This is a genomic window from Mesorhizobium sp. P2_E9 (assembly GCF_056403815.1).
Genome location: NZ_JBFUET010000017.1, coordinates 1 through 52,068, shown reverse-complemented (window position 1 = coordinate 52,068; position 52,068 = coordinate 1). Strand labels below are relative to the sequence as shown.

Genomic DNA, 52,068 nt, shown 5'->3' with positions numbered 1-52,068 from the left:
GACGCAGTACAACACGCAGCAGTGGCTTGCTTACTGGAATTATCTGGAACATCCGAAGAAGACGCCCATATTCGGTTATCAGCTGCCGACATGGTGGCGCAAACCGAACTGACAATCCGGAGATCGAGATGAGTGAAGCGAACGCCATAACCGTCGATGTGGTGTCGGATGTCGTCTGCCCCTGGTGTTTCATTGGCCAGAAGCGGCTGGACAAGGCGGTCGCCGCGGTCGGCGATGTCGATGTGCATATACGCTGGCGTCCGTTCCAGCTCGATCCGACCATTCCGCCGCAAGGCAAGGACCGCCGCGAGTACATGCTGGCCAAGTTCGGCAGCGACGAGCGCATTCGCGAGATCCATGCCCGCATCGAACCGCTTGGCGAAGCCGAGGGCATTTCCTTTGCCTTCGATGCCATCAAGGTTGCGCCGAACACGCTGGATGCGCATCGGCTGATCCGCTGGGCGGGTGCCGCCGGCGAAGCCGTGCAGAACAGGCTGGTCCGTCGCCTGTTCCAGTTGAATTTCGAGGAGGGCGTCAACATCGGCGACCATGCCGTGCTGGTCGAAGCCGCCCGTGAGGCCGGCATGGATGCGTCCGTGGTCGCCACTCTCTTGCCGACCGACGCCGATGTCGAAGCGGTGCGCACCGAGATCGCCACGGCGGCGCGCATGGGCATATCCGGCGTGCCGTGCTTCCTGCTGGAAGGTAAATATGCGGTCATGGGCGCACAGGATGTCGATACGCTGGCCGATGCGATCCGGCAGGTGGCGGCGGCCAAGGCGCGGGGCGAACTGGACAAGGTCGGCTGAGGCAGGCCGCTTCCGCCGCGGGCGTTGCAGCCTATTGCACTGTCACCTTGGCTTTGCTGACGAAGAACCCGTGACCATTGCTGCCTGTGCAGGTCAGCCCCCTGGTCGACGACTGGCAAGTGAATGGCCCCTGGCTCCAGCTGTTCCCATAGTCAAGCTTGTCTACGTCGCTGCAACAGCTCTGTTCACCAGGGTTCTTGATTAGGGTGGCAGGCCCTTTTGGGCCGAGGATTACAGTCACGTAGCTTGGTTCAACCCGTGAGCAGCTCAGTTCCGGACCGCCGTCCTGTGGTGAATAGGTGCTGGTGCCGCCTTTCGGCGTGTAGATACAGCCGATGTTACCAGAGGGAGCATTGAACTCGACCTGCCCTTCCGAACTTGCCGGAATGGATTGATCGCCGGCATGCGCCAGAGGCAGCCAGGCGAAAAGCAACAGGATTGCGGGGGCGGCTGCGCGTGCAAGCATTGGTAAGCTTCCTTGTTGGAGAACCTGATATGCATTGGTGCCGACAGCCCCGGGCTAGGTTCAACCTCATGTGCGTATTTTGTCAAACGGCTCTCTTCGCATGACGATCTGGTGAATCGCCGGCAGCCAAGCTCTGCGCTAGTGTCTCCAGCATGGTTGATCGATGGGGGACGTCATGCTTCGTCGCGTTTCATTCTTGCTGCTTTGCCTCACAGCAGTGACAGGCCCGCAGCTCATATCGGCCGCGAATGCCGGGGACGCGGCCATGACCGCCACTTTCGACGGCAAGCCGTGGACGGCATCCTCCGCCCAGGGCACGACGCTGGAGATGGCAGGCAAACCTGTGCTGAACCTGTCGGGGACCCAGCAGGGCTCGCCGACGATGACATTCAATTCGATGTTGGTGCTGAAAACGCCAGGCGACTATGTCGGCACCTATCCGTTCGGCGGTGGCTTTCCCGCCAATGGCGCCAACTTCAATATCCTCGATTCCGGCGCCACGGTCGGGCATGTCAGGTTCAAGAGCGGTGAAGTGGTGATCGAGACCTACGACCCTGCCGCAAAGACCGTTTCAGGTCATTTCTCCGCCTCAGGCAAGGACGATGACGGCAAGGGAGCAGACATCAAGGACGGTCTGTTTTCGGGAATTTTGGTTAGCCCGCAATGAAAGTTCAGTCCGCCCGGCACGCCAAAATGAGTCACAAAATCGTGTGAGCACCTTCCCTTGGGGAAGGTGCAGGCGTCTTGAAAATTGCTCAGTAAGCATCTGATATCGTTGCGTTAAATCGCGATTTCGCCGGCTTCCGCGCGACGCTCGGAAAGGCTGTTCTGTTGCCTTACCGACACGGCCGGCACTTCAATCCCGCCGACCCCCTACAAAAATTAATGGAAAATGATCAATTGGTGTTACCATCCGTAACAAAACAAAAAAGGTTTGGGCGGGATCGTGATTCGGATCGGCAAACGATCGCAGGAGTCAGTACCGGATAGACTACACCGCGGCGCCGCAGGGCCGTCGCATTTGACGCCGGTATCCTCGATGCGCAGTTTCTGGGGGCTGATGAAGGCCTACTGGTTGTCTGACCACTGGAAAGAAGCCTGGACGCTCACCGTCGTCATCGCGCTGCTGACGGCGCTTTCCAGCAAGGCCGGCGTCTGGTTTGCCATGGCATTGGGCGAGTTGGGCAATTCGATCGCCTTCTTCCACGATGCCGCCAACACCAACCCGCTGCAGGCAATTCTGACCAATGCCGGCATATTGGTAGTGCTGGTCGTGCTCAAGGATGCTGGCTTCACCGGCGTGCGCGGTCTTGTCTCTGCAACTTTGCACCGAAAATGGCGTGGCTGGCTGAACAGCCAGTTCAACCAGGCTCTGCTCGACGGCAATCATACCCATTTCCATGCCCAGCATGGTTCGGCGGCCGGCGGTATCGTGGCGCCCGACAACATCGACCAGCGCATCCAGGAATCGATCAAGGACATGACCGGCGGGGCGATCGGTCTCGCCATGGGCGTTCTGGGTGTCGCGACCTCGCTCTATTTTATCGGCGAAAATCTGATCGGATCCTCGGTCGAGGTTAAAGGGCTGGAATTCCTCGGCGCTTATGGCAGCGCCGTGCTAGCCTTCCTCGCCGTCGCCATTTACGTGCCGCTGAACACCTGGATTGCAGTCAAGCTTGGGCGCCTGCTCGAGCGGCTCAATATCCGCATGCAGCAGGCCGAGGGCAGCTACCGCAGCGAACTGACGACGTTCCTGCGCCGCAGCTTCCATGTCGCCGCCTCGCATGGCGAGGGCGTACAAAAGTCGATGCACGACAGGCTCTATGTCGATATCGACAAAACCTGGGGCAGGCTCAATGTCGTCAACAACAGCTACACGTCGTTCGAGCTGATCTACAACTTCGTCGGCGCCCGGATCGTCGCCTATGGTCCCGGTCTCGTGTCGTTCATCCACAATCGCCTGGACTACAAGGGCTATATAACCGGCTCTGAAATGGTCGCCCAGCTGATCAGCCAGTGCTCGTGGTTCATCCACGTCATGCCGGCCATTGCAACGCTGCGCGCCAACAGCCAGCGTGTCACCGAACTGGCGAATGCGATCGAGGATGTTCAGCATCCGCAGGAGTTCTACAGCAAGACCGGCCGGTCCGACTTCCACTATGCCAGCCAGAACCCGGTCTTCGGCCTGACCATCCAGAAGCTCGAACTGGCGCATCAGGGCGAGGATGCGACGCCCTTCCTCAGTGCCGCCAATTTGCGCTTCCGGCGCGGCGAGTGGACCTTCCTGAAGGGCGAATCCGGTTGCGGCAAGACTTCACTGATCAAGGCGATAAACGGCCTCTGGCCCTACGGCCACGGCACCATCGTCTTCCCTGACGAGGTGAAGAGTTTTTATGCCGCCCAGGAGGTCAAGCTCCCGCAGGTGTCACTGAAACAGCTGGTCTGCCTGCCGGGCTCCGAACATGACCATGGCGATGCCCAGGTCGCGTCCGCGCTGCACAAGGCTGGTCTCGGCGACTTCATTGAGCAAATGGCCAATGAAAGCCGCGAGGGTAAAAGCTGGGATCAGGTCCTGTCGGGTGGCCAGAAGCAGAAGCTGGTGGTGGCCCGCATCATCCTGCAGCAGCCGGGGCTGCTGTTCCTCGACGAAGCGACCGGTGCGCTCGACCCGGAGGGCAAGATTGTCTTCCATCAGGCGATCAAGGACAACTGCCCCGATGTCACGGTGATCAGCGTCATGCACGAAGCAGTGGCGCCGCGATCGGCTGCCGGTACCGAGTTCTACCACTCGATCGTCATGATCGCCGACGGCGTCGCCACCAAGAAACCGCTGGTTCCGACGCTCCCTGTCGAACTCACCACGATCCTGGCGCAGCCACGGCCGGTCGAGGACAAATGGCTGCGTTTCTCGCGTCGGCTGAAGCAGAAATAACGGTGATTTCACCGCGACTTGCCGGGTAGAACGGCAGTCGGCGATCACAGTGTCGCGATCGGAGCTATCAGGCGCCGATTTCCTTCCTCACAACGATTGACTCGGCAAGGCGCGCCCCTATGTTGCGCCCGCTTGCTGATAGTCAAACGCGAACCCGCAAGCGGAAAGGTCACCGCGCCATGCCTGGCGACAGTATTAGTCGAACGCAACCGCCGTCCGCCTAGACGTGACCTGAATGGTTCATGTCCTGCCGGACGGCAAGGAGTGAGCCATGAACGATTTTCCCACTGTCGCGGACGACGAGGCCGTCGCCATCGCCCGCATCCTTGCAAACGACCATGTTGCCGACGTGGTCGAGGCACTCAATCATGAATCGCGCGAAACCGCGACGGATCTGCTTTGCGCCGTACCCTTCGAGCGGCTGGTCGAGATTTTCGATCAGCCTGAACTGGAAGGGGCGCCCGAACTCGTAGATGCCCTACCCCGCCCCAAGGCAAGCAAGCTGCTCACCGCCATGTCGGTCGACCGTGCGGCAGACATCCTGCGCGACCTCGAGGAGCCGGCACGTTCCGAACTGCTCGGTGCACTGGCGCCGCCGCTGCGCGCGACCCTGCTTTCCATCCTGGGCTATCCCGAGGGCAGCGCCGCATCGATCATGACGACCGAGTTCGTCAGCGTTCCCTCGGACTGGACCGTCGGGCGCACGCTCGACTATATCCGCAAGGTCGAGCGGACGCGCGAAACCGTCTACGCGATCTACATCGTCGATCCGCAAACGCACCTGCTGGTGCGCTCGACCGGTCTGCGTCGGCTCATCACCGGTGAGCCGGACGACCCGATCCTGTCGGTAGCGCCGGACCGCGTGCCGGTCACGGTCACGCCGTTGACCGATCGTGAAACCCTGGCGCAGACGATCTCCAAATACGACCTGCTCGCCGTCCCCGTCGTCGACCACGGCAAGATCCTCGGCATCGTCACCATCGACGACATCATCGATACGATGATCGAGGAGACGACCGAGGACGTGCACCGCTTCGGCGGCATGGAGGCGCTCGACGAGCCCTACATGAAGATGAGCTTCCTCTCCATGATCAAGAAACGAGGCGGCTGGCTGTGCGCGCTGTTCGTCAGCGAAATGCTGACCGCCAACGCCATGCAGAGCTACGAGGGTGAGCTGGAGAAGGCGATCGTGCTGACGCTGTTCATCCCGTTGATCATGAGCTCCGGTGGCAATTCCGGCTCGCAGGCGACCTCGCTTGTTATCCGGGCGCTGGCGTTGCGCGAGATCGGCCTGCGTGACTGGTGGCGAGTGGCGCTGCGCGAACTGCCGACCGGCCTGGTGCTGGGCGCCATGCTCGGCGTGGTCGGCATCTGCCGCATCGCGCTCTGGCAATATATGGGCTTCTACGACTATGGGCCGCACTGGCCGCTGATCGCCACGACAGTCGGTGCCGCCCTGGTCGGCATCGTCACCTTCGGCTCTTTGTCGGGTTCGATGTTGCCGTTTGCCCTGAAGCGCATCGGCTTCGATCCCGCCAGTGCTTCGGCGCCGTTTGTCGCCACACTGGTCGATGTCACCGGGCTGGTGATCTATTTCTCGGTGGCGCTGGTCATTTTGCGCGGCACGCTGCTCTAGCAGCACCTGTCCCCGCCGTCGGCTGTGATCGGCGGCGATCTACCCTGCTCAGGCTTGCCTGCCATAGATGGCATCGCGGAGCGCATCGGGAAAGGCGCCGGTCATGCCGGCGATGGCCGTATTCGTCAGCGCCACCACCGCCAGGTCCAACGCCGGATCGACGAACCAGGAATGGCCGTAGACGCCGCCCCAGCGCCAGGCGCCGGCCGTCTGCGGCGTCGATGCGGCGAGCGGGTCGCGCAGGATGCTGAAACCGAGACCCCAGCTCCAGCCAGGCATGCCGGTTTCCAGGCCCGGTATCGCGTCCGTGACCATCGCCGCGGCCGTTTCGGGGCGGATGACTGGCCCGCCGCCCGAACGCAGCGCCTCGAGCAGCTTGAGGACATCGCCGGCGGTGCCATTCATGCCGGTACCGCCCGAGGCGAAGGACGAAGGGGCGAAGACACGGCCGGGCGAGAATGAAATGAAACCGTCACCAAAGGGTACACGGTGATGTTCACCCATCGCGATAGCCTTGCCGGGTCCATCGGCGTAAGGCGTCACCAGCCGGGAACGGTCGCGCACCGCAAAGGCAGCATCATGCATGCCGAGCGGCTGGACGACCAGGCGATCGACCAGTTCGGGCAGTGAAGCGCCGGTGGCTCTCGCCATGGCCTCGCCCAGCACATCCATCGCAACCGAATAGCCCCAGCCCGTTCCCGGCACGCAGGACAGCGGCACAGAGGCGATGCGGCGGAGATTCTCGGCCATCGAGAGACCGGGCTGATCGAGGCCGTCGGAGACGCTGGCGAGATGATAGGGTCCGTCGTCCGCCTGGCGGAAACCGTAGTTCAGGCCGGCGGTGTGCGTCAGCAGCTGTCGAATGGTGATGATCGGCTCACTGCCATCCGCCAGCTTCGGCAGGAACTCGGGGATGAACTTCGCGACTGGATCATCGAGGCCGATCACGCCGGCTTCGACAAGGGCAAGTGCTGCGGTCGCGACGACGGGTTTGGTGACCGACGCAAGCCGGAAGATCGCGTCCGGCGTCATCGGTTTCTGCGCTTCTCGGTCGGCAAGGCCGGCGGCGCGGCTGTAGACGATTTCACCGCGCCGGGCGACAAGGATCACGGCGCCGACAATGCGCCCCTCCTCGACGGCCGTGTCGATGACCTGATCGACACGCCCACCAAACCCATGATCAAGCAGTGTGGAGTTGGTGGTGGCGGACATTGAATGCTCCCTCTACCGCAGGCGCTGGAAACAGACGAAAGGTTAGATGCGCTGGCCGTCCTTCACGCGGTAGGTCGGCTTGTACATGGTGACGAGTTCTTCCGCCGCGGTCGGGTGCACGGCCATCGTGCGGTCGAAATCATCCTTGGTCAGTCCGGCCTTCAGCGGAATGCCGAGCAGCTGCGCCATTTCGCCGGCATCCGGCCCCAATATGTGGGCGCCGAGCACTTTGCGGGACGCGCCATCGACCACCAGCTTGATCAGCATCTTCTCGTCGCGGCCCGACAGCGTATGCCGCATCGGCCGGAAGCTGGCGCGGTAGATCTCGATATCGGCAAAACGCTTGACGGCTTCGTCTTCCGACAGGCCCACCGTACCGATTTCCGGTTGTGTGAACACCGCGGTCGCGATCGTCTCGTGGTCGGGCGCGGTCGGGTTGTCCTTGAATGCCGTCTCGATGAAGCACACCGCTTCGTGGATCGCCACCGGTGTCAGCTGCACGCGGTTGGTGACGTCGCCGATCGCCCAGACATTGTCGATGTTGGTGCGGGAATACGCGTCGACCTTGATCGCGCCGGCCGAGGTCATCTCGATGCCGATGCCTTCCAGGCCCATATTCTCGGTGTTGGGGATGCGCCCGATGGCCAGCATGACCTGGTCCACCGTCAGCGTCTGGCCGTTGGTGAGAAGGGCGTCGAGCCGGCCGTCCGGCCGCTTGCTCACCCGCTCGCTCACCGAATGGCAGAGTATCTTGATCCCCTTCTCTTCCATGGTCTCGTGCAGCGTGCGGCGCAGGTCCATGTCGAAGCGGCTGAGGATCTCCTTGCCGCGATAGACCAGCGTGGTGTCGACGCCAAGGCCGTGGAAGATGTTGGCGAACTCGACCGCGATATAGCCGCCGCCCTCGATCATGATCGCCTTCGGCAGCTCCTTGAGGTCGAAAGCCTCATTGGAGAAAATGCAGTGTTCATGGCCGGGCAGCGCTGGATGCGCCGCCGGCCGGCCGCCGGTCGCGATCAGGATCTGGTCGGCGGTAACGGTGCGGTCCTCGCCCAGAAGATGGATCACGTGCGGGTCGACGATCATCGCCCGCGAATGGAAGGTCTCGCCACCGGCGCCCTCGACATTCTTCTTGTAGATCGCCTCCAGCCGGCTGATCTCGCGATCCTTGTTGGCGACCAGTGTGCGCCAGTCGAAACTGGCTTCCGGCACTGTCCAGCCATAGCCGGCGGCATCGGCGAAATGTTCCGGAAATTGCGAGGCGTAGACATAGAGTTTCTTCGGTACGCAGCCGCGGATGACGCAGGTGCCGCCAAAGCGGTATTCCTCGGCGATGCCGACGCGCTTGCCGAGTGCCGCGGCAACGCGCGCCGCCCTCACCCCGCCGGAGCCGCCGCCGATGACGAAGAGATCGTAGTCATAACCGGCCATGACGCGGCTCCTTGAACGTCGGAAAATGTGAGTGACAGGTAGGCCGCCGACGGCCAAAAGAAAAGCCCGGACGAGCCGGGCTTCACAGATGGCCGCAAGGCCGCATTTGAAAACGCAGGATCAGTTCTGCGTGCCGTCGGCGGGGGCCGAACCGTCGGCGGGTGCGGCGCCATCGGCCGGAGCCGCGCCGTCTGCCGGAGCTGCATTGTCAGCCGGAGCAGCGCCATCAGCGGGTGCAGGCTTGGCCGGAGCAGCAGCCTTGGCAGCCGCTGCCAGCGTTTCGCCGACCTGCTGGGCGAGATCGCGGGCGACGCCGTTCTGCCAGATGTCGGCTGCCTTGACCAAATCACGTGTCACGGTCGGACCGCTGTCAAGCAGCTTCTTGCCAGCGTCGGAGCTGTAGAAAGTTGCGATGTCATTGAGGTCCTTCTCTGAAAACACCTTCGCATAGGCAAGGGCTGCTTCCTTTTCGAGATCGGCGCGGCGCGAGGCCAGCGCCAGCGCCTTCTCATTGACGGTCTTGCTGATCAGCTCCTGCATGTCCGGATTCTTCTGGATGAGCTGCGATTCGAGCGCGGCCGCCGCCTGCGGCAGGATACCGTCGAACGGGTCGGTCGCATGGATCGCCGCGACCGCCGCCCGCGCCGCCTTCAGGTGCGAATCGGTGACGTCCTGCGAAAACGCCGGCGACGACAAGGCGAAAACGGCCGAAGCCGCCAGAACGACGCAAAGGCCGCGAACCCGGTTATGCAACATCATGATCGGTAGAACTCCCTGGTTTTCGGGCGGCATGGACGGTTTGGATACCGTCGCCGCCGGCGATGATGGCCGCTGACGCCAGCCCGATGAAAAGACCATGCTCGACCACGCCCGGAATGGCATGGAGAGCATTCGAAAGCGCTCTTGTATCCGGAATGCGGCCAAAAGATGCATCGAGGATAAAATGGCCGCCGTCTGTAACAAAAGCCTGGCCTTCCGTCATCCTCAATGTAATCGGACCGGAAAGGCCGAGATTTGCAGCCGCCGCGGCTATCGCGATCTCGGTAGCGCGCAGGCCGAACTGGTTGACCTCGATCGGCAGCGGAAACCGGCCGAGCGTCTCGACCATCTTCGACCGGTCGGCAATGACGATCATGCGTTGCGAGGCCGCGGCCACGATCTTCTCGCGCAGCAGCGCGCCGCCGCCGCCCTTGATCAGGGTCAGTTCCGGATCGACCTCGTCGGCGCCATCGATGGTGAGATCGAGCTCGGGCGTTTGCTCCAAAGTCGACAATGGCACGCCAAGCTCACGGCAAAGTGCCGCGGTGCGCTCCGAAGTCGGCACACCGATGACGGTCATGCCGGTGGCGACCTTGTCGGCCAGCAGCCGTACGAACTCTTCCGCCGTGGTGCCGGTGCCGATGCCGAGCCGCATGCCGTCAGTCACATGGGCAAGGGCGGCCCGCGCGGCCTCGACCTTCAACTGTCTTGCGTCCATGCCGCTTGCTGCCCCGGGAAACCTTACGTTCTGGGCTCCTAGCATTTTTGCCGGCGGGGTCAAAGCTTTTGACCGTGGTCAAAGCCTTTGGGCGCCTGTCCACCGCGCTGCTTGCCTTGACGCGCCGCAGCCGCTATCGCCTGCCGATGCACAAACCTGCGCAGGATGGATCATGACCCGCCCGATCATCGTGTTCGACCTCGACGGAACGCTTGTTGACACGGCGCCGGACCTGCTCGACAGCCTGAACCACAGCCTGGCCGCCAGCGAACTCCAGGCCGTCGACGACGCCGGCTTCAAGCGTTTCGTCGGCCATGGCGGCCGGGTGATGATAGAGCGGGCGCACGCCGCCCAACAGCGCTCGCTCGACGTCGCCGAGCATGACCGGCTGCTAAAACTGTTCCTCGATCATTACACCGACAACATTCCCGGCAAATCCCGCCCCTACCCCGGTGTCATCGAGGCGATCGCGCGCTTCGAGAAGGCCGGCTATCTCCTGGCCATCTGCACCAACAAATACGAGGCCAACTCGCTGGCGCTGATCGAAGCGCTCGGCCTGACCAGGCATTTCGCGGCGATCGCCGGCCAGGACACGTTCGCCTTCCGCAAGCCCGATCCGCGCCACCTGACCGAGACCATCAAGCTGGCCGGCGGCGACCCGCACCGCGCCTTGATGGTCGGCGATTCGCAAACCGACATCGACACCGCCAAGGCCGCCGGCATTCCGGTGGTGGCCGTCGATTTCGGCTATACCGACCGCCATGTGCGCGAATTCGAGCCTTCGGCGGTGATTTCACATTTCGACGCGCTGACGCTGGACTTGGCAGAGAAGCTGATCAACGCCGCCGCAGGACGCTGATCGGATACGGCTGGCGTCGCGGCGGAAACAGACTCGAAAGTGCGGCAATCCGATCCTCGGAAGAACGCCAGACACCGCCTTGACTTAACCGGCCGGCCTCCCTTATATCGCGGCTCGCTTGGCCTTCGGGCAACGAGCGGGCGATTAGCTCAGCGGGAGAGCACACCCTTCACACGGGTGGGGTCGCAGGTTCAATCCCTGCATCGCCCACCATCTACCTCCTGAAAATTGCACTCCAGGCCAACACCTCAGCAACTACAACTCGCCCCTTCCCCACCAAAATTCTTCTGGGCGAAGTTCAACGCGCTGCTGTAGCTCGTGTAGCTCTGGAACTGGCAGACATTGGAGCCGTTCCGCACCTTCATCTGCTCGAGATCCCAGAACGACACTTCGATGTGGTCGTCGGCGCAGTAGACCGTATAGCGTTCCGGTTCCAGCGCCCTGGCTTTCTGCACGGGCATGGAAACGGCCGAGATGGCAAGCACTGACAGTGCAAGCATGACGAGATGACGCGTGCGCATATGGAATCCCCCCAAGTGAACCGCCAGCGATATGACAACAACGAATAGTGAAGCGGCGCATCGTGGTTTTTTGGCGGACGGCTTTTCTTCTCGGCGGCGGCAAATCCGCGGGTTGAATGGTCATGCATTCCAGCTGCGGAACCAACCACCGCGCCAGCGAGTTTCTGTCGACCGAAACTTGAGGGAAAGCCATGTCCAGAGTTCTGCTGGCGACCAGCGTCGCCGTTCTTCTCGCCGCCGGGCCGGCCTTTGCCGCGGATGAAACTCCGTTGCCGCCGCCCAATGCCAAGAAGCTGTCGGAGATCCTTGCCAAGGTCGAGCTGCGCGATGGCTTCCGCTATGTGAAAGAGGTCGACTGGGACAAGGACGCCTATGTCGTCACCTACTACACCTCGGACAAGGCAAAGGTCGAAATCACCTACGATCCGGTGACGGCCGAGCCCAAATAGGGTCGCCGGCAGATACTCTCTATTCGACGGTCTACCCGTTTTGTCCGCGCGCCGAGATGACCAATCGGATTGCCGCAAATTGTCCATCCTTGGTATGTGATATGCACCCGATGGCGTGGGCAACGCCTTTGGCTTGGGGGCAGTCATGCGATTTTCCGTTCGAACCGACGTCTTACTTGTGCTTGGCATCATCCTGGCGGGCGGCACTCTTGCGGCACCTTCGGCGCGGGCCGAGGGGCCGTCTTTCGACTGCGCTAAGGCAAGTTTGCCGGCCGAGAAAGCCATCTGTGCCGATCGGCAGCTGTCGGCCATCGATCTGCTGGTTGCCAAGGCCTACAAGGATTTCGAGCCGGCATTCGGCGGCGACAAGCGCAAGATCGCCCGCGGGCTGATCGCCGACCGCAATGCCTGCAAGAGCGATACCGCCTGCATCGTCAGCGCGCTCAACAACGCTTTGCAGACCTATGGCAATGCGCCGTCATGGGTGCAGGACTACAACATCGCGCTGATCGGCAAGAAGGCGCTGGATGCCGCTGCGCGCAACCCCGGCAACCGCGATCAGCCCCTGCCCTCGGCCGTCGGGCAATGCGCGACCACGCATATCAAGACGCTGACCACGCGGCTTGGCGACGACCCGCTGGAAACGGCCCCGCCTGAGGGCGGCAGCGCCGCAACGTTCACCAATGGCGGCGGGTCTGTCTCCTATGATCGCGAGCCTGGCCTCGCCACCTCGAAGGTCGGCGAACCCGTCGAGATGTGCCTGATCGCGATTCCCAGGGACTGCCCCAAGGGCGATGACCGCGGCCGGGTTTTTTACTCCCTCGATCTCGTCGCCAAGGGAAGCTGGGCGCTGCCGGACTCCGAGCATCTGTGCGGCGGCGCCTGATCGGCCCTGCTCCATGATCCACAAAAGCCTGCCAAAGCGGCCCGCACTGTGCCTGCCCTTGCACTGGGCCGTCTTTGATGGCTGACTGAGATGGTCAACTGCGCCGCATTGGGGGATGGGCATGGCGACGGTAAAGCACGTGATGAAACGCATCCTGATGATGCTGGCCGGCTATCTCGTTGCCGTATTGGTCGGTCTGGTCGCCGTCGTTGCGATCTATGCCGCGCTCAGTTCCCTGCCAAACGCGCCGGCCTATTTCGACATCATGGGCGTCAGCCCGATCGCGGTCCTGGTGGTGCCGCCGCTCGGCATGTTCGTCTATTTTCTGACGATTGTCGTGACCGGGTTGCAGACGCTGATCTTCGCGCTGATTGCCGAATCCTTCTCGTTGCGCAATGTCCTGATGCACATGTTTTTCGGCGCCGCTGCCGCGGCCGGTGGCTTCTTCCTGATCTGGCCGGTTCCGACGGAGGACATGGACCCCGAGCGCTGGGCCGACATGAGCATCATCGCCGCCGCCGGCCTCGTCGCCGGATTGATCTACTGGCTGATCGCCGGGCGGGAGGCAGGTTTCCGCCGCCCGCTGTCGCAAGGTTGACGATTAGCTCGAAGGCGAGCGAACCGCCTCTGTGGCGTCCAGGGCCTGCTTCAACCGCGAATCGCGGTCGTAAACGTCATTGAAATACTCGACCTTGCCGGACATGTCGGGCCATGCGGTGAAATAGGCGACATAGACCGGGATCTTGCGCGTCACATCCTCGGTCGAATGTCCGTGCTTCAGCTTCTCGGCGACATAGTCGACCGAGGTGCCGAGCACCGCCGCCGCCATGCCGCGCGGATCCTGCAGGCGCACGCAGCCATGGCTGAGCGCCCGCATGTCCTGCTTGAAGAACGATTTCTGCGGCGTGTCGTGCATGTAGATCGCATGCTTGTTGGGGAACAGGATCTTCAACTCGCCCAGCGCATTGGCCTCACTCGGCTGCTGGCGCACATTGTAGGGAATGTTCGCGCCATACGCGCCCCAGTTGACCGCCGACGACGGAATGCGCTTGCCGCGCGCATCCGTCACCTCGTAGCCGGCACGGTCGAGATAGCCGGGATCATTGCGCAACCGGGGCAGCATCTCGTTGACGATGATCGACTGCGGCACGCCCCAATAGGGGTGGAAGTCGACCTGCTTGATCTGGTCGTAGAAGAATGCCGTCTGGTTGGTGACCCGGCCGACGACGGCGCGCGTCTTCAGCTTCTCCTCGCCATTGTCGATGTAGCTCGCGGTGAACGCGGGCTGGTTGATGAAGACGCGCGGGCTGCCAAGATCGGAAGGCAGCCAGCGCAGTTCCTCCAGCGCCACCTGCACCTTGAGCAGCCTGTCGGCCTTCGACGTGCCGGCCAGCAAGGCGACGGTGCGCGGACCGATGACGCCGTCGCCCTTCATGCCTTCCTTCACCTGCACCGCCTTGATCAGCGGAACCAGTTCTGGAACGTAGACCTCGCTGGTCCCTAGCCGCGACAAGAGTTCGCCATAGGTGCCGCCCATCTCGTCATCGAGACTGCGTGCGATCAACGTCAGCAGCTTCGGCAGTTCCGGGCTGGTTTCGCCTGGCTTCAGCAGCAGCTTGGGATCGACGACGATCTCGTTTTCGGCGCTCGCCTGCAGCGATTCCAGCTCGACGCGCAACGCCTGGTATTCGGCATTCTGCGGATGCCGCGATTCGAGGTAAGTGCGCACTTCCTGCGTATGCGCCAATGTCTTCAGCACACCTACCAGGTCGATCGGCTTTGCCGGGAAATCATAGTAACCGGTCATCCGGTTGGGATCGACGCGGCCGTTCTGGGCATCACGGGCATAGCGCAGCACCCGGGCCGACAGCGCCATCTCGAAGCGGACGAACTCTTTCACTTGCGCATTGGCGTCGGCCGACGACGCGCTGGTGGCAGGTACTTCGACCGTATAGTCGGCGGGCGTCAGGCCGTAGCTCGCTGCCTCGCCGAGCACGCGCACCGCGTCCTGGGCGCGGCTGTTGGGGCTGGTTCCGTTCACCCAGATGAAGTCCGGATTGGCCGAGTAGTAGGCGATCAGCGCCTTGGCGATGTCGGGCTCGGCATAGAGTTCATAGTCGCTGAGACCGGCAATGGCGTCATGGAAAGCAGCCCCTGTTGCCGACGGAACGAACGCCGCGTCCTGCGCCGTCGCCGGCTGCGGTGCTGCCGACAGCGTCGAGAAGTCGACGCGCACCAGTCTGTCGGCCTTGTAGGTGTAGTAGGACGGGCTGCTGATTTTTGCACCGCCGCCACCACCGCCGGCTGGGGCCTTGGGTCTGTACTTTGGCGGCGGAGGCGGAAACTCGCCCTGCGGCTGGTGCTTGATGCCGCCACCGAACAGCATGTCGAAGAGCCCTTGCGCGCCTGCCTGGGGCGCACCCAGGGCGAGCGTTGCCGCGATCGCCATCAGCGGCATTGCGGTTGCATTTTTACCGAGGAATTTCATGAATCACCCGCTCCGGTCGCAACCGGTTCCCGTTCCGCACGCTAGACCGTCTCGCTCACCGCATGGCGGATGTAAGGCGTGACTATACCGATTCATACCGATTTCGTTAAGCTTTCATAAATTTCGGAAAGCCTGTTGCAGAACAGTTTCACAACATCGTTACGGCTGGAGCGGGGGTGTTTTCGCTCCAGCCTGACGAACGCCAGAAAATCAGGCGTTGGCGCCGCCATCGATGGTCAATGCGGCCCCAGTCACGAAACGCCCTTCCGGACCGGCGAGCCAGGCAACCATGCCGGCGATGTCATCGGCCTTGCCGAATCGCGGCGTCGCCATCTTCTGGCGCTGGTGTTCGGCATGCGGCCCATCAGCCGGGTTCATGTCCGTATCGGTCGAGCCGGGATGGACGACATTGGCGGTGATGCCGCGTGCGCCGAGATCGCGCGCCAGAGCCTTGGTCAAACCGACCAGCGCCGCCTTGCTGGCGGAGTAGGCGCCGAGGCTGGTGTCGGTGACGCGTTCAGCGAGATTGCTGCCGATCGAGATGATCCTGCCGCCCTCGCCCATATGCGCCGCTGCCGCTTTCGAGGCGATGAACGGTGCCCTCAGATTGACCGACATGGTCTCGTCGAAATCGGCAAGCGACAATGTGTCGATGGGGGCCGCGCGCCAGATGCCGGCACTGTTGACCAGGATATCCAGCCGGCCGAAGGCGACGACGGTGTCATCCACGGCCTTGCCTATTGCTTCGGCATCGCGGTTATCGGCCTTGATAGCAATGGCGCGGCCGCCCTTGGCCTCGATCTCGGCGACGACCGAGCGGGCCTGTTCCTCGCCATGCACATAGGTCAGCGCAACATCGGCGCCATCGGCAGCCAGGCGCCGGGCAATCGCCGCCCCGATGCCGCGGCTGCCGCCGGTGACCAGCGCCGCCTTGCCGTTCAAATTACTGGAAGACATTGGTTTCTCCAGTTATGTAGTGATCGATACACAAATACCTGTCAGGCTTGTCCGGTCGCGTCAACTGATTTATGTATCGATCAACACAGAAAGAGTGTCATGTCGGAAAGAGGCCGTCCCCGCACTTTCGATCGAACCGCAGCCTTGCGGCGCGCGATGGAGCTGTTTTGGGCCAAAGGCTATGAGGGCACTTCGATTGCCGAACTGACCGCGGCGATGGGTATCAATTCGCCCAGTCTCTATGCCGCCTTCGGCAGCAAGGAAGCGCTGTTACTCGAAGCGACCGAATATTACACGCAAGCCGAAGGAACAGAGATCTGGGCCGCGTTGGACGAGGCATCGACGGCATGCCAGGCGATCGAGAATTTCCTGCGGCAGACAGCCAAGGCTTATTCGCAGACCGATCGCCCGCAGGGCTGCCTGATTGCACTGGGTGCACTGCACGAGGATTCAAGCAGCGGTGCCATCTGCGCGGACTTGCGCCGGCGCCGCGCTGAAAACCTTACAGCCCTGCGCAAGCGCCTCGAGCGCGGCGTGGCCGAGGGCGAATTGCCGGCGAAATTCGACTGTGGCGCCGCCGCGACCTTCTACGCCACGGTGCAGCACGGCATGTCGATCCAGGCGCGCGACGGCGCCTCATGCACCGCGCTGATGGCGACGGTCACCGGTGCGATGGCTGCCTGGCAGACGCTGGCGGGCACCGACAGAGCGTGACAAACGCCGGCCATTGTGGTGGAGATTCAATGCATGTCGCCCAAAATGATCTCGGTTTTGGGAGAACGACATGCATAAAACAATGAGCTGAAGCGCGACGCGCTTCAGACAGCCAGCCAATGCGCGGGTAGAGGGGAAAGCCGGTGAAAAAAGGTTATCGCGAACTGCTGGACGAAGCCAACGCCGAGATCGAAGTGGTTTCACCGGAGGAAGCGTCAGGATTGCTCGACGACGAAGGTACAATCTTCGTCGACCTGCGCGATCCACGCGAGGTAGAGCGCGACGGAAAAATACCCGGCGCCAAACATGTCACCCGCGGCATGCTGGAGTTCTGGATCGACCCCGAAAGCCCCTATCACAAGCCGTTCTTCGCCTCGGGTAAGAGTTTTGTTTTCTTCTGTGCCGGCGGCTGGCGCTCGGCGCTGGCCACCAAGACGGCGCAGGACATGGGGCTTGCGCCGGTCAAGCACATCCTTGGTGGCTACACCGCCTGGAAGGCGGCCGGACTGCCCGTCGAGCCTGGCGAGAAAAAGAAATAGCCCAATGCATGTCGCTCAAAAGTGGTCCCGGTTTTGAGACAACGACATGCATGGAACGATGACCGCGTCTCAATGCAGCAGCGACGGCTCACGGTGCTCCGCGACGAAAGCAACGGCGCGTTGGACCACGCCCTTGTCCGCCAGAATGCGGCGGTGGCCGAGCCCATCGGCCCAGTGCAGCCGCACATGGCCGCCGGCACCAGCGTAGCGTTTCGCATGCTCAGCCGGCACTTCGCGATCGTCCGGCGCGTGGATCACCAGCGTCGGCACAGGTGCCTGGGCGAGTTGGCGGTCGCCGGTGAATTCATGTAGCGGCCGGCCGGACAAGTGCTCGACGCGGTCCGCCATAGCGACCTGTGAGCGCGGTCCGACATTGAGCATGCGGCTGAAGTCGGCGAAAATCGCCGGCAAGGAGCTGGGTGCTGCGATCAGCACAAGCCGTCCAGCCGCCAGCGGCGGAATGTTCTTGACCGAACCGGCAACGGCATTGGCGGCAACGGCGCCGCCGAAGGAATGCCCCACCGCCGCGACGAACGGGCCGAACCATTCGCCGGCAACTCTTACCGCTTCCACCGCATTGACCATGTTGAGGTTCCGTCCCTGCGAATGGCCATGGCCCGGCAGGTCAAGGGAAACGACCCTGTAGCCGGCCGCCCGATAGCCCTCGATCAAGGCGCGCATATATTCAGTGCGCGAACGCCAGCCATGAACGACAAGCACAGTGCCAAGAGCGGCCCTGCCCGGCTCCGGCCGGAATTCGTGCACCATGACGCAGCCGGTCGCCGTCTTCAGCCGATGATGGCGCGCCTCGGTCATGAACTCCGCGGCACGGCCGATGGCGCGGCGCTCACCGTCGGTCAGCGCTTTGGCGCTCGGCGTGCGGCAGAACAATTCGAAAGCCGCGCGCCCGGTGATGCGTGGCGCAATATGTTCGGCCGCACCAAATACGCTCCGGATGACCTTCAGCCCGATTGATGCCATAGTGAGAATCCATCCATACGTTCAAGCATGAACATAATAGTTCAAAGATGAACAATAAACAAGAGCTACCCTGGGACAACCCGCGTTTTCGGAACTGGGTCGCGGTGGCGCGCGCCTGCCATGTGCTGGAGCGCACGCTGGCGGTGAAACTCGCGCCGCTCGATCTCAAGCCGGCGCAGCTCGATGTGCTGATGAACCTCTACCGCCATCCCGGCATGTCGCAGCACGACCTTGCCCGCAATCTGCTCGTCGGCCGCTCCAACATCACCATGCTGTTGCCGCAGCTGGAGACGCGTGGCCTGTTGCGCCGCGAAGGCGATGAGAAGGACAAGCGCATCTTGCGGCTCGCCTTGACCGAAGCCGGCGAGGCGCTGCTGATGCAGGCGCTGAAAGTACACATGGCGCTGATCGAGAAGGCGATGAGCCAGTCGACGCCGGAACAATGCGACATGATTGGCGAACAGATGCGCAAGATCTACGATGTGCTAAAGGAAGCCTAGCACCAAGGTGTGCCGAGATTCAGGTCAGGATGCGCCGAAAATGGTGGCTTCCGAGAACCGGAGCGGAGCGTACTAAAGTACGTGAGCACCGGAAGCGCAGGAGGCCGCCATTTGCAGGCCAGCCTCACCTGAATCTCGGTGCACCGGCTACCACATCGTCTTCTTCGCCCGTTCCGGCCATTCCTTGTCATAGGTTTCACCATCGATGTTCTTGCGGCTGGTGATTTCCAGGATTTTTCCAGGCGTCGGCAGCGATTTCGGGTCGACATGCTTGGCCGGGTTCCAAAGCTCCGACCGCACGATGGCCCGCGCACATTGGAAATAGACCGAATCGACATCGACGACGGTTACCGAGCGCGCCGCCTTGCCGTCCACCATGAACGATGCGCAAAGTTCGGCATCGGTGGTTATATGGGCTCGCCCGTTGATGCGCAGCGTCGTGCCGGAGCCCGGCACCAGGAACAGCAACCCGACGCGTGGATCCCGGATGATGTTTCGCAGCGAATCGGCGCGATTGTTGCCACGCCGGTCCGGCATCATCAGCGTCTTCGGATCAATGATACGCACGAAGCCGGCGAGATCGCCGCGCGGCGAACAGTCCAGTCCCTCCGGGCCACTGGTGGCAAGCGCGACGAAGGGCGAGGCTTCGATGAAGGCGGCATATTCGGGAATGACGTGGTCGAGTTCCTTGACCAGCGAGGCTTCGCCTGGAACGCCATAGAGCGCTTCGAGCTGTTCGACCTTGGTGATGTGCGACATCTTTTCGTCTCCGAACCTTTGCCGGCGCTACTCCACATCGATGACGTTTTGACGACAGCGACGGGATGAGTTTAGCGGTCCCGGCTCAAGCCTTTTTCCGCAAGCTCCCCTAGATAGGCATTCCAGCGTTCATCCTTCTCATGGCCGAGCGTGTGCAGGTAGTTCCAGGTGAAGATGCCGGTGTCATGGAAATCATCGAAGGTGATGCGCACAGCGTAGTTGCCGACCGGCTCGATCTTCAGGATCGCCACATTGCGCTTGCCGGGAACCGTCACCCGCTGTTCGGGCGAATGACCCTGCACCTCGGCCGATGGCGAGGCGACGCGCAGCAGTTCGGCCGGCAATTCGAATGGCTGGTGGTTGGGAAAGGTGACCGACAGCAGTTTGCGGTCCTTGGAGACCCTGAGTTCTTTTGGTGCGGTCATGCTGTTTGATCCCGTATCGATTGCCCTTCCCTACGCCGCTTCGCGAAAGGGGAAAAGGCCGTTTGAAACCGGCCGACATTCGATGTCGGCCGGGGGATGTTACCAAAGATCGAGAAGCGGTATCTTGAATGGTGGGCTGTTTCGTATCACATAGCTGTATATAACGACGCCGGTAACGGTCACGGAAACGCTCGAACATGAACATGATCGACCCCTTCGGTCGCACGATCAGCTATCTCAGAGTGTCGGTCACCGACCGCTGCGATTTCCGCTGCACCTATTGCATGGCCGAGGACATGACCTTCCTGCCGAAGAAGGATCTGTTGTCGCTGGAAGAGCTGGACCGGCTCTGCGCCGTCTTCATTGAAAAGGGCGTCAGAAGGTTGCGCCTCACCGGCGGTGAGCCGCTGGTGCGCAAGAACATCATGCACCTGGTGCGCCAGTTGTCGCGACATCTCGACAGCGGCGCACTGGAAGAACTGACGCTGACCACCAACGGTTCGCAGCTGTCGCGCTTCGCCGCCGAACTCGCCGATTGCGGCGTCAAGCGCATCAACGTCTCGCTCGACACGCTCGATGCCGACAAGTTCCACAAGATCACCCGCTGGGGCCATCTCGACAAGGTCATGCAAGGCATCGATGCCGCGCAGGCGGCCGGGCTGAAGGTCAAGCTCAACGCGGTGGCGTTGAAGGATTTCAACGACGCCGAACTGCCCGACATGATGCGCTGGGCGCATGGCCGCGGCATGGATCTGACCGTCATCGAAACCATGCCGATGGGCGAGATCGACGCCGACCGCACCGACCAGTATCTGCCGCTGTCGCTGCTGCGCGCTTCGCTGGAGCGCCAGTTCACGCTGACCGACATTCCCTTCAAGACCGGCGGCCCTGCCCGCTATGTCCACGTCGCCGAGACCGGCGGCAAACTCGGCTTCATCACGCCGATGACGCATAATTTCTGTGAGAGCTGCAACCGCGTCCGGCTGACCTGCACCGGCACGCTCTATATGTGCCTCGGCCAGGAAGATGCGGCCGACCTGCGCGCGCCCCTGCGGGCGTCCGAGGGCAACGAACTTGTCGCCGACGCGATCGACGAGGCCATCGGCCGCAAGCCGAAAGGCCATGATTTCATCATCGACCGCCGCACCAGCCGTCCATCGGTGTCACGCCATATGAGCGTCACTGGCGGCTGATTTTTTCTCCGATTTGGTGCAGGATATCTTTGGTCACAAGCCGAGGAGGCATGATGCTGCGTCTTTATCGAATCGGCTTATCGTCGCTGACAACAGCGATGTCCTTGGCGACCATCATCACAACAACGGCAATCGCCAAGCCGTTCACCTATGTCAACGCGCGCTTCGGCACCGTATGCACCTTTCCGGACCAAATTTTCAGCGAGCGCATGCCCGAGCCGGAGAATGGAGATGGCCTACAGTGGCTTAGCGCCGATGGCGCCAGTGTCGCCTGTTACGGCAGCTACAATGCCGGCGACGATACCCCCGAGGGCGTCGTGGAAGAGGAAAAAGCGAGCACCGAGCCGGGTCACAAGGTCACCTACAGCAAGACGGGCAAGAACTGGGCTGTGCTGTCGGGTACCAAGGGCGACAAAATCTTCTATGAGCGATGCGTGTTCGGAAAGGAGGACGTCATCCACACCGTCTGGATCGAATATCCAGCGTCGTTCAAGTCGAAATACGACCCGCTGGTCGGCGCTATCGCCGGCAGCCTCAAGGGGCCATGAGCATTTTCGGTCAGATCCCAGAAAAAGTCTGATCCGCAAACGGTTGCCCGATTTACCGCCAGCATGTTCCGGCCTAGCTTTCCCCACAGCGGAATCGTCGCTCACAGGGGGAATAAATCATGCGCAAACTCATTCTTTCTCTTGCATTGCTCGGCTTCACGGCCCTGCCCGCGGCTGCCCAGTCGATTGGCGGCACCTATACCGTCGCCGGCACCAACTTCGACGGATCGAAATATGATGGCGAAGCCACCATCACCCTGACCAGCGGGACGACCTGCGCGATCCACTGGGAGACCGGCGGTTCTTCGTCCGACGGCATCTGCATGCGCAACGACGACGCGTTCTCCGCCGGCTATGTCATGGGCAAGGACATCGGCCTCGTCGTCTACAAGGTCGAGGACGACGGGTCGCTGCATGGTCTGTGGACCATCGCCGGCAAGGAAGGCAACGGCACCGAGATACTGACGCCGAAGAAATAGACATCGCCGCGGCTGTACAGCTTCCGGGAGGCGGAGCCCCCTCCCGACCGGAGTCTTGCCGAATCCAGGAGGTGATTTCACGCCGGCGATGACGAATGGCCAGTCCTGGCCCAGCCCTTTGCCATTGCTGTTTCGTGGCGGGCTGTTACAGGCTTGCTTGCCCAAGCAACCGGTAGATGTCTTGCCCCTTTCTCCAAATCTTCGCGGCGCGTTGTTCATGATGGTGGCGATGGTTGGCTTCACGCTCAACGACGCCATCACCAAATACTCTTCGCAATCGATGAACATGGCGCAGGTCATGCTGATCAGAGGGGCATTCGCGTCGCTCTTGGTTGGCCTGCTGGCCTGGCAGCGTGGCGCGCTTTTGCGGCCGCGCCTGATGCTGCAGCCGCTGGTGGCAATCCGTGTCCTGGGCGAAGCAGGCGGCACCGTGTCATTTCTCGTGGCGCTTGCCCATTTGCCGATCGGCAGTGTGTCAGCCGTTCTTCAGGCGCTGCCGCTGGCGGTGACGATGGGTGCCGCGCTGTTTTTCGGCGAAGCGGTCGGCTGGCGGCGCTGGCTGGCGATCGCCGTCGGTTTTGCCGGCGTGCTGATCATCGTGCGGCCGGGCTTCGACGGCTTCAGCCTATATTCCCTTTGGGCACTGGCCAGCGTTGCCTGCTGCACCGTGCGCGATCTCGCCACCAAGCGCATCCCCCAAGCCATACCGACAATGCTGGTCTCGACCGCCACCGCACTGGCAATGACCGTCGTCGGCGCGGTGCTGTTGTCGCCGATGGGAGGCTGGACGCCAATGACCGGCAAGAGCACCGCCCTGCTGGCGCTGGCGGCGGTGCTCGTGCTCATCGGCTACCAATTCATCATCATGGCGATGCGCTCGGGCGAAATCTCCTTCATCGCGCCGTTCCGCTACACCGCACTCCTCTGGTCCATCCTGCTTGGCTTGTTCGTCTTCGGCGACATACCGGACACGCCGATGATTGTCGGCGCAACAATCGTCGTCTGCTCGGGTCTCTATACGCTGTATCGCGAGCGGGTGGTCGGTCGAAGACGGATCGTCGCCGAAACGACCGGACCGGCCATGGCGCCGGATGGAATTTAGTCAGGTCTTGTGATTTCCGGCGGCTGGCGTACAGGCTCGATGCATGAGACGAGATATTGCAGGGATCGTCCTGGCCGGCGGCCAGTCGAGGCGGATGGGAGGCGGCGACAAGAGCCTGTTGCCGCTCGGCGGCGGCAGCGTGCTTGACCAAGTCCTGTCGCGCTTTGGGCCGCAGATCGAAACCCTGGCGCTGAGCGCCAATGGCGACCCGGCACGCTTTGCCCGTTTCGGACTGCCCGTGCTTGCCGATACCGTCGAAGGCTTTGCCGGACCGCTTGCCGGAATTCTGACCGGCCTCGACTGGGCCGCAGCCGGCACGCCTTGCAAGGCGGTCGTCACCGCTGCCGGCGACACGCCTTTCCTGCCGCTCGATCTCGTCGACCGGCTGGCGGCCGCAGCCGGTGAACATCCCGGTTCGATCGCCGTCGCCGCCTCGGCCGGCAGACGACACCCGACCTTCGCGCTGTGGCCGACTGAGTGTCGCGACGCCTTGCGGCATTTCCTGATCGATCAGGACAACAGGCGGGTTTTGGCCTTCATCGAGCGCCATAAGCATGTCGAGGTGGAATTCCCGGTCCTGCAACCCGTGGGGCTCGATCCATTCTTCAACATCAATGTGCCGGACGACCTTGCCGAGGCCAGGCGCCTGTTGCAGAGCATGACATCATGAACGTCTTCGGCATTACCGGCTGGAAAAACTCCGGCAAGACCACACTGACCGAAAAGCTGGTCGCCGAGCTTGTACGGCGCGGCTGGAAGGTCTCGACGGTCAAGCATGCCCATCATGATTTCGACATCGACAAGCCGGGCGCCGACAGCTTCCGCCATCGGCAGGCCGGCGCCACCGAGGTCGCGATCGTGTCCGGCAATCGCTGGGCGCTGATGCACGAATTGCGCGGCGAGGATGAGCCGCAGCTGGAGAGCATCCTCTCACGACTCACCCCATGCGACATCGTGCTTGTGGAAGGCTACAAGCGCGAATCCCACCGCAAGATCGAAACGCGGCGCCTGGAGGCGAAGGACCGGACGCCGCTTTCAGCGGGCGATCCCAATATTGTCGCCATCGCCGCGGATTTCGCCGTCACGGACGAGAGCCTGCCGGTATTCGACCTCGACGACGTAAAATCGATAGTCGACTTCATCGAGCGCACCACCGGCCTCGTTGCTTGAGATGTAACCTAACGGCAGAACCCCATTACCGATTTCGGTGGTTTTGCAGTTGCTTTTTTCTTGGAAAGAGTGGGAGTATCGCGCCAGCGGGCGGTCAAAAGCACCGCCCCACAGAGCCGTTTCGGAACGACGGCCGGGACCATAAAGAGAGGACTATCATGCGTATTGCACTGCGTATCGCGCTCGCCGCATCGGCTGCGCTGCTGACGCTCGGCGTCGCCCAGGCCCAGGAGAAGACCCTGCGGATCGGCACCGAAGGCGCCTATCCCCCTTTCAACAACTTGACCTCGGACGGCAAGCTCGTCGGCTTCGACATCGACATCGCCCAGGCGCTTTGCGATCAGATGAAGGTCAAGTGCACCTTCGTCGCCCAGGATTGGGACGGCATCATTCCAGCACTTCAGGCCGGCAAGTTCGACGCCATCGTCGCCTCGATGTCGATCACCCCGGAGCGCAAGGAGAAGGTCGACTTCTCGCACAAATACTACAACACGCCGTCGGCGCTCGCCGTGCCGAAAGACTCGACGCTGAAGGGCGTGACCAAGGCGGATCTCGCCGGCAAGACCATCGGTGTCGCCACCACGACCACCCATTTCAACTATGCCTCGAAGACCTACACCGACAGCACCGTGAAGGGCTATCCGAGCAGCCCCGAGGAGCAGGCAGATCTTGCCAATGGTCGTCTCGACGCCATCGAGGACGATATCGTCGTGCTGCAGCAGTGGCTGGATTCGCCTGATGGCGCCTGCTGCAAGATTCTCGGCCAGCCGTCGCCGCAACCTGTCGAGATCTTCGGGCCGGGCGCCGGCATTGCCGTGCGCAAGGGCGAGACCGATCTGGTCAACAAGCTCAATGAGGCCATCGACGCCATCCGCGCCAATGGAAAATACAAGGAAATCAACGACAAGTACTTCAAGTTCGACGTCTACGGCGCCGAGTCCTGATAGACAGGATCAAGACGGCGGGAAATCCCCGCCGTCTTTCTATTCATCTTAGGAACGCCGTGGGGATAAGACCTGTCGATGCCAGCCCAGAGCATATGGACACTTCTCAGTTGGGGACCCGATGGCTGGAGTGACGATATTGTTTATGGCGCACTGATCACCGTTGCGCTTGCGCTCGCCACCCTGCCGATCGGATTGACGATCGGCTTTTTCATTGCACTCGCCAAGCAGTCCGAAGAACCTTCGCTGCGCATGGCCGCCAACATCTACACCACGGTTTTTCGCGGCCTGCCGGAACTGGTGACGCTCTTCCTGTTCTTCTTCGGCGTGCCGATCCTGCTGCAACACCTCATCCACTATTTTCGACCCGAAGCGACCATCGACGTCAACAGCTTCGTCGCCGGGATGATCGTGCTCGCGCTGATCTTCTCGTCCTACGCCAGCGAGGTTTTCCTTTCGGCCTTCCGTGCCATACCGAAGGGCCAGTATGAGGGCGGTTATGCCATCGGTCTTTCCTACGGGCTCACCATGCGAAAGGTGATAGTGCCGCAGCTGTTGCGCATCGCGTTTCCCGGATTGGAGAACTGCTGGCTCAGCCTGCTTAAGGACACGTCGCTCGTATCTGTCGTTGGTCTCGCGGAGACATTGCGCAATGCCTATACCGCTGCCCGCGTCACCAAGCACGCATTCCTTTTCTACGGTGTGGCGGCACTGGTTTTTCTTGCCCTGGCCGTAGTGTCGTCCTTTGCAAGTAACGCGATTCTGCGCTCGCTTGGCCGGCGAGAGGCTCAGCGATGAGCGCCACCGCCACCCTGGTCGAACGACCCCCGCCGCGGGCGCGTGGTTGGCCGCGCAGGCGTATCGCCGGTTATGCGCTGATCTGCTTGTGGGTTTTGTTCGGCATCGGCATCGTCAGCTATCTGGTTCTTGCCTGGAATGCTGATTTCTTCGCCAAATATGCACCGGCCTATTTACGAGGGCTTGGGGTAACGCTCGCGCTGGTTTCCATATCGATGGTGCTCGGTGCGATCCTGTCGGTGCCTGTCGCCTATGGGCGCATGTCCAGGAACCGGATCCTGTCCGGCCTCGCCTATTGCTACGTCTATTTCTTCCGCGGCACGCCGCTGCTGGTCCAAACCTATCTGGTCTACTATGGTTTGGGTTCGTTCCGGGTCGAACTCCAGTCGGTCGGCCTCTGGGATTTTTTCAAAGACGCCTTCAACTGCGGCGTCTTCGCCTTTGCGCTCAACACCGCCGCCTACCAGGCAGAAATCCTGCGCGGCGCCATCGAAAGCGTGCACAAGGGCCAATGGGAAGGGGCTGCCTCGCTCGGCCTGCACAAACTGCAGACGCTGCGCAAGATCATCCTGCCGCAAGCCCTGATCGTAGCCTTGCGGCCTTACGGCAATGAGCTGATCCTGATGGTCAAGGCTTCGGCGATCGTCGCCATCATCACCGTCTACGACCTGATGGGCAATGCAAAACTCGCCTTCGCCAATTCCTTCGACATCCAGGCCTATATCTGGGTCGCCCTGGTGTACCTCGTGATGGTCGAGTTGTTGCGCCATGCCATCGAATGGATCGAGCGCCGGATCACCATTCACCTGAAACGCTGACCCGTTCTCGGCTGTGCCAGTCGATCGGACCACAGGCGTCTTGACGAAATGAGCGCAGAGCCTAGAGCTTGCGCAGCAATTTCGTTTCCGTCTGAAGGGCAAGTTCATGGCATCTGTGGCATTTCTCGGTCTTGGCGTGATGGGCTACCCCATGGCCGGACATCTCGCGAACAAGGGTGGCCACGACGTCACTGTCTATAACCGCACCAGGGCCAAGGCCGAGCAATGGGTCGGCCAGCATGGCGGCAGCTTTGCCGTGACCCCGGCGCAAGCCGCTGAAGGCAAGGACTTTGTCTTTTCCTGCGTCGGCAATGACGACGATCTGCGTTCGGTAACGACCGGTCCGGAAGGCGCCTTCAAATCGATGAAGAAAGGTTCGGTCTTCATCGACAACACCACGGCCTCGGCCGAGGTCGCGCGCGAACTGGCCGCCGCCGCGCAAGCGGGCGGATTCTCCTTTCTTGATGCGCCGGTCTCCGGTGGCCAGGCCGGCGCCGAGAACGGCGTGCTGACCGTCATGGTTGGCGGCGACCAGGCTGCGTTCGACAGAGCCAGGCCGGTCATCGACGCTTATGCCCGCATGGTCGGCCTGATGGGATCGGCGGGTGCTGGCCAGCTGACCAAGATGATCAACCAGATCTGCATCGCCGGACTGGTACAGGGACTGTCGGAAGGCATCCATTTCGGCAAGAGGGCCGGGCTCGACATCGAGAAGGTGATCGAGGTGATTTCCAAGGGTGCCGCCGGCTCCTGGCAGATGGAGAACCGGCACAAGACCATGAATGCCGGCAAGTACGATTTCGGCTTTGCCGTCGACTGGATGCGCAAGGACCTCGGCATCTGCCTGGCTGAAGCCGACCGTAACGGCGCCAGGCTGCCGGTAACCGCACTTGTCGACCAGTTCTACAAGGACGTGCAGGCGATGGGCGGCAAGCGTTGGGACACGTCCTCGCTGCTGGCGCGCCTGGAGAAGTAGGCGACCATGTCCCTGCCCGCTCCAGACTGGACGGCGCAGGACATTGTTGCGCATCTGCGCTCGATCGGCACCGAGGAAAACCGCGCCGGCATGGCGCGGTTCGGCATCAACACCGCGACCGCGCTCGGCGTCGGCAATACGGATTTGCGGCCATTGGCGCGCAAGCTGAAACGCAACCATGAGCGGTCGCTAGCGCTGTGGGACAGCGGCATTCGCGAAGCGCGGCTGATGGCGGCTTTCACCGGTGAGCCGAAGAAGATCGCCATCGAGGAATGCCGCCGCTGGGCCGGTGATTTCGATTCCTGGGAGATCGTCGATACTGTCTCCGACCTGTTCGTCGATACGCCGTTTTGGCGCCAGTTGATCGAGGAGTTCGCCTCCGACGAGCGCGAATTCGTCCGCCGCACGGCCTTTGCCATGCTGGCATGGGCAGCCGTGCATTTGAAAAAGGAACCGGATGCAACGTTCTTGTCCTATCTGCCTTTGATCGAAGCCCATGCCGGCGATGAGCGCAACTTCGTCAGGAAAGCGGTCAATTGGGCGCTGCGGCAGATCGGCAAGCGCTCCATGGGCCTGCACGTCCCTGCCCTCAAGCTAGCGCAGAAGCTTGCCGGCTACCCGGACAAGACCGCGCGCTGGATCGGCAAGGATGCCGCGAAGGAGCTGTCGGATGCCAAGACCCTCGAACGCCTCGCCGCCAGAAAAATTTGACCTTGCCAATATCCGCTTCACCGAGGTGACACGGGCAACACGCGGCAATTTCGAGACTTTGTTCGAGCAGCCGGGTGCACCAAAATACTGCTGGTGCATGGCCTGGCGGCACCCCGGCCGCGAGCACATCCAGAACGATGAGAAGAAACACCGGATGATGGCGCTCGTCGATGCCGGCACGCCGGTCGGCATCCTCGCCCACATCGACGGCAAGACCGTTGGCTGGTGTTCGGTCGCGCCACGCAAGACCTATCGGAAGCTTTCAAAACAGCAGGACGATAGCGAGCCAGGCGTGTGGTCTATCGTCTGCTTCTACGTGCCCAGGGTGTTGCGCGGCGGCGGCCTTGCTTCGGCGTTGCTCGATGCGGCCATCGACCACGCCTTCGCCAAGGGCGCGCGCATCATAGAGGCCTATCCGGTCGATGAAGCATCACCGAGCTACCGCTTCATGGGCTTTCGCGACATGTTTGCGGCGCGCGGTTTCAAAGAGACCGGCAACGCCGGTTCTCGCCGACATGTGATGCGGCTCGAGCATTGACGCCATTGGCCTAGGCGTCTTTACTCGCGGCAAAGGAAGCAGCCATGAGCATCCATCTGAAATCAATCGTGGCGTTGGCGGCCGCCCTGTCTCTCTCTGCTGTAGCCGGCGCCTCAGCCGAGACCATGCACATCTTCTGGAAGGATCTGCGTCCGGCGACCCAGGCGGTTGCCGAAGACGCCGGCCTGCCGATGATCGCGGCAAAATTGCCCGATCATGGCGAGACGCTGTCCCTCGATCTGCAAGATAAGACCATACAATTAGCCGGCTATGCATTGCCGGTCGACCGCGACGGCGACCTTGTCTATCAGTTCCTGCTGGTGCCGTGGACGGGGGCGTGCAGCCACATGCCGACGCCGCCGCCCAACCAGATCGTGCTGGTCACGCCAGCCCATCCCTACAAGATGTCGCAAGCCTATCAGTCGGTCGCCGTCACCGGCGCCTTGAGGCCGGACATGGAAAAGAGCCAGCTGTTCATTCTCGACGGCGTCAGCGTCATCCAGTCGGGTTACACCGTGCGCAAGGCGGATGTAGTCGGTGTCGACACCGTGCCGGACACCGTTACGCTGCCGGTGAACTCGCCCTGGAGTTTCCTCAACAAGAAGAAGAATTGATCGCGCTCAGGCCGCGTTGGCACCCGATTCCTTGTCCAGCACCATGTAGTCGAGCGGGATTTCGGTCGTGTACTTGATCTGCTCCATAGCGAAGGACGACGATACGTCGCGGATCTCGATCTTGGCGATCAGCCGCTTGTAGAACGCATCGTAGGCGGCGATGTCGGGCACCACGACGCGCAGCAGGTAGTCGACGTCGCCGCTCATGCGGTAGAACTCGACCACTTCGGGAAACTCCTGGATGACCTCGGAAAACCGCCGCAGCCACTCATGGCTGTGCGAATTGGTGCGGATCGACACAAAGACGGTGACCCGCACATTGACCTTCTCATGGTCGAGAATGGCAACGCGCCGCTTGATGACGCCCTCCTCCTCTAGCTTCTGGATGCGGCGCCAGCAGGGCGTCGTCGACAGGCCGACTTTCTTGGCGACATCGGCCACCGCGAGCGTCGCGTCCTCCTGAAGGAGGCGTAGGATCTTTCGGTCAAGGCGGTCCATTAGAGGCTCCTAGGGGAATAGTTTGTCTATAATCCCTCTTATTCGAGGCTTTCACAAGAAAGAAATTCTGCCAATCGCCACTAAAGCGAGTGATTTCTTGCTGAATGCCTAGCCGATGCGATAGCGGATTTCCGAGCGCAGGAAAGGCAGCAAATCCATTTCAAACCACGGATTCTGCTTCAGCCAGCCACTGTTGCGCCAGGACGGATGCGGCAGCGGCAGCACTTTCGCACCGATGGAACTCCCCCAGATCGTGCGCCAGTCCATCACCGTTTCCGTCAGCGAAGGGCGGCGCGCGGCGCCCATATGCCAGGACTGCGCATAGATGCCGATCGTCAGCACCAGGTCTATTCGCGGCATCAGCGCCATCAAGGGCGCGCGCCAGGCCGGCGCGCATTCGCGCCTTGGCGGCAGGTCGCCGCCCTTGGCATCCTGGCCGGGAAAGCAGAAGCCCATCGGCACGATGGCGAATTTCTCGATGTCGTAGAATTCGTCGCTGGTCACACCAAGCCAACCGCGCAAGCGGTCGCCCGAAGCATCGGTGAACGGCATGCCCGACAGGTGCACCTTGGTTCCCGGCGCCTGGCTGGCGATCAGGATGCGGGCGCCGGAAGAGGGACGCGACACCGGCCGCGGCTCATGCGGCAGTGGCTTGCCGATAGGGTTTTCGACGCAGATGCGGCAGGCCCGAACCTTTGCTGCAAAACTGTCCAGTTCCACGCTCAAGCGGCGGCACTCGGCCGGCTGGAGACCGCCTGATGCCAGCGCAACACATGGGTGCATTCATCCGGCACCTTGATGCGCGCCGGCTTCATGAAATCGACCGCGATCAGGCCGGTGATATCGGCAATCGAATAGCTGTCGCCAGCGACGAATTCGCGGCTCGCCAGCTCGCCGTCGAGGAGTTTCAGGAACGCGACCGCCTTCGGCTTGTTGGCCTCGCCCCATTCGGGGATCTGCGGAATTTCCCACTCCTTCATGGCTGGATGGATGTGGCGAAAAGCCTGCGCGACGCAACTAAGCAGGTTGAACTCCATCCGCCGCTGCCACATCTCGACCTGTGCCTTGCCGAGCGCGCCGCGCCCGAACAGGGCCGGCTCCGGATGCAACTCCTCGAAGTAGCGGCAGATGGCGACGGATTCGGTGATGATGGTGCCGTCGTCAAGCTCCAGCACCGGCAGGCGTTGCAAAGGATTGCGCGAGCTGACCGTTTGGCTCTTGTGCTCCAGCGCACCCATGTCGACAGACACCAGAGGAACCGCGATCCCCTTTTCGGCAAGGAAAACGCGAACCCGCCGCGGATTGGGCGCCCGGCCGCCGTCATAGAGTTTCATTCGATCCTCCATTTTCCTTCCCAGCCAATGCACTTCACCAGAAGCGAAAAATCTCCCGCGCGGCGTCGCCGATCGACGCCAGCGTGCCGTGCTTTCGCTCCACCACCTCGCCGTGATGGCTGTCGCGCCAGTCCTGCGGCTGGTCGAACGTGCCTGCCCAGATACCGACCTTTGCCGCGCGGGCAGTCGCTTCCTCACCTTCGTAGTCTCCGAAGGCAACGGCCCAACCCGCCTCGACCTGGGCGCGGTTGAGATCCGTGCCGCCGGCCTTGCAGTCGCCTAGCAACCGGCCATAGCGATCCCGCTGCCAGCCGCTGCACGTGACCGGCCTGCCGGCGATCAGGCGCACCAGCGCCTGGCGCGCAAGCGTGCCACAGGCATAATCCGCACCGTTCCTGCGGCAGGTCTGGGTGTATTCCGGGGCATCGATGCCGCGCATGCGGATGCGCTCGGTGCCGAGCGTGATGGAATCGCCGTCATTGATGATGGCAGCCCCCTGCGTCTGGCGCATTTCCACCCGATCGAGGCGCGCCGCCAGCAGGATCAGCAGCCCCAGAATGATTGTCGTAAGCCCATAATCCAGAAGCCGCCGCCACGGGCTCCTTGGCACCGGTGCGTACCGTCGGCGCGATCTCGGCGACCATGAACGGCTCATATGGCAAACGGTTGGTTAATCATTCGAACGTAGCTTAACACCTTGAAACCGCTGCCCGTATAAATTGAAGTTTTTGATGCCCTTGCAACGCTCGAACACAGCGGACAAGTTCATTGTGGACCGCAGGAAACGGCATCGCAACAGCGATGTCGCGCGCGCGGTGCGCAAGACGCGCGACCGTCTTTCGCAGCAGGCCGGCAATCTCGATTTCGACCGCGAACTGCTGAAACTCCACGCGCGCGCCATGACAAGCGGCGCCGTGGTGGTCCCTTTGCTCGTCCTGGCGATCGCAGCAGTCGGCCGGCTCGCCGGCGTCGGCAACGAGATCGGGCTCTGGGCACTGTTCACGCTCACCGCCTATACGATCGTCGTCTTCATGGCACGGCGCATCGAGCGTACGGAAGCTTCCGAACTCAACCCTGTGCAAGCGCAAAGGGAATTCCTTGTCGGCCATTTCCTTTGCGGCCTCGGCTGGGCCTGGTTCGTCTGGCTGAGCTGCGGTGCCTGTGAGGTCGACCAGTTCCAGGTGATCAAGGCGGTCGTGCTGCTGTTTGTCATGGCCGGGACCGCTCTGATGGCCTCATCCCTGAGCGGCGCGCTGCTGGCGACCTTTGCCGTACCGGTGGCGTTCTATGCCTATGTCGGCACTAGGCTGTGGATGCCGGTCGAGGCGATTATGGCCGGACTGCTTGTCGTGTCGCTGCCTTTCTTTGCCTATATCGCCCGCCACCTCAACCGCTCCTCCCTGATGCTGTTGTCGTTCCGCTCCGAAAAGGACGCGCTGATCGCCGAAGTGGAGACGGCGAAATCGATGTCGGACGAGGCGCGGCGGCGGGCGGAGGATGCCAATCTGGCAAAGTCGCGTTTCCTCGCTTCGATGAGCCATGAGCTGCGCACGCCGCTCAATGCCATTCTCGGCTTTTCCGAGGTGATGGCGAACGAAGTGCTGGGGCCGATGAGCAATCCCACCTATCGCGACTACGCCCATGACGTGCATGATTCCGGCCAGCATCTGCTCGACCTGATCAACGAGATCCTCGACCTGTCGCGCATCGAGGCCGGCCGCTACCAGCTCAACGAAGAGCCAGTGATGTTGCTCAACATCGTCGAGGACTGCTGCCATATGATGGAATTGAGGGCGCGCAACAAGGATATCCGCGTCATCCAGGATTTCGAACAGACATTGCCGCGGCTGTTCGCCGACGAGCGCGCCGTACGGCAGATCACGCTCAACCTTTTGTCGAACGCCATAAAATTCACCGCCACCGGCGGCGAAGTCCGTGTCCGCGTCGGCTGGACGGCGGGCGGCGGGCAGTACATCTCGATCAAGGACAATGGCCCCGGCATTCCCGAGGACGAGATTCCGATCGTGCTCTCGGCTTTCGGCCAGGGTTCGATCGCCATCAAGAGCGCCGAACAAGGCACCGGCCTCGGCCTGCCGATCGTGCAAGGGCTGCTTGCCATGCATGGTGGCGAGTTCGAACTTCATTCCAAGCTGCGCGAAGGCACCGAGGCGATCGCCATCTTCCCGCTGAGCCGGGTGATGGAAGAACTGCCGGCACTGCCGACCGCCGCGGTCGCGGCGCGCCGACGCTAGGTCACCCTGGCGACCTGCCTCCACTCGGCCTCAAAGAGGAACGCAGACCGCAATGACCGCAGATTGGGATGCCAGCGGCATCGAAATCAAATCGGAGCGGCTGCGTCTGAAGCTGTTTACGGCTGACGACGCTGACGAGGTCTTTGCCGCCATCACCCCCGCGATCACCCGTTTCATGCAGTGGGAACCACCTCGATCACCAACGGCCTTTGCCGAGGTATGGCGATCCTGGCTGGCACCGATCCTTGATGGATCGGATTTGCATTTCGTTGTGCGTTTGTTGGCGGATGATCGCTGCCTGGGGCTTGTCGGCCTTCACGCAGCGAAGACGGCGTGTCCCGAGATCGGAATTTGGATAAGGGAGGCCGTCCATGGAAACGGCATCGGCCGTGAGGCCGTCGCCGCTGTTGCGGCATGGGCCTCCGAAGAGCTCAACCCAGATTGCTTCGAGTACCCTGTCGCCGAGGAGAACGTGGCGAGCAGGCGAATAGCGGAAGGCCTTGGCGGGTCGATCGTCGAGACCCGCTCCAATCCGAAATATAGCTCAGTCGTCTATCGCATCCCCAATCTCAGGCGTTGATACGCCAAGGACCAAGGACCTAGCCCCGAACAGCCGCAGCCATGCCCGAGCTGGTCAGCGCCGCCGCCTTGACCAGGCCAGCGACAAGGGCTGCCCCTGCCCCTTCGCCATGGCTTATGCCGAGGTCGAGCAGCGGACGCAAAGCGAGCAACTCGGCAGCCTTGGCGTGCGCAGGCTCCGGCGACAGGCTGGCGAGAAGACAATGGTCGAGCGCTGCGGGGTTCGCGGCATGCAGCACTGCCGCGGCAGCCGTTACCGCGAAGCCGTCGAGCAGCACGGGTATCTTCTGCATCCGCGCGGCGAGGATGGCGCCGGCTATCGCCGCGAACTCGCGGCCGCCGACGCGGCGCAGCACCTCCAGCGGGTCATCGAGATGGCCGTGGTGAAAAGCCAGCGCCGCATCGACCGCGTCTGCCTTGCGGGTCTGCATCGCCGCGTCGGCGCCCGATCCCGGGCCAATCCAGTCGGCACCCCTGCCCCCGAACAGAGCGGCAAGCAGCGCGGCGGCGACAGTGGAATTGCCGACGCCGAGATCGCCGAGGCAAAGCAAATCGGTGCCGCCGGCGATCGCCTCCATGCCGAAGGCCATGGTGGCCGCGCAACCGCGTTCATCGAGCGCGTCGTCATCGGTGATGTCGCCGGTCGGGATGTGCAAGGCAAGATCGAACACTTTCAGCCCGAGATCGTTGGCGATACAGATCTGGTTGATGGCCGCACCGCCGGCCGCGCAAAGCTCGACCGCGTTGGCGGTTGCCGCCACCGGTCGCGGCGAAATGCCGTGCCTGACAACACCGTGGTTGCCGGCAAAGACCGCCATCAGCGGCCTTGTCACGGCAGGCGGGGCCCGGCCGCTCCAGGCGGCAAGCCACGCGGCGATGTCCTCGATGCGGCCGAGCGAATGCGCCGGCTTGTCGGCCTTGGCAAACAGCGTGCGCACGCGCGCTTCGGCCTTGAGGTCGGCGGCCGGCAGATTGTCGAGCAGGTTGCGAAAATCGTCGAAAGGCAGAGCGCTAGTCATGTCGTGAGCAATCATTCCTGGAGTTGGTGAGCGGCATAGCCGCGTTGCGTGATCGGCACAACCTCTCCCAGACATCCGCCTTGATTGCCGCAACGATGGCCTGGGAAGGCGCGATCGCGAGGGCTTGCATTGGCTTTGCCGTTGCACCATGTGGAGGTGAAAGAGCGGATTCGGCACGGATCCCTCAAGAGAAAGTCATGACGGCCATCGAATCTCCCTGCATCCTTGTCTGTTCCATCGACATGAAAACCGGCTTCTGCTTCGGTTGCGGCCGCACGCGCGAGGAAATCGGCGCCTGGATGGGGATGACGCCGGAAACGCGCCGCAGTGTGATGGCCGAATTGCCGGCCCGGCTGGAAACGGTCGAGCGCCGGCCGCGCCGGGAAACACGCCGCACCCGCATGGCGCGCGAACGCGACGCAATCTAGAATTGTTCACCCTTTCACGGAAACGGCGGACCGCTGTAACTCATTGTTTTAACGCAATTCCGGCCGAAGAACGTTTCGCACTTTTTCTGGAATTTGCTCTAGCGAGGCACGGATGAGCAGCCGGATGTTCTGGATTTTGATGGCGATGATCGGCGTGGGAGCAGTGCTGCTCATGCTCAACGATTCCGCCGGCAGCACGCTCGGCGTCGAGAATTACGATTTTGGCCGGCTGATCTGGCTTGGCGCCTTCGGCGCCCTCATTGGCGCCGGCCTGCTGCGCTCGGGCCGCCCATTGGGCGCCATGGCTCGCAACCTCGGCGCCTGGGCCGCAATCGTCCTCGCACTGATCGCCAGCTACCAGTATCGCTACGAATTGCAGGACGTCGCCAGCCGGGTGACCGCGGGCCTCGTTCCCGGCAGCCCACTGGCGCTTGGCGTCGAAGACGGCCACGCCACCGTAACGCTGGACAAGGCCGACAATGGCCATTTCGAAGCGCGCATCCTAGTCAATGGCAATCCGGTGCGGGCCGTTGTCGACACCGGCGCGACCAGCACCGTGCTGACATCTGAAGACGCGCAGGCCGCAGGCTTCAACCCGGCGGTGCTCAACTACACAATACCGGTTTCGACAGCCAACGGCATGGCGCGTGCCGCGGCGGTCAAAACCGACGCGGTGGCGATCGGCGGCATCGTGCGCAAGGACATGTCGGTGATGGTCGCGGCCCCCGGCATGCTGAGCCAAAGCCTGCTCGGCATGAACTTCATCGGCTCGCTGTCGGGCTTCGACGTGCGCGGCGACCGTATGATCCTCAGGGACTGAGGTTAGCTCAACCCGTCAGGCGGCTTCGGCCGCTGCCCCACCAAAATCGACAGCCGCGAAAGCCGTCTTCAGCACGTCGGGCCCGGCACCGGGCCGCGTCGCGTCGGTCGACAGGATCTGGCGGTAGCGGCGCGCACCGGGCAATCCATGGAACAGCCCGACCATATGGCGGGTGACATGGCCGAGCCGCCCGCCCTGTTCGATGTGACGCGCCGCATAGTCCGCCATCGTGTCGATCAGCGCGGCGAAATCGAACGCCTCGGGCTTCGCGCCATAGAAGGCGGCGTCCACGCCAGCCAGAATGCCTGGTGTGTGGTAGGCCGCGCGGCCAAGCATGGCGCCGTCGACTTGGTCGAGATGCGCCCGCGCCTCCTCAATCGACTGAATGCCGCCATTGATGCCAATGAATTTGCTCGGCTTTTTGGCTTTAAGCCGGTAGACCCTGTTGTAGTCGAGCGGCGGGATGTCGCGGTTTTCCTTGGGGCTCAGCCCTTCCAGCCACGCCTTGCGCGCATGCACCCACAAGGCGTCGGCCCCGGCCTCGAAAACCCCGTCAGCCAGCGCATCGAGTGCCGGCTCTGGATCCTGTTCGTCGACGCCGATGCGGCATTTGACGGTGACGGGGATTGTCACCGCAGCCTTCATTGCCGCGACACACTCGGCGACGAGGTCAGGCACTTTCATCAGGCAGGCGCCGAACGTCCCTGACTGGACGCGGTCTGACGGGCAGCCGACATTGAGGTTGATCTCGTCATAGCCGAAGGCCTCGCCGACGCGCGCCGCCTCGGCAAGTTTTGCCGGATCCGAGCCGCCAAGCTGCAGCGCGACCGGATGTTCCGCGTCATCGAAGCCGAGCAGCCTCTCGCGCGCGCCGTGGATGACCGCGTCTGCCACCACCATCTCGGTATAGAGCAACGCACGGCTCGTCAGCTGGCGATGGAAGAACCGGCAATGCCGGTCTGTCCAGTCCATCATGGGTGCAATCGACACGATCGGAAACCTTGCATTCCGGGCATTCTCGTACAGATCGGCTGGTTTCAGGCTGTCCATATGTTGTAGCTCATTGCGTCTCGTTGTTGCCTTTTGCAGGGCTTTGTTGTAGCTGATACAACATTGTTGTAGGCGAACGGGGCGATGTTGTAGCGATGGGCACGATAGTTACCAGAACGCGCAGCGACGGGAAACCTTCCTATCTCTGCCAGATTGCCAGGAAGAGCGACGGCAAGACCGTTCGAGAGAACCGAACCTTCCGCGACCACAAGGCGGCGAAGGCGTGGCTACGGCAACGCGAGGCCGAGCTTGATAACCCGAAGGCGTTCAAGGCGGCGACGCAGGAAGTGAAGACGCTCGGCGACGCCATCGGCCGCTACCTCGATGAATATGGGGGCGAGATCGGCAAGACCAAGGCCGCGTGCCTTGCCGCGATACAGCGCCATTCGATCGCAGCAATGGCTTGTGGCGACATCGGCAGCGAGGACATCGTTTCCTTCGCCCGGACCATCAACACAGTCACTGGCCTCGCCAACCCTGGCCCGTCGACGATCAACAACTACCTTTCGCATTTGGCCAGCATCTTTGCGATCGCGAAGAAAGCATGGGGATATCCGCTGGATTCGGAAGCGATGTCTGATGCGATGTTCGTGCTCCGCAAGCAGAGGGCAATTGCCAAGTCCGACAAGCGCGAAAGGCGCCCTACCCTCGACGAACTCAACCGCCTGCTAGATTTCTTCCAAGAGCGTTCCGAGCGCGCGCCGCATTCCGCCCCGATGGTCGAGATCGTGCTCTTTGCCACTTTCTCGACGCGCCGCATGGAGGAGATCACCCGCATCCGTTGGGCTGACTTCGAAAAGGCAACCGGCAACCATGGGGCTCGAGTTTTGGTCCGGGATATGAAGAACCCGGGCGCAAAACGGGGCAACGATGTTTGGTGCGAATTGCCGTCGGAGGCCGCGGCGGTCTTCGAGACGATGCGGCCGAAGACCGGCACCGGTGACTGCATCTTTCCATACACCACAGAAGCGATCGGCGCGGCCTTCACGCGGGCCTGCAAGCTGCTTGCGATCGAAGACCTGCATTTCCACGATCTGCGCCACGAGGGCGTTTCACGGCTGTTTGAGGCCGGCTGGAACATCCCGCACGTCGCGCTGGTCTCCGGTCATCGCTCGTGGGCTTCGCTGCAGCGCTACGCGCAGCTCCGGCAGCGAGACGACAAGTTTGCCGGTTGGAAGTGGAGGCCGGCTCTATGACCGCGGATCTGCGTCCTGACGACGAGAATTTGATTCAAAAGCTATTTGCAATCCCGCCCGAAGATCGTGAGGCTATCCTGAAGCAAATCGTGGCCGATCAAGATTGGAAGTCGGATCGGCTTTGGCAGACCGTCTTTGAATGGCTTCTGACCTCGATAAACATGGAAAATTCGCCAAGCATCGATACAGCAATCCAACTGGGACGCGTGACCGAGCGGCTGTACTGGGTAGCGCAACGCGCCCCGGTCACAGGTGCGACGCCGGAAACTTTGGCATTGCAGCGTCAGGGTAGCTGGCGAGCCCTTGTTGAAAAGAATGAAGCGCGGCGGGCAGATAATGCGTGGCGCCATGCCGACGCCGAAGAGTGGAAAACCATCGCACGCGAGATCGCGTGCAGGCGTCCGAAGCATCAAACCAAGGGCGGCCGCGTCGAAGACGTGATCAATGGCGAACTGGAAATGCGGGGGTTTAAGCGAATGGGACGTTCAACCATCCGCATTGCGATCGCCGGCCTGAAACGCCCGAAATAGCGAAAGTTGTTCGAGCACGAACGGGTGCAACAAACTGCCCTGCTAATCCCCTGCAATGCCTCGCAATCGTGCGATGTGCTTTGCAAGGGAAAGACGAATGTCCCTCCTTAACACCAAGGAAACGGCCGCAAAGATCCGCAAGTCCGAATCGTGGGTCAACCATGCGCGGCAGGATGGCACCGGGCCAAAATACCTAAAAGTCGGCGCCCAAGTTTTTTACCGCCCTGAAGATGTCGACGCATGGCTCAATGAGCAAGCGCGTACTCGTGTCTGGCAATTCGACGATGGGAAGGCCGCATAGATGGCTGCCCTGGATCTCACGCCGGGCGAGCACGAGACCTCCGCCATCGTCGACGAGGCGGCCGCCTGGTATTTTAATAACTTCCGCACATGCGAGAGGCCGATCGTTCCGACGCTACGGCACCGCTTCGGCTTGACCAGTCATCAGGCCGTTGTCGCTATTCGCCAGGTCACTCTGATGCGGGCTCGTGCCGCATGACCGAGCAAATTCAACCGGGATTGAAAAAGGTCCGGGGCATGGCGCTAGCCTCGCTCGACCTGATCGCCGCGATGCGCAGTATTGCCGAGGAGATGCAGCCGATCACCGGCCGAGGCATTGGCTACAAGCTGTTCACCGCCGGGCTGATCCCCTCGATGTCGACCAACGTCATGCAGAAGGTCTATCGCCTCCTGCGTATCGCAAGAGAGCAAGGCGACATCCCGTGGGACTGGATCGTCGACGAGACCCGGGAACTGGAGCGGGTTTCTACCTGGGACGACCCAGCGCAGTACGCACGCGCCGTGGCGCGATCCTACCGCCGCGATTTCTGGAACCAGCAGCCGTATCGGGTCGAAGTTTGGTCCGAGAAGGGAACCGTTCGCGGCGTTCTGAAGCCGGTGCTCGATCACTTCGCCGTCGGCTTCAGGGTCATGCATGGTTTCGCCAGTGCGACCACGGTCAACGATATCGCCACAGACGATGACGGGCGACCGCTGATTGTCCTCTACGCCGGCGACTATGACCCGAGCGGCATGTACATGTCAGAGGAAGACCTGCCGCGGCGCCTGGCCGAATACGGCGGATCTCATGTCCGATTCCGTCGGATTGCGCTGACCGTACACCAGGTAAACGGCCTCCCGTATTTTCCGGCGACCGACAAAAAAAGCGACATGCGATACCGCTGGTTCATCCGCAACCATTCGCACCATTGCTGGGAACTAGACGCCATGGACCCGCGCGACCTGCGCGAGTGCGTAGAGCGGGAGATTAAAGGCCTGATTGAGCCGGAAGCTTGGGCGCGCTGTGAGACGGTAAATGCGGCCGAGTTGGAATCGCTGCAGACGATCCTTTCCGGATGGAGGGCGGCATGACCGATCTCGCCTGGATGAAAGTCTACATCGGCACTGAGACGGCCCAGACGAGTCACCTCACAGCCGAGGAGTTTGGCGCCTATGAGCGCCTACGCCGGCACTGGTGGCAGCACGGTTCGCTGCCAGACGATGAGCCTCGCCTGATGCGCATCACCGGCATTGATGCAGGCAGGTGGCAAGACGTCGCCAAGGCCATCGGTCCGCTCATGTCGGAGAGCATTCGGCGCCTCGATCAAGAGCGCTCGGACGCTACCGTCAAGCGCGAAAAGAAGGTTGCGGCGGGGCATAGAGGGGCTGAAGCTAGGTGGCGTATCGATGGCAAAAGCAATGCGTCTGCCAATGGCACCGGCATGGCAGAACCATTGGATACGATGGCAGAACCATCCGTTTGCCAATGGCCATCAGCATCAGCATCAGCATCAGACAAGATTGCTCCGGATGAAAAGGAAGAAAGGTTAGAGCCTGCGCGCGAGAGAGAGCCGAACGTCATGCTCATGTCGATGGCAGAGTCGGAGGAGTATCTGCGCAAGACAGGCGCGCTCTCGGATGACGACCAGACCAACCCCTATGCAGCCTCATCGAGGGGCACATGAGGGGGGCGAGGTCCGCAATCTCACCGGTCACTTCGGCGCCGACCGCTGGGCTTCACGGCTTTGCAAAAGCGTTAGAAATACGATTTCCGGCGGAACTTTTGCGGCTTTCTGCACGGCAAAAAACGGCTCCACCGCTTGCGGCATATGGCGTTGAGGCCGATTTCCGCGACATCCCCCCTTCCGAAAAATCGATCCAGTGCGAACGATGGAGCCAGGCGGTCCATGGCTTGTCGCTTGCGGCTTTTCCAATGCCCCCCGGGTGCCGTCCATGAGCGAGATCGACCGCGCAACGCTGCTGGCCGGCCTCGCCGCGATCGCCGCGGAGGTCGAGCGCTTGGCCGGGCTGATTGCCGACGAGCCCGGGCCGATCGAGACCAGCGCGGACGCCTTCGGTGCGGCGGATCTGGTCGACAGCGCCATCGCAGCGCAGCGGTTCGGCATCTCGAAGCAGGTTGTTCGGCGCCTGTGTCGCGAGCACGATGACATCAGCCGCAAGGTCGCCGGCCGGCATCGTGTCAGCCTTTCGGCTCTGCGTCGCCGCTTGCGGGCGTGAACGTTTCGAACGTTTCGAACGCTTCCCTATGAACGTTTCGGCGCGCACCCTTTGACGATGACAAAGCGCCTGAAAATCACCGGCCTGGCCATGACCACCCGCGATTTCGTGATGGGTCGGCTCCCGAGCGGCCGACCGTTTTACTACGATCCTGAAGGGGCTCGATGCAGTGTGCCTATCCCCCTGCTGTATGGGCATGTGGAGAACATGCGCCTTGGCGAGGTCGTTGAGATAATGCCGTCGTCAGATGGTTTGCGCTTTACGGCAATCGTCACAGACCCCGCCGCTGTTGAACGGCTCCAGAATGACGACTGGTTCGGCGTCAGTATTGGCTGCGGCGGGGTGACCGACGTCGATGACGTCAGACCCTTCACAGCAACCGGGTGGTCACTTCGTGAAATTTCGTTGATCGAAGACGGCGATCAATTGAATCCGGGCGCGCGCGTTTTTACGATTGAGGAATTGCCGGCGGCGCCTGACAGCCCGTTTACGTTCAAGCTCCCCCGTCTTCATGGGCCGCTTCCCAAGCGCCTGGCCACTGCCGCCGATATCGATGCTTTCGGCGTTGCCATCTACGGGCCGACTGTCTGGGCGAAGCACATAGCTAATCGCCGACGGGAGCAGCAGAAGCGCAATGCGCACGGCCTCGCCGCGCCCGGCGAACTGACGACGGCGGGCTGATCCATGCCAATGCCGTCACCAGAGCGCATGGCCCAGATTACCAGGAAGGTGGAAAGCCTGGTGCGCGCAAACAATGAAAGGGATTTTGCGCCAGCCAAGCCTGCCAGCACCCCAGTGTTGTGGAAGTACGTCGGCGGCGGCGCCGAGGTCATGGAGATTAAGCCGACGCCGTTTTCCTTTCGAGTTCACGGCATTTGCTCGACGCCGACGGTCGACAGCCATAGGCAGGCAGTTTGGTCGCCGGGCATCGAGGCATCATTGCCGCTGCCTTTGATGTCGGAGCACAAGACCGAAGGCTCGTCGCCAATCGGCACGGTCTATCACCTGAGGCGCGATGCCAAAGGTCTATACTGTCGCGCCGAACTTGCCGACCATTTCGCAGCCGAACACTCGAAGAGGCTGATCGAGGATGGCGAGACGTTGGCCTTCTCGATCAGCGTGCAGCCGGGCCAGTGGCGGTTGCAAAGCGTGGTCGACAACGTGAAGTTTTTCGACCGGTGGACATTGAAGGAAATATCGGTCTGCCGTGCCGGCGCTAATCCCGACGCGCGCCTCGAAGTCCTCGCTGACGATGCTGACGACGGGTCGAAGTTTTGGCTATCGCCATCCCGACCGCTCGAACCAAAGGCGCCAGAGTTGGCATACCGCGGCGTGTGGAAATCAGCCGAGTCGTATCAGCCCGGCGTGTTCGTGACCCACAGAGGAAGCTTGTGGGCATCGCTCATCGAGAGCAGCGGCGTGACGCCTGGTGATAGCAGTCCCCTTTGCTGGAAGCTCGCTGTGAAGAAAGGACATTCCGGCAATCTCGGAAGCGACCACGACGAGGCTGAGCCACCACCGGTAAAGCCCAAACAGTTGAAGAAGGTGACGAAAGTCACTCAGCACGACGCGCAAGGAAGGATTGTCGAATTCGAAACGACGGAGGTGGATGACAATGGCCCGGAAGCCGAATGACCTACTCGACACCCTGCTCGCCAGGCACACGCCGCACGTAATGGATCAGATCGACGTCGCGGTCGAGGAAGACGGTACCTCAGCCACGCTCTACGGCTACAGCCGCCGCCGCGAATACGTGGCAATCGTCCACCAAGCCAAACCCATCACCGACGAGCAGGCAGCAGCGTGGCGCAAGCAGCCGCCTGAAGGCATCGACTGGCGGAAGGTTCCATGAACACGGATCGGCTCAGCTTGTCCGTGGGCGACGGTCGCAATCCCTCTCAGGATGCTGGTGCGACCGTCGCCAACAACACCCACCGGGGGGGCCTTCGGTTTTGGATCGTCGAAACGGACACCTGGACCGCTTCGGGGTTACGGACAGTTTGCGTGCGCGCGCCGGGTGAAACTCCAGAAAATCGAATTTCGAGGTAAATTGAATGGCCAAGAGAGGTCGACCAACCCGAGCCACGGCATCGAAGCGGGCACTTGCGGGCGTCGACATCGACGCTGTTGATCCCTTGACCGTGCTTCGTCAGATCGCCGCCGACACCAGTGCGCCGGCCAATGCTCGGCTGCAGGCCGCCCGCACGCTCCTGGCGCGCGATGGCAGGAAGCAGAAAGGCGACGGCGCCGAGAATGATCGGATCGCTGAAAGAACCCTCAAGCTGCTCAACGGTGGCCGCCGATGAAAAGCGATGACCGGATCCCAACGAACGGCCAGCATAAGGGCGTTCCTCTCCATGACTGCCAGGACGAGGCTCGGCTCACGGTTGTGCGGCGCGAGATCGATACCGTTTTGGAGATCAACGACGCTATTCTACTGCTCGAGATTGCCCCTGACGCTACCTGGTCGCCCGAGGCGCGCCTGCTGGCCGCGGCCAGGCTCAGGGCAATGCACGAACTCGCAACCGAGGATCGGCGCGTTCGGCCGAACTTCGACTTGAAGTTCGTCGATGCCGTCGTTGCCGGCTTGGATAGCCAGAATTGGCGAGATCCATGGCATTTCGCCTCCTTGCTCGATCACGGCCCGGCGCCTGGCGAGCAAGGTCCAGTTCCGCGCGACGAGCCGCTGAGCGACGACCACAACACATCAACAACCAGGAGGGCGTCCTTATGACGTTTCCAATGCCATTTATCGGCGGGTACGAGAGCCATGATTCATCCCCCCCGCCAGCTACCGACCCGTACTTCGCCAACGTCGTCCTTCTGTACAGCGGCGGCGTCGACTATAGCGCGTCCGGCAAGACGGCGACCCTGATCGGCAACGCCAACATCAGCGGCGGCCGGTTGGTGCTCGATGGCTCCGGCGATTATGCGCGGTTCGCGGACAGTGCCGACTGGTTTTTCGGCACGGGGGCCTTCACGATCGATGGCGTTTTCAAGTTCACGTCTGCGCCGCCATCGAACAGCATCATGGTGTGCCAGTGGGCAGGCAGCGGGACGTGGTTTTTCGGCTTCGAGAGCGGAAAGCTCACCTTCCGCACTGCCGCCCCGCAGTACATGAATCAGTACACGTACTCCCCGGCGCTCAACACAGACATTCATTTTCAAGCGGAACGCGACGGCTCGAACGTCGGGAGGCTTTTCATCGACGGTGCCATGGTTACAAAAACCACAGGCTATAACTACACGATCAATGACACTGCCGACACGCTATCGATCGGCAGCCTGTTGGCCGCTGGTTTTGGCGGATGGGACATCGCGGCGCAAGTCGGCGATGTTCGCATCACCAAGGGCGTCGCCCGCTGCGGTAGTGATGCCGGATTCACGGTGCCGACCTTGCCGTTCCCGAGGAGCTGAGCCCATTGCGCGACAGCGACCTGATAGAGCGGCCTGGCAAGGGCTTCACGCCATGGAAAGACGGCCAGGGCGAGTTCGATATCGAAAAGGTCTGGTGGGCGGCTCTGGTGCTGCATTTCCCCAAGCTGAACGTGTCGACATGGTTCGACGGCTCGAGCGTGGTCGCAATCTCCCATTGGGGTTTCCGCGGCGAGAAGTGGTGCATGAAGATCAAGCCGGCCGACTGGCAACCGCTGCCCGATGTCTACAGGCTGGCCCGTGAGGCGAAGATGCAGGCCGCGATCGATCTCGCCCGGGCAAGGTCGAATGCGCGCTTCCTGCAGGCCACGGCGATCCGCAACGGCGCGGGAGAGGCTCCCGCTTAATCCGAGATTCGACCGTCACGTGGTCTTTACCTTCCCTGTGCTCAAATGCATTGTGCTCAATTACGCCAACCCGACAATCGGGAGGAAATCATGGCGACAAGAAAGACTGGCGGCACCGAGTATCGGTTTAAGATCGATGCGTTCAGCCCTGAGACCATCCCCATGGCTCGGCTCGCAGAATACATGAAGGAACTGGCGGCCGTCCTAGGGACAGAGGCGTCGGTTCATTTCGATCGTCTGGAAGCCGGTAGCACAATTCTCGTGCACAAGATCGAGAAGGAGGCGATCCCGAAAGTTCGAGATCGAGCCAGGTCCGTTTTGCGCCACGACGCACCTGCCGAAGCGCAGCGCGCATACAGAAGCATCAACAAGCTCCTTAAGGAAGACAACGCCGTCGGCTCGCTGAAGGAGCCGAAAGGCGTCTTGCTTCATTTCCCCGGCCGCGAGGATGTGGTTGAGAAATATCCGCCAATCCGACAACACGGAACATTTGACGGCAAATTGGTTGCCGTCGGCGGCGGCACTGACGTTCACGTAAGACTGGAGTCCGAAGGCGATCTGGTTGCGGGATTTACGACATCCGACCGTCGCCTCGGCAAGGAGTTGGCGAAGCATTTTGACGATGTCGTTCGACTCATTGGATGGGCGAGTTGGTCTCGCGACGCCGATGGAAAATGGACGATGACCGGTTTCCGCATCGAAAGCTTTGAACCTCTTCGATCTGCGTCCCTTTCTGAAGCGCTCGGCGAACTCCGTGCGCTACCAGTGCAGTTTGACGACAGCGCTTACCACGAACTCGATGTCGTCAGGAGCGGGCCGGGAGATCAAAAGAATGGTCGTCATTGACGCCACGCTTCTTATGCTTCTCCTCCATCCAGGCGCAGGTATTCCCCTCGACGAATCCGGCAAGCCGGTCGAACGCTCGCAGGATCGGATCGCTCATCTCATTGCATCGCTGGAAAAATCCAGACAGCGGCTGGTGATCCCAACGCCAGCTCTTAGCGAGGTTCTCGTTCGAGTTGAACCTGGGGCGGCGCAGTTGATAATTGAAAAAATCTCTGAACTTTCTGTCTTTCGGATCGAACCTTTCGACCAACGAGCTGCCATTGAAGTCGCGGCAATGACACGAAACTCTTTCGATGGAGGACGCAAGCCGAGTCGGCGTCCCGATGAATCGACATGGGCCAAGCTAAAATATGATCGGCAGATCGTTGCAATCGCTGTGGTCGTTGGCGCGCGCGCGATTTATTCCGATGACAAGGGTATTCGCGCCGTCGCCGATCGACAGCGAATCCGCGTCGTCCGGCTTTCGGAACTGGAACTTCCACCTGAGAGCGCACAGCATACAATGGATTTTGAAGGGTCTCAGCCAAGCGCATGATGTCGCCGCGGAATCGCGCGCTTGACGTGTCGACGGATCGAGCGCAGCCTAGGCGCACCGACCGAGAGTTTGCACCTCCCGGCCGGCACTTCAAACCGAAGCCGTATGAGGGCCTCGATGAGCGACTCAGCATTTATCATTTCAGCCGCGTCAATCGCTAGGCTTTCCGATCGGCTTTCAACACCGAGAGGGAATGCACATGACTATTATCGCAGTATGCCTGCTGCTTGCCGCCGCAGGGCTCCGCACGCGCCTGGGGCGCCTTGTCCTGGCTCACCAACTTCTCCGCGTCTCAAACGTGCTCCTCGAGGCCGGCAGCCGCGTCCTTGACCGCGCAAAGCGGGAGATGGGCCAATGACCACGATCACACGTCGCCATGCGATCTTTTCCCTAGCCACGCTTGCGGCCGTAGCGGGCGCAGGAAGCGCGCTGGCGCTGCCCGCCATTTTACAGCCGGCAGATGCCTCGCCCGTCCTGGCGGCTACCGCAGAAGAGTTCGTGCGTCTGTTGGAAGCCCTGCCGCCGATGAAACGGTTGTTCGTGACGCAGCAAATACAAGGATGGGACGCGGATGACGGGTACCTGAATATTTTCAGGGAGAAAGTTCCGCCCGATGAGGTGTGGAATGAAGTCTATCCAGATTGGCTCAGCGGGTTCGATGACAGCATCATTGCCAAATTCGAAAGCGGCGAGTGGAGGGTGAGGATATGACCACGATCACCAGACGCGCCGCGCTTGGCGCACTAGCCTCTATTCCAACCGTAGCGGGCACCACAGTGGCGTTTGCCCTGCCCGCCGTCTCGCAGCCTCCAGACCTTCCGCGCGTCCTGGCGCCCACCACCGACGACCCGCTGCTCAACACTATCCGCGCCTATCGTGACGGCTTGGCCGACTTCAACGCAAATGCTGCTGAAGAGTGGGACCAGGAAGCCAACGACTCCTACGCAGCCGCCACCTTCAGGCCGCCAATGGAGAGCCTGAGCGAATGGAGCGAGCCGGCAAAGACGCACAAGGGCGCTGTGGAAGCGCTGAGGCTGATCGCCGAAGAGAATGCGCTCTATGCGCATAGCCCGCTCGTCGGCCCGATGCTTGCCGCCGCGGTAGCCTATCTCGAGGTGCAGTCATGAGCGCCATGGACGATCTAGAGGGAGACATCAGGCATCTCAAGGTGCTGGTCGACGTAACGACCGACCTTATGATCGACTGCGACTATAGCGACCATCAGAAGATGGTTTCGGAGGCACAACGCTACAGTGCGCTCATGTGGATCATTCGCGATCTGATGGATGGCCTCCTAGTTCGCACAGAGGCCTACCACAAATCGGTTATGGAAAAGCATGTTGTGAATTGAAATTCGCCACCGTGGCGAATATGGCCCGCTGCCTCACGGTGGCGGGCTTTTTCACGCCCAAAAACGGCCTTTACAACACCGGCTACAACATGACCCTCAAAGAGGCCGGTTTCTGGGCTTGTCCGTCCAGTCCATCATCGGCGCTATGGCGAGCTTTGCTTCCAACATGTCGTCCCGGGTGCCTTCCCAGGCAAAATCGTCGAATTGAGATCGGCCAAGGCGAGACCGTTGCGGCCCTATTTAACTTATCTGTTGCTTCTTTCAACTGTCGGGTCTTATCGGATGCTGCCCATGGTTGGCTTCGACACCAAGGCGACTAGGCCGGCGATCCTTCTGCTTCGCAAGAGCTAGGTCAGTCGTGCTCGCGTCGTGCGTGGCGTCGCCAGCAGTAGACTGGTTTCGCTGCCCGTTATGCCGGCTATGAGGCGGATGCGCCGTAGCACCGCATCGAAATCAGTCAGCGAGGCAGTGCCGAGTTCAACCACCAGATCCCAGCGGCCATTGGTGGTATGGATGGTCGAGACTTCAGGGAAACCACCCAGCGCCCGAACCACGCGGTCGGCGGCATGGCCCTCAATCTCGATCAGCATGATGCCACGGATGCGCTGATCGACGGCGTCGGCGCGCAGCACCACCGTGTAACCGATGATCTCGCCGGATCGTTCGAGCCGCTCCATACGTGCCCTGACCGTGGCACGCGAGACGCCGAGATCGACGGCCAGATCCGACACGCTGCGCCGCGCGTCATGCCGCAGCAAGGTCACGAGCCGTTCGTCCAGTGCATCCATGATGGGTTACCATTTTGATCAATTTCGCTGCCATTACGATAAACAATGCTTTTCGGATTGCCAATTCTGCCTGTTCATATCGCCGGCTCGCAATGATCTGCTCGCGGTCATTCGAAATTGGGCCGCGGGAAAAACAAATGCGTTGCAAAATCGTCGGGGCGCCTGTGCAGGACGGCGCCGGCAGAATGGGATGCGAAATGGGTCCGAGCGCACTGCGGACCGCCGGACTGGCTGAGGTGCTGTCCAGCCTCGGCCACGCCGTCGAGGATATGGGCGCCGTCCAGGCAGCTCCGGCTAGGCGCGTTGTACACGGCAATCTGGCGCTGAAGGCTTTGCCCGAGATATCAGCTTGGACATCCGCGATTGCCCAGGCCGCCTACGCGGCGAGTGCGGACGCCATGCCGATCTTCCTCGGCGGGGACCATTCGATATCTGCCGGGACCGTGTCTGGCCTCGCACGCCGCGCCACAGAGGCCGGGCGCCCGCTGTTCGTGTTGTGGCTCGACGCGCATCCGGACTTCCACACGCTCGACACCACCGCCAGCGGCAATCTGCACGGAGTCCCGCTCGCTTACGCCAGCGGCCAGCCGGGTTTCAGCGGTTATTTCCCGGATCTGCCGGCAGCGGTCGATCCCAAGCGTATCTGCACCATGGGGCTACGCAGTGTCGACCCGGCCGAGCGCAGCGCGCTCAACCAAGCGGGCGTGACTGTGCATGACATGCGCGCGATCGACGAGCATGGCATCGCGCCGCTGCTGCGCGCCTTCCTGGCGCGTGTGTCGGCGGAAGACGGGCTGCTGCATGTCAGTCTCGACGTCGACTTCCTCGACCCGTCGATCGCACCGGCAGTCGGCACCACGGTTCCTGGCGGCGCGACGTTCCGCGAGGCGCATCTGGTGATGGAGATGCTGTCCGACAGCGGCCTCGTCTCCAGCCTCGACCTGGTCGAGTTGAATCCCTTTCTGGACGAGCGTGGCCGAACCGCGACGCTGATGGTCGACCTGACGGCGAGCCTGATGGGCCGCCGCATCATGGACCGTCCGACCCGCAGCCATTCCGGGAGCTTTTGATCATGACCACAGCCAAGCTGAACATCGTCCCCTTCGTCAGCGTCGACCGTATGATGAAGCTGGTGATTGCCATCGGCATCGAGCGCTTCCTGACCGAGCTCGCCGGCTACATCGAAGAAGACTTCCGTCGCTGGGAGCTTTTCGACAAGACGCCCCGCATCGCCTCGCACAGCCATGACGGCGTCATCGAACTGATGCCGACAAGCGACGGTCGCCTCTACGGCTTCAAATATGTCAACGGTCACCCCAAGAACATGCGCCAGGGTTTGCAGACGGTCACCGCCTTCGGCGTCCTCGCCGATGTTGGCAGCGGCTACCCGATGCTGCTCACTGAAATGACCATTCTGACCGCGCTGCGCACCGCCGCCACGTCCGCTGTCGCGGCCAAATATCTGGCACCACGCGGCGCCCGCACCATGGCCATCATCGGCAATGGCGCGCAGTCGGAATTCCAGGCGATCGCCTTCAAGGCGCTGACCGGCATCGATCGGCTCAGGCTCTACGACATCGACCGGTCAGCCTCACGGAAATGCGCGAAGAACCTGGCGGGCATGGGATTCGACATCACCATTTGTGAGACCGGGCAGGAGGCGGTTGAAGGCGCCGGGATCATCACGACCGTTACCGCCGATAAACAGTGCGCCACCATCCTCACCGATAACATGGTCGGCTCCGGCGTCCACATCAACGCGGTTGGCGGCGACTGCCCCGGCAAGACCGAACTGCACAAGGATATCCTGCTGCGCTCCGACATTTTCGTCGAGTTCCCGCCTCAGACACGCATTGAGGGCGAAATCCAGCAACTGGATCCCGCCCATCCGGTGACAGAACTCTGGCAAGTGATCGCCGCCAAGGCGCAAGGTCGCCGAGACGCCAAGCAGATCACGCTGTTCGATTCTGTCGGCTTCGCCATCGAGGATTTTTCAGCGCTGCGCTATGTGCGCGACCAGTTGCAGGCGACCGGCCTTTATGAAGAACTCGACCTTCTGGCTGACCCCGACGAGCCACGCGACCTGTTCGGCATGTTGCTAAGGGCGGCCATGCAGCCGGCCGCCTGAGGCGGCCTGTGCCTCGCCGCGTCATGTTTCGGCAGAGCGTAAAATGGGCCGGTACAACCGGCCCGTCCAGACTGCTGACAAACCCCTGGCATTTGCCGGGGGTTTTTGATTCACTGGGCCATGTTGAAGCGACCCGCCCCTGAACAGACCGCGCTCGAGATGGTAACGCTGGATCAGTTGGTTCCGGCTGATCACCTGTTGCGCAAGATCGACCGTTTGATCGATTTCTCCTTCATCCACGATCTGACCGCGCCGCTGTATTGGCCCGACAATGGCCGCCCGCCGCTCGACCCGACCTTGATGTTCAAGGCTCTGTTCATCGGCTACCTGTTTGGAGTTCGCTCGGAACGGCAGCTGGTGCGCGAGATCGAGGTCAATGTCGCCTATCGCTGGTTCCTGCGGCTGAAGCTGACGGACAAGGTGTTCGACGCCTCGACGTTGTCACAGAATCGGCGGCGGCGTTACGACGACACCAGCGTGTCG

69 protein-coding genes and 1 tRNA gene (1 of these 70 only partly in view) are annotated in these 52,068 nt (G+C 61.8%); 52 read left to right on the top strand and 18 right to left on the bottom strand.

The features are described 5' to 3' along the window. Both AC1D05_RS27205 and AC1D05_RS27200 read left to right on the top strand, forming a co-directional pair. On the top strand, window positions 1-112 hold the final stretch of the coding sequence (locus AC1D05_RS27205; RefSeq protein ID WP_477444789.1) for an extracellular solute-binding protein. The gene continues 1,709 nt to the left of window position 1, outside the view; the window shows 112 of its 1,821 coding nt (coding positions 1,710-1,821); its start codon lies beyond the left edge, outside the window; it ends in the stop codon at window positions 110-112. Window positions 113-128: 16 nt separating this feature from the next. Further along, a complete protein-coding gene (locus tag AC1D05_RS27200) occupies window positions 129-809 on the top strand; it encodes a DsbA family oxidoreductase (protein ID WP_477444788.1) in 681 nt (226 codons plus the stop codon). 31 nt (window positions 810-840) lie between these two features. Here the strand turns inward: AC1D05_RS27200 and AC1D05_RS27195 are convergent, their stop codons facing one another. Beyond that, a complete protein-coding gene (locus AC1D05_RS27195) occupies window positions 841-1,275 on the bottom strand; it encodes a hypothetical protein (protein ID WP_477444787.1) in 435 nt (144 codons plus the stop codon). Between the two features lie 265 nt (window positions 1,276-1,540). Here AC1D05_RS27195 and AC1D05_RS27190 point away from each other — a divergent pair, with 265 nt between their 5' ends. From AC1D05_RS27190 to mgtE, 3 genes are all read left to right on the top strand, one after another. Beyond that, window positions 1,541-1,942, top strand: a complete 402-nt coding sequence (locus tag AC1D05_RS27190; protein ID WP_477444786.1) for a DUF6252 domain-containing protein — start codon at window positions 1,541-1,543, stop codon at window positions 1,940-1,942. Between the two features lie 372 nt (window positions 1,943-2,314). Beyond that, window positions 2,315-4,207, top strand: coding sequence for an ABC transporter ATP-binding protein/permease (locus AC1D05_RS27185; protein ID WP_477444785.1), 1,893 nt, complete (start codon window positions 2,315-2,317; stop codon window positions 4,205-4,207). A 271-nt stretch (window positions 4,208-4,478) separates the two neighbouring features. Further along, on the top strand, window positions 4,479-5,843 hold the full coding sequence (gene mgtE, locus AC1D05_RS27180) for a magnesium transporter (RefSeq protein WP_477444784.1): 1,365 nt from the start codon (window positions 4,479-4,481) through the stop codon (window positions 5,841-5,843). A 48-nt stretch (window positions 5,844-5,891) separates the two neighbouring features. Here mgtE and AC1D05_RS27175 read toward each other — a convergent pair whose 3' ends face one another. The 4 genes from AC1D05_RS27175 to rpiA form a co-directional block, all read right to left on the bottom strand. Then, window positions 5,892-7,055, bottom strand: a complete 1,164-nt coding sequence (locus AC1D05_RS27175) for a serine hydrolase domain-containing protein (protein ID WP_477444783.1) — start codon at window positions 7,053-7,055, stop codon at window positions 5,892-5,894. 42 nt (window positions 7,056-7,097) lie between these two features. Further along, the gene (gene gor, locus AC1D05_RS27170) at window positions 7,098-8,486 is read right to left on the bottom strand and encodes a glutathione-disulfide reductase (protein WP_477444782.1); all 1,389 of its coding nucleotides are present in this window, start codon (window positions 8,484-8,486) and stop codon (window positions 7,098-7,100) included. A gap of 120 nt (window positions 8,487-8,606) precedes the next feature. Then, window positions 8,607-9,245, bottom strand: coding sequence for a DUF2059 domain-containing protein (locus AC1D05_RS27165; RefSeq protein WP_477444781.1), 639 nt, complete (start codon window positions 9,243-9,245; stop codon window positions 8,607-8,609). Continuing rightward, on the bottom strand, window positions 9,232-9,963 hold the full coding sequence (rpiA, locus tag AC1D05_RS27160) for a ribose-5-phosphate isomerase RpiA (protein WP_477444780.1): 732 nt from the start codon (window positions 9,961-9,963) through the stop codon (window positions 9,232-9,234). The genes AC1D05_RS27165 and rpiA overlap by 14 nt, the downstream gene beginning before the upstream one ends. 172 nt (window positions 9,964-10,135) lie before the next feature. Between rpiA and AC1D05_RS27155 the strand changes: the two genes are divergently transcribed. Together AC1D05_RS27155 and AC1D05_RS27150 are read left to right on the top strand one after the other, a co-directional pair. Next, window positions 10,136-10,822: a phosphoglycolate phosphatase gene (locus AC1D05_RS27155; RefSeq protein ID WP_477444779.1), complete on the top strand. Its 687-nt coding sequence runs from the start codon at window positions 10,136-10,138 to the stop codon at window positions 10,820-10,822. 138 nt (window positions 10,823-10,960) lie between these two features. Continuing rightward, window positions 10,961-11,035, top strand: a tRNA-Val gene (locus AC1D05_RS27150). A 35-nt stretch (window positions 11,036-11,070) separates the two neighbouring features. Here AC1D05_RS27150 and AC1D05_RS27145 read toward each other — a convergent pair. Continuing rightward, window positions 11,071-11,343, bottom strand: coding sequence for a hypothetical protein (locus AC1D05_RS27145; RefSeq protein WP_477444778.1), 273 nt, complete (start codon window positions 11,341-11,343; stop codon window positions 11,071-11,073). 191 nt (window positions 11,344-11,534) lie between these two features. On the opposite strand from AC1D05_RS27145, the gene AC1D05_RS27140 reads away from it, so the two are divergent. The 3 genes from AC1D05_RS27140 (at window position 11,535) to AC1D05_RS27130 (ending at window position 13,276) form a co-directional block, all read left to right on the top strand. Further along, window positions 11,535-11,792, top strand: a complete 258-nt coding sequence (locus AC1D05_RS27140) for a PepSY domain-containing protein (RefSeq protein WP_477444777.1) — start codon at window positions 11,535-11,537, stop codon at window positions 11,790-11,792. Between the two features lie 145 nt (window positions 11,793-11,937). Then, window positions 11,938-12,678: a lysozyme inhibitor LprI family protein gene (locus AC1D05_RS27135; protein WP_477444776.1), complete on the top strand. Its 741-nt coding sequence runs from the start codon at window positions 11,938-11,940 to the stop codon at window positions 12,676-12,678. Between the two features lie 115 nt (window positions 12,679-12,793). Beyond that, the gene (locus AC1D05_RS27130; protein ID WP_477444775.1) at window positions 12,794-13,276 is read left to right on the top strand and encodes a hypothetical protein; all 483 of its coding nucleotides are present in this window, start codon (window positions 12,794-12,796) and stop codon (window positions 13,274-13,276) included. 3 nt (window positions 13,277-13,279) lie between these two features. On the opposite strand, the gene AC1D05_RS27125 is transcribed toward AC1D05_RS27130, so the two are convergent. Both AC1D05_RS27125 and AC1D05_RS27120 read right to left on the bottom strand, forming a co-directional pair. Continuing rightward, entirely contained in the window at window positions 13,280-15,166 is a 1,887-nt protein-coding gene (locus AC1D05_RS27125; RefSeq protein ID WP_477444774.1) for a L,D-transpeptidase family protein, read from the bottom strand. A gap of 210 nt (window positions 15,167-15,376) precedes the next feature. After that, window positions 15,377-16,123, bottom strand: a complete 747-nt coding sequence (locus AC1D05_RS27120) for a 3-oxoacyl-ACP reductase family protein (protein ID WP_477444773.1) — start codon at window positions 16,121-16,123, stop codon at window positions 15,377-15,379. Window positions 16,124-16,222: 99 nt separating this feature from the next. Between AC1D05_RS27120 and AC1D05_RS27115 the strand changes: the two genes are divergently transcribed. Next, window positions 16,223-16,837 carry a TetR/AcrR family transcriptional regulator gene (locus AC1D05_RS27115; RefSeq protein ID WP_477444772.1) on the top strand — a complete coding sequence of 205 codons (615 nt, stop codon included), beginning with the start codon at window positions 16,223-16,225 and terminating at the stop codon, window positions 16,835-16,837. A 143-nt stretch (window positions 16,838-16,980) separates the two neighbouring features. Further along, window positions 16,981-17,376 carry a rhodanese-like domain-containing protein gene (locus AC1D05_RS27110; RefSeq protein WP_172228906.1) on the top strand — a complete coding sequence of 132 codons (396 nt, stop codon included), beginning with the start codon at window positions 16,981-16,983 and terminating at the stop codon, window positions 17,374-17,376. Window positions 17,377-17,445: 69 nt separating this feature from the next. On the opposite strand, the gene AC1D05_RS27105 is transcribed toward AC1D05_RS27110, so the two are convergent. Beyond that, entirely contained in the window at window positions 17,446-18,357 is a 912-nt protein-coding gene (locus AC1D05_RS27105; RefSeq protein ID WP_477444771.1) for an alpha/beta hydrolase, read from the bottom strand. A 47-nt stretch (window positions 18,358-18,404) separates the two neighbouring features. On the opposite strand from AC1D05_RS27105, the gene AC1D05_RS27100 reads away from it, so the two are divergent. After that, window positions 18,405-18,857, top strand: a complete 453-nt coding sequence (locus AC1D05_RS27100) for a MarR family winged helix-turn-helix transcriptional regulator (RefSeq protein ID WP_477444770.1) — start codon at window positions 18,405-18,407, stop codon at window positions 18,855-18,857. Window positions 18,858-19,004: 147 nt separating this feature from the next. Here AC1D05_RS27100 and AC1D05_RS27095 read toward each other — a convergent pair whose 3' ends face one another. Both AC1D05_RS27095 and AC1D05_RS27090 read right to left on the bottom strand, forming a co-directional pair. Next, window positions 19,005-19,616, bottom strand: coding sequence for a pyridoxamine 5'-phosphate oxidase family protein (locus tag AC1D05_RS27095; RefSeq protein WP_477444769.1), 612 nt, complete (start codon window positions 19,614-19,616; stop codon window positions 19,005-19,007). A 71-nt stretch (window positions 19,617-19,687) separates the two neighbouring features. Continuing rightward, window positions 19,688-20,041, bottom strand: a complete 354-nt coding sequence (locus AC1D05_RS27090) for a gamma-butyrobetaine hydroxylase family protein (RefSeq protein WP_477444768.1) — start codon at window positions 20,039-20,041, stop codon at window positions 19,688-19,690. Between the two features lie 197 nt (window positions 20,042-20,238). On the opposite strand from AC1D05_RS27090, the gene moaA reads away from it, so the two are divergent. From moaA to AC1D05_RS27025, 13 genes are all read left to right on the top strand, one after another. Beyond that, window positions 20,239-21,234: a GTP 3',8-cyclase MoaA gene (moaA, locus tag AC1D05_RS27085; protein WP_477444767.1), complete on the top strand. Its 996-nt coding sequence runs from the start codon at window positions 20,239-20,241 to the stop codon at window positions 21,232-21,234. A gap of 50 nt (window positions 21,235-21,284) precedes the next feature. Further along, window positions 21,285-21,782, top strand: a complete 498-nt coding sequence (locus AC1D05_RS27080; protein ID WP_477444766.1) for a hypothetical protein — start codon at window positions 21,285-21,287, stop codon at window positions 21,780-21,782. Window positions 21,783-21,901: 119 nt separating this feature from the next. Continuing rightward, the gene (locus AC1D05_RS27075) at window positions 21,902-22,261 is read left to right on the top strand and encodes a hypothetical protein (RefSeq protein ID WP_477444765.1); all 360 of its coding nucleotides are present in this window, start codon (window positions 21,902-21,904) and stop codon (window positions 22,259-22,261) included. 181 nt (window positions 22,262-22,442) lie between these two features. Continuing rightward, complete coding sequence (locus AC1D05_RS27070; protein ID WP_477444764.1) at window positions 22,443-23,363, top strand: DMT family transporter; 921 nt, start codon at window positions 22,443-22,445, stop codon at window positions 23,361-23,363. 43 nt (window positions 23,364-23,406) lie between these two features. Then, window positions 23,407-24,033, top strand: a complete 627-nt coding sequence (gene mobA, locus AC1D05_RS27065) for a molybdenum cofactor guanylyltransferase MobA (RefSeq protein ID WP_477444763.1) — start codon at window positions 23,407-23,409, stop codon at window positions 24,031-24,033. Next, on the top strand, window positions 24,030-24,533 hold the full coding sequence (mobB, locus tag AC1D05_RS27060; protein WP_477444762.1) for a molybdopterin-guanine dinucleotide biosynthesis protein B: 504 nt from the start codon (window positions 24,030-24,032) through the stop codon (window positions 24,531-24,533). The genes mobA and mobB overlap by 4 nt, the downstream gene beginning before the upstream one ends. A gap of 158 nt (window positions 24,534-24,691) precedes the next feature. Next, window positions 24,692-25,477 (top strand): ABC transporter substrate-binding protein, encoded by a 786-nt coding sequence (locus AC1D05_RS27055; RefSeq protein WP_202354404.1) that lies wholly within the window; start codon window positions 24,692-24,694, stop codon window positions 25,475-25,477. A gap of 78 nt (window positions 25,478-25,555) precedes the next feature. Then, complete coding sequence (locus tag AC1D05_RS27050; protein ID WP_477444761.1) at window positions 25,556-26,275, top strand: ABC transporter permease; 720 nt, start codon at window positions 25,556-25,558, stop codon at window positions 26,273-26,275. After that, window positions 26,272-27,093, top strand: a complete 822-nt coding sequence (locus AC1D05_RS27045; protein WP_477444760.1) for an ABC transporter permease — start codon at window positions 26,272-26,274, stop codon at window positions 27,091-27,093. The genes AC1D05_RS27050 and AC1D05_RS27045 overlap by 4 nt, the downstream gene beginning before the upstream one ends. A gap of 106 nt (window positions 27,094-27,199) precedes the next feature. Then, the gene (locus tag AC1D05_RS27040) at window positions 27,200-28,069 is read left to right on the top strand and encodes an NAD(P)-dependent oxidoreductase (protein WP_477444759.1); all 870 of its coding nucleotides are present in this window, start codon (window positions 27,200-27,202) and stop codon (window positions 28,067-28,069) included. 6 nt (window positions 28,070-28,075) lie between these two features. Next, window positions 28,076-28,780: a DNA alkylation repair protein gene (locus AC1D05_RS27035; protein WP_477444758.1), complete on the top strand. Its 705-nt coding sequence runs from the start codon at window positions 28,076-28,078 to the stop codon at window positions 28,778-28,780. Then, complete coding sequence (locus tag AC1D05_RS27030) at window positions 28,740-29,318, top strand: N-acetyltransferase family protein (RefSeq protein ID WP_477444757.1); 579 nt, start codon at window positions 28,740-28,742, stop codon at window positions 29,316-29,318. The genes AC1D05_RS27035 and AC1D05_RS27030 overlap by 41 nt, the downstream gene beginning before the upstream one ends. A gap of 44 nt (window positions 29,319-29,362) precedes the next feature. Next, window positions 29,363-29,932, top strand: a complete 570-nt coding sequence (locus AC1D05_RS27025) for a DUF3299 domain-containing protein (RefSeq protein ID WP_477444756.1) — start codon at window positions 29,363-29,365, stop codon at window positions 29,930-29,932. Between the two features lie 6 nt (window positions 29,933-29,938). Here the strand turns inward: AC1D05_RS27025 and AC1D05_RS27020 are convergent, their stop codons facing one another. The 4 genes from AC1D05_RS27020 to AC1D05_RS27005 form a co-directional block, all read right to left on the bottom strand. Next, on the bottom strand, window positions 29,939-30,430 hold the full coding sequence (locus AC1D05_RS27020; RefSeq protein WP_006205209.1) for an Lrp/AsnC family transcriptional regulator: 492 nt from the start codon (window positions 30,428-30,430) through the stop codon (window positions 29,939-29,941). A 108-nt stretch (window positions 30,431-30,538) separates the two neighbouring features. Then, window positions 30,539-31,213, bottom strand: a complete 675-nt coding sequence (locus AC1D05_RS27015; RefSeq protein WP_477444755.1) for a uracil-DNA glycosylase family protein — start codon at window positions 31,211-31,213, stop codon at window positions 30,539-30,541. After that, window positions 31,153-31,764 carry a glutathione S-transferase gene (locus AC1D05_RS27010; RefSeq protein ID WP_477444754.1) on the bottom strand — a complete coding sequence of 204 codons (612 nt, stop codon included), beginning with the start codon at window positions 31,762-31,764 and terminating at the stop codon, window positions 31,153-31,155. The genes AC1D05_RS27015 and AC1D05_RS27010 overlap by 61 nt, the downstream gene beginning before the upstream one ends. A 34-nt stretch (window positions 31,765-31,798) precedes the next feature. Beyond that, the gene (locus tag AC1D05_RS27005) at window positions 31,799-32,419 is read right to left on the bottom strand and encodes a thermonuclease family protein (RefSeq protein WP_477444753.1); all 621 of its coding nucleotides are present in this window, start codon (window positions 32,417-32,419) and stop codon (window positions 31,799-31,801) included. Window positions 32,420-32,495: 76 nt separating this feature from the next. Between AC1D05_RS27005 and AC1D05_RS27000 the strand changes: the two genes are divergently transcribed. Both AC1D05_RS27000 and AC1D05_RS26995 read left to right on the top strand, forming a co-directional pair. After that, a complete protein-coding gene (locus AC1D05_RS27000) occupies window positions 32,496-34,016 on the top strand; it encodes a sensor histidine kinase (RefSeq protein ID WP_477444752.1) in 1,521 nt (506 codons plus the stop codon). A gap of 52 nt (window positions 34,017-34,068) precedes the next feature. Continuing rightward, entirely contained in the window at window positions 34,069-34,596 is a 528-nt protein-coding gene (locus AC1D05_RS26995; protein ID WP_477444751.1) for a GNAT family N-acetyltransferase, read from the top strand. Window positions 34,597-34,615: 19 nt separating this feature from the next. Here AC1D05_RS26995 and AC1D05_RS26990 read toward each other — a convergent pair whose 3' ends face one another. Then, a complete protein-coding gene (locus tag AC1D05_RS26990) occupies window positions 34,616-35,614 on the bottom strand; it encodes a nicotinate-nucleotide--dimethylbenzimidazole phosphoribosyltransferase (protein ID WP_477444750.1) in 999 nt (332 codons plus the stop codon). A 197-nt stretch (window positions 35,615-35,811) separates the two neighbouring features. Between AC1D05_RS26990 and AC1D05_RS26985 the strand changes: the two genes are divergently transcribed. Together AC1D05_RS26985 and AC1D05_RS26980 are read left to right on the top strand one after the other, a co-directional pair. Then, complete coding sequence (locus AC1D05_RS26985; RefSeq protein ID WP_477444960.1) at window positions 35,812-36,042, top strand: DUF1289 domain-containing protein; 231 nt, start codon at window positions 35,812-35,814, stop codon at window positions 36,040-36,042. Window positions 36,043-36,154: 112 nt separating this feature from the next. Next, window positions 36,155-36,862 (top strand): TIGR02281 family clan AA aspartic protease, encoded by a 708-nt coding sequence (locus AC1D05_RS26980; RefSeq protein ID WP_477444749.1) that lies wholly within the window; start codon window positions 36,155-36,157, stop codon window positions 36,860-36,862. 15 nt (window positions 36,863-36,877) lie between these two features. Here AC1D05_RS26980 and dusA read toward each other — a convergent pair whose 3' ends face one another. Next, window positions 36,878-37,912, bottom strand: a complete 1,035-nt coding sequence (gene dusA / locus AC1D05_RS26975; protein ID WP_477444748.1) for a tRNA dihydrouridine(20/20a) synthase DusA — start codon at window positions 37,910-37,912, stop codon at window positions 36,878-36,880. Between the two features lie 95 nt (window positions 37,913-38,007). Between dusA and AC1D05_RS26970 the strand changes: the two genes are divergently transcribed. The 19 genes from AC1D05_RS26970 to AC1D05_RS26880 all read left to right on the top strand — a co-directional run bounded on the left by AC1D05_RS26970 (window position 38,008) and on the right by AC1D05_RS26880 (window position 48,669). After that, entirely contained in the window at window positions 38,008-39,108 is a 1,101-nt protein-coding gene (locus tag AC1D05_RS26970) for a tyrosine-type recombinase/integrase (RefSeq protein WP_477444747.1), read from the top strand. Beyond that, on the top strand, window positions 39,105-39,638 hold the full coding sequence (locus AC1D05_RS26965) for a hypothetical protein (protein ID WP_477444746.1): 534 nt from the start codon (window positions 39,105-39,107) through the stop codon (window positions 39,636-39,638). The genes AC1D05_RS26970 and AC1D05_RS26965 overlap by 4 nt, the downstream gene beginning before the upstream one ends. Before the next feature lie 97 nt (window positions 39,639-39,735). Next, the gene (locus AC1D05_RS26960; RefSeq protein ID WP_477444745.1) at window positions 39,736-39,939 is read left to right on the top strand and encodes a helix-turn-helix transcriptional regulator; all 204 of its coding nucleotides are present in this window, start codon (window positions 39,736-39,738) and stop codon (window positions 39,937-39,939) included. After that, window positions 39,940-40,137, top strand: coding sequence for a hypothetical protein (locus tag AC1D05_RS26955; protein WP_477444744.1), 198 nt, complete (start codon window positions 39,940-39,942; stop codon window positions 40,135-40,137). It abuts the gene before it with no gap. Next, window positions 40,134-41,009, top strand: coding sequence for a hypothetical protein (locus AC1D05_RS26950; protein WP_477444743.1), 876 nt, complete (start codon window positions 40,134-40,136; stop codon window positions 41,007-41,009). The genes AC1D05_RS26955 and AC1D05_RS26950 overlap by 4 nt, the downstream gene beginning before the upstream one ends. After that, window positions 41,006-41,602: a DUF1376 domain-containing protein gene (locus AC1D05_RS26945; RefSeq protein WP_477444742.1), complete on the top strand. Its 597-nt coding sequence runs from the start codon at window positions 41,006-41,008 to the stop codon at window positions 41,600-41,602. Before AC1D05_RS26950 ends, AC1D05_RS26945 begins: the two co-directional genes overlap by 4 nt. A 268-nt stretch (window positions 41,603-41,870) precedes the next feature. After that, complete coding sequence (locus AC1D05_RS26940; RefSeq protein ID WP_477444741.1) at window positions 41,871-42,155, top strand: hypothetical protein; 285 nt, start codon at window positions 41,871-41,873, stop codon at window positions 42,153-42,155. A 57-nt stretch (window positions 42,156-42,212) separates the two neighbouring features. Continuing rightward, window positions 42,213-42,836, top strand: a complete 624-nt coding sequence (locus tag AC1D05_RS26935; RefSeq protein ID WP_477444740.1) for a hypothetical protein — start codon at window positions 42,213-42,215, stop codon at window positions 42,834-42,836. A gap of 27 nt (window positions 42,837-42,863) precedes the next feature. Beyond that, the gene (locus AC1D05_RS26930) at window positions 42,864-43,790 is read left to right on the top strand and encodes an HK97 family phage prohead protease (protein ID WP_477444739.1); all 927 of its coding nucleotides are present in this window, start codon (window positions 42,864-42,866) and stop codon (window positions 43,788-43,790) included. Further along, window positions 43,771-44,007, top strand: a complete 237-nt coding sequence (locus tag AC1D05_RS26925; protein ID WP_477444738.1) for a hypothetical protein — start codon at window positions 43,771-43,773, stop codon at window positions 44,005-44,007. The genes AC1D05_RS26930 and AC1D05_RS26925 overlap by 20 nt, the downstream gene beginning before the upstream one ends. A gap of 202 nt (window positions 44,008-44,209) precedes the next feature. Next, a complete protein-coding gene (locus tag AC1D05_RS26920; protein ID WP_477444737.1) occupies window positions 44,210-44,461 on the top strand; it encodes a hypothetical protein in 252 nt (83 codons plus the stop codon). Next, window positions 44,458-44,889 carry a hypothetical protein gene (locus AC1D05_RS26915; RefSeq protein ID WP_477444736.1) on the top strand — a complete coding sequence of 144 codons (432 nt, stop codon included), beginning with the start codon at window positions 44,458-44,460 and terminating at the stop codon, window positions 44,887-44,889. The genes AC1D05_RS26920 and AC1D05_RS26915 overlap by 4 nt, the downstream gene beginning before the upstream one ends. Next, window positions 44,886-45,572: a LamG-like jellyroll fold domain-containing protein gene (locus tag AC1D05_RS26910; RefSeq protein WP_477444735.1), complete on the top strand. Its 687-nt coding sequence runs from the start codon at window positions 44,886-44,888 to the stop codon at window positions 45,570-45,572. Before AC1D05_RS26915 ends, AC1D05_RS26910 begins: the two co-directional genes overlap by 4 nt. Before the next feature lie 5 nt (window positions 45,573-45,577). After that, window positions 45,578-45,937 carry a hypothetical protein gene (locus tag AC1D05_RS26905; RefSeq protein WP_477444734.1) on the top strand — a complete coding sequence of 120 codons (360 nt, stop codon included), beginning with the start codon at window positions 45,578-45,580 and terminating at the stop codon, window positions 45,935-45,937. 90 nt (window positions 45,938-46,027) lie between these two features. Then, on the top strand, window positions 46,028-46,783 hold the full coding sequence (locus AC1D05_RS26900; RefSeq protein WP_477444733.1) for a hypothetical protein: 756 nt from the start codon (window positions 46,028-46,030) through the stop codon (window positions 46,781-46,783). Further along, window positions 46,770-47,318 carry a hypothetical protein gene (locus tag AC1D05_RS26895; RefSeq protein ID WP_477444732.1) on the top strand — a complete coding sequence of 183 codons (549 nt, stop codon included), beginning with the start codon at window positions 46,770-46,772 and terminating at the stop codon, window positions 47,316-47,318. The genes AC1D05_RS26900 and AC1D05_RS26895 overlap by 14 nt, the downstream gene beginning before the upstream one ends. Window positions 47,319-47,672: 354 nt before the next feature. Further along, window positions 47,673-48,029, top strand: a complete 357-nt coding sequence (locus AC1D05_RS26890) for a hypothetical protein (protein WP_477444731.1) — start codon at window positions 47,673-47,675, stop codon at window positions 48,027-48,029. Beyond that, window positions 48,026-48,445 (top strand): hypothetical protein, encoded by a 420-nt coding sequence (locus tag AC1D05_RS26885; protein WP_477444730.1) that lies wholly within the window; start codon window positions 48,026-48,028, stop codon window positions 48,443-48,445. Before AC1D05_RS26890 ends, AC1D05_RS26885 begins: the two co-directional genes overlap by 4 nt. Beyond that, on the top strand, window positions 48,442-48,669 hold the full coding sequence (locus AC1D05_RS26880) for a hypothetical protein (RefSeq protein ID WP_477444729.1): 228 nt from the start codon (window positions 48,442-48,444) through the stop codon (window positions 48,667-48,669). Before AC1D05_RS26885 ends, AC1D05_RS26880 begins: the two co-directional genes overlap by 4 nt. A gap of 347 nt (window positions 48,670-49,016) precedes the next feature. On the opposite strand, the gene AC1D05_RS26875 is transcribed toward AC1D05_RS26880, so the two are convergent. After that, the gene (locus AC1D05_RS26875; RefSeq protein ID WP_091582685.1) at window positions 49,017-49,457 is read right to left on the bottom strand and encodes an Lrp/AsnC family transcriptional regulator; all 441 of its coding nucleotides are present in this window, start codon (window positions 49,455-49,457) and stop codon (window positions 49,017-49,019) included. A 137-nt stretch (window positions 49,458-49,594) separates the two neighbouring features. Here AC1D05_RS26875 and rocF point away from each other — a divergent pair, with 137 nt between their 5' ends. The 3 genes from rocF to AC1D05_RS26860 form a co-directional block, all read left to right on the top strand. After that, window positions 49,595-50,527, top strand: a complete 933-nt coding sequence (gene rocF / locus AC1D05_RS26870) for an arginase (RefSeq protein WP_477444728.1) — start codon at window positions 49,595-49,597, stop codon at window positions 50,525-50,527. Between the two features lie 2 nt (window positions 50,528-50,529). Then, window positions 50,530-51,585: an ornithine cyclodeaminase gene (locus AC1D05_RS26865; RefSeq protein WP_477444727.1), complete on the top strand. Its 1,056-nt coding sequence runs from the start codon at window positions 50,530-50,532 to the stop codon at window positions 51,583-51,585. A gap of 120 nt (window positions 51,586-51,705) precedes the next feature. Next, window positions 51,706-52,068, top strand: a 363-nt coding sequence (locus tag AC1D05_RS26860) for a transposase (RefSeq protein WP_477444726.1), incomplete at its 3' end; no start/stop codon positions are given.

Excerpts from the sequence above, each read along its gene's own strand:
- AC1D05_RS26935 (WP_477444740.1), top strand. The coding sequence starts at position 42,213 with ATGACAAAGCGCCTGAAAATCACCGGCCTGGCCATGACCACCCGCGAT.
- AC1D05_RS27155 (WP_477444779.1), top strand. The coding sequence starts at position 10,136 with ATGACCCGCCCGATCATCGTGTTCGACCTCGACGGAACGCTTGTTGAC.
- mobB (WP_477444762.1), top strand. The coding sequence starts at position 24,030 with ATGAACGTCTTCGGCATTACCGGCTGGAAAAACTCCGGCAAGACCACA.
- AC1D05_RS27090 (WP_477444768.1), bottom strand. The coding sequence starts at position 20,041 with ATGACCGCACCAAAAGAACTCAGGGTCTCCAAGGACCGCAAACTGCTG.
- AC1D05_RS26995 (WP_477444751.1), top strand. The coding sequence starts at position 34,069 with ATGACCGCAGATTGGGATGCCAGCGGCATCGAAATCAAATCGGAGCGG.
- AC1D05_RS27035 (WP_477444758.1), top strand. The coding sequence starts at position 28,076 with ATGTCCCTGCCCGCTCCAGACTGGACGGCGCAGGACATTGTTGCGCAT.
- AC1D05_RS27200 (WP_477444788.1), top strand. The coding sequence starts at position 129 with ATGAGTGAAGCGAACGCCATAACCGTCGATGTGGTGTCGGATGTCGTC.
- AC1D05_RS26955 (WP_477444744.1), top strand. The coding sequence starts at position 39,940 with ATGGCTGCCCTGGATCTCACGCCGGGCGAGCACGAGACCTCCGCCATC.
- AC1D05_RS26930 (WP_477444739.1), top strand. The coding sequence starts at position 42,864 with ATGGCCCAGATTACCAGGAAGGTGGAAAGCCTGGTGCGCGCAAACAAT.
- AC1D05_RS27015 (WP_477444755.1), bottom strand. The coding sequence starts at position 31,213 with ATGCACCCATGTGTTGCGCTGGCATCAGGCGGTCTCCAGCCGGCCGAG.
- AC1D05_RS27195 (WP_477444787.1), bottom strand. The coding sequence starts at position 1,275 with ATGCTTGCACGCGCAGCCGCCCCCGCAATCCTGTTGCTTTTCGCCTGG.
- rocF (WP_477444728.1), top strand. The coding sequence starts at position 49,595 with ATGCGTTGCAAAATCGTCGGGGCGCCTGTGCAGGACGGCGCCGGCAGA.
- AC1D05_RS27140 (WP_477444777.1), top strand. The coding sequence starts at position 11,535 with ATGTCCAGAGTTCTGCTGGCGACCAGCGTCGCCGTTCTTCTCGCCGCC.
- AC1D05_RS26910 (WP_477444735.1), top strand. The coding sequence starts at position 44,886 with ATGACGTTTCCAATGCCATTTATCGGCGGGTACGAGAGCCATGATTCA.
- AC1D05_RS27145 (WP_477444778.1), bottom strand. The coding sequence starts at position 11,343 with ATGCGCACGCGTCATCTCGTCATGCTTGCACTGTCAGTGCTTGCCATC.
- dusA (WP_477444748.1), bottom strand. The coding sequence starts at position 37,912 with ATGGACAGCCTGAAACCAGCCGATCTGTACGAGAATGCCCGGAATGCA.
- mobA (WP_477444763.1), top strand. The coding sequence starts at position 23,407 with ATGAGACGAGATATTGCAGGGATCGTCCTGGCCGGCGGCCAGTCGAGG.
- AC1D05_RS27190 (WP_477444786.1), top strand. The coding sequence starts at position 1,541 with ATGACCGCCACTTTCGACGGCAAGCCGTGGACGGCATCCTCCGCCCAG.
- AC1D05_RS27080 (WP_477444766.1), top strand. The coding sequence starts at position 21,285 with ATGATGCTGCGTCTTTATCGAATCGGCTTATCGTCGCTGACAACAGCG.
- AC1D05_RS27175 (WP_477444783.1), bottom strand. The coding sequence starts at position 7,055 with ATGTCCGCCACCACCAACTCCACACTGCTTGATCATGGGTTTGGTGGG.
- AC1D05_RS26875 (WP_091582685.1), bottom strand. The coding sequence starts at position 49,457 with ATGGATGCACTGGACGAACGGCTCGTGACCTTGCTGCGGCATGACGCG.
- AC1D05_RS26945 (WP_477444742.1), top strand. The coding sequence starts at position 41,006 with ATGACCGATCTCGCCTGGATGAAAGTCTACATCGGCACTGAGACGGCC.
- AC1D05_RS27105 (WP_477444771.1), bottom strand. The coding sequence starts at position 18,357 with ATGGCATCAATCGGGCTGAAGGTCATCCGGAGCGTATTTGGTGCGGCC.
- AC1D05_RS27115 (WP_477444772.1), top strand. The coding sequence starts at position 16,223 with ATGTCGGAAAGAGGCCGTCCCCGCACTTTCGATCGAACCGCAGCCTTG.
- AC1D05_RS26950 (WP_477444743.1), top strand. The coding sequence starts at position 40,134 with ATGACCGAGCAAATTCAACCGGGATTGAAAAAGGTCCGGGGCATGGCG.
- AC1D05_RS26980 (WP_477444749.1), top strand. The coding sequence starts at position 36,155 with ATGAGCAGCCGGATGTTCTGGATTTTGATGGCGATGATCGGCGTGGGA.
- AC1D05_RS26890 (WP_477444731.1), top strand. The coding sequence starts at position 47,673 with ATGACCACGATCACACGTCGCCATGCGATCTTTTCCCTAGCCACGCTT.
- AC1D05_RS27055 (WP_202354404.1), top strand. The coding sequence starts at position 24,692 with ATGCGTATTGCACTGCGTATCGCGCTCGCCGCATCGGCTGCGCTGCTG.
- AC1D05_RS26925 (WP_477444738.1), top strand. The coding sequence starts at position 43,771 with ATGGCCCGGAAGCCGAATGACCTACTCGACACCCTGCTCGCCAGGCAC.
- AC1D05_RS26900 (WP_477444733.1), top strand. The coding sequence starts at position 46,028 with ATGGCGACAAGAAAGACTGGCGGCACCGAGTATCGGTTTAAGATCGAT.
- moaA (WP_477444767.1), top strand. The coding sequence starts at position 20,239 with ATGAACATGATCGACCCCTTCGGTCGCACGATCAGCTATCTCAGAGTG.
- AC1D05_RS27130 (WP_477444775.1), top strand. The coding sequence starts at position 12,794 with ATGGGCATGGCGACGGTAAAGCACGTGATGAAACGCATCCTGATGATG.
- AC1D05_RS26940 (WP_477444741.1), top strand. The coding sequence starts at position 41,871 with ATGAGCGAGATCGACCGCGCAACGCTGCTGGCCGGCCTCGCCGCGATC.
- AC1D05_RS26965 (WP_477444746.1), top strand. The coding sequence starts at position 39,105 with ATGACCGCGGATCTGCGTCCTGACGACGAGAATTTGATTCAAAAGCTA.
- AC1D05_RS27185 (WP_477444785.1), top strand. The coding sequence starts at position 2,315 with ATGCGCAGTTTCTGGGGGCTGATGAAGGCCTACTGGTTGTCTGACCAC.
- AC1D05_RS26985 (WP_477444960.1), top strand. The coding sequence starts at position 35,812 with ATGACGGCCATCGAATCTCCCTGCATCCTTGTCTGTTCCATCGACATG.
- AC1D05_RS27095 (WP_477444769.1), bottom strand. The coding sequence starts at position 19,616 with ATGTCGCACATCACCAAGGTCGAACAGCTCGAAGCGCTCTATGGCGTT.
- AC1D05_RS27005 (WP_477444753.1), bottom strand. The coding sequence starts at position 32,419 with ATGAGCCGTTCATGGTCGCCGAGATCGCGCCGACGGTACGCACCGGTG.
- AC1D05_RS26970 (WP_477444747.1), top strand. The coding sequence starts at position 38,008 with ATGGGCACGATAGTTACCAGAACGCGCAGCGACGGGAAACCTTCCTAT.
- AC1D05_RS27100 (WP_477444770.1), top strand. The coding sequence starts at position 18,405 with ATGAACAATAAACAAGAGCTACCCTGGGACAACCCGCGTTTTCGGAAC.
- AC1D05_RS27030 (WP_477444757.1), top strand. The coding sequence starts at position 28,740 with ATGCCAAGACCCTCGAACGCCTCGCCGCCAGAAAAATTTGACCTTGCC.
- AC1D05_RS27165 (WP_477444781.1), bottom strand. The coding sequence starts at position 9,245 with ATGATGTTGCATAACCGGGTTCGCGGCCTTTGCGTCGTTCTGGCGGCT.
- AC1D05_RS27000 (WP_477444752.1), top strand. The coding sequence starts at position 32,496 with ATGCCCTTGCAACGCTCGAACACAGCGGACAAGTTCATTGTGGACCGC.
- AC1D05_RS27020 (WP_006205209.1), bottom strand. The coding sequence starts at position 30,430 with ATGGACCGCCTTGACCGAAAGATCCTACGCCTCCTTCAGGAGGACGCG.
- AC1D05_RS26880 (WP_477444729.1), top strand. The coding sequence starts at position 48,442 with ATGAGCGCCATGGACGATCTAGAGGGAGACATCAGGCATCTCAAGGTG.
- AC1D05_RS27045 (WP_477444760.1), top strand. The coding sequence starts at position 26,272 with ATGAGCGCCACCGCCACCCTGGTCGAACGACCCCCGCCGCGGGCGCGT.
- AC1D05_RS27075 (WP_477444765.1), top strand. The coding sequence starts at position 21,902 with ATGCGCAAACTCATTCTTTCTCTTGCATTGCTCGGCTTCACGGCCCTG.
- AC1D05_RS27010 (WP_477444754.1), bottom strand. The coding sequence starts at position 31,764 with ATGAAACTCTATGACGGCGGCCGGGCGCCCAATCCGCGGCGGGTTCGC.
- AC1D05_RS26990 (WP_477444750.1), bottom strand. The coding sequence starts at position 35,614 with ATGACTAGCGCTCTGCCTTTCGACGATTTTCGCAACCTGCTCGACAAT.
- AC1D05_RS26885 (WP_477444730.1), top strand. The coding sequence starts at position 48,026 with ATGACCACGATCACCAGACGCGCCGCGCTTGGCGCACTAGCCTCTATT.
- AC1D05_RS27125 (WP_477444774.1), bottom strand. The coding sequence starts at position 15,166 with ATGAAATTCCTCGGTAAAAATGCAACCGCAATGCCGCTGATGGCGATC.
- gor (WP_477444782.1), bottom strand. The coding sequence starts at position 8,486 with ATGGCCGGTTATGACTACGATCTCTTCGTCATCGGCGGCGGCTCCGGC.
- rpiA (WP_477444780.1), bottom strand. The coding sequence starts at position 9,963 with ATGGACGCAAGACAGTTGAAGGTCGAGGCCGCGCGGGCCGCCCTTGCC.
- mgtE (WP_477444784.1), top strand. The coding sequence starts at position 4,479 with ATGAACGATTTTCCCACTGTCGCGGACGACGAGGCCGTCGCCATCGCC.
- AC1D05_RS27025 (WP_477444756.1), top strand. The coding sequence starts at position 29,363 with ATGAGCATCCATCTGAAATCAATCGTGGCGTTGGCGGCCGCCCTGTCT.
- AC1D05_RS26915 (WP_477444736.1), top strand. The coding sequence starts at position 44,458 with ATGAAAAGCGATGACCGGATCCCAACGAACGGCCAGCATAAGGGCGTT.
- AC1D05_RS26960 (WP_477444745.1), top strand. The coding sequence starts at position 39,736 with ATGTCCCTCCTTAACACCAAGGAAACGGCCGCAAAGATCCGCAAGTCC.
- AC1D05_RS27050 (WP_477444761.1), top strand. The coding sequence starts at position 25,556 with ATGCCAGCCCAGAGCATATGGACACTTCTCAGTTGGGGACCCGATGGC.
- AC1D05_RS27040 (WP_477444759.1), top strand. The coding sequence starts at position 27,200 with ATGGCATCTGTGGCATTTCTCGGTCTTGGCGTGATGGGCTACCCCATG.
- AC1D05_RS27135 (WP_477444776.1), top strand. The coding sequence starts at position 11,938 with ATGCGATTTTCCGTTCGAACCGACGTCTTACTTGTGCTTGGCATCATC.
- AC1D05_RS26920 (WP_477444737.1), top strand. The coding sequence starts at position 44,210 with ATGGCCAAGAGAGGTCGACCAACCCGAGCCACGGCATCGAAGCGGGCA.
- AC1D05_RS26895 (WP_477444732.1), top strand. The coding sequence starts at position 46,770 with ATGGTCGTCATTGACGCCACGCTTCTTATGCTTCTCCTCCATCCAGGC.
- AC1D05_RS27120 (WP_477444773.1), bottom strand. The coding sequence starts at position 16,123 with ATGTCTTCCAGTAATTTGAACGGCAAGGCGGCGCTGGTCACCGGCGGC.
- AC1D05_RS26865 (WP_477444727.1), top strand. The coding sequence starts at position 50,530 with ATGACCACAGCCAAGCTGAACATCGTCCCCTTCGTCAGCGTCGACCGT.